The following is a 53,798-nucleotide window of genomic DNA, read 5'->3' on the forward strand; positions in this document are numbered from 1 at the left end:
TTCGAACTGGTCATGGGCGGCTACACCATCGCCACGCTGGCTCCGATCGGCGCGGCCTCGGTCGCCGCGGTGGCGGTGGCCCACTGGCTGACCGACCCCTCCCCGACCCTGTTCTTCGGCCGCCCGGCGGCAGTGGAGGGCTGGGATTACGTGGCCTGCGGGGTGCTGGGCTTCTTGGCGGGCTGGCTCAGCATCCTCGCCATGCAGGCGGTGACGGTCGCCGAGCGCGGTTTCCGCGCGCTGCCCATCCCCGTCTGGGGGCGCCCGGCTCTGGGCGGGCTCGCGCTCGGCGCGCTGGCCCTGGCGGTGCCGCAGGTGCTGGGCGCCGGACCCGGCGCCGACCCGTCGCAACTGGCCCGCGGGCTGGAGGCGATGGCGGTGCTGCTGGTCGCCAAGATCGTCGCGTCGGCCCTGTCGCTCGGCTCGGGCTTCCGCGGCGGGCTGTTCAGCGCGTCGCTGCTGCTCGGCGGGCTGTTCGGCGGGCTGGCCTATGGGGTGGTCGAGCTTCTGGTGCCGGGGCTGGGGCTCGACCGGATGCTGCTGGTGCTGGCCGGCATGGGGGCGGTGGCCGCCGGCATCATCGGCGCGCCGGTCACCATGGTGCTTCTGGTGCTGGAGGCGACGCAGGATTTCTGGGCGGCGTCCGGCGTGCTGATCGGCGTGGTGGTGTCCACGACCGTGGTCCGGCAGGCCTTCGGCTATTCCTTCGCGACGTGGCGCTTCCACCTGCGCGGCGTCCCGATCCGCGGCGCCTACGACGTCGGCTGGGTGTCGGAGCTGACGGCGATGCGGCTGATGCGCGGCGACGTGAAGACGATCCTGACCACCCAGACGCTGGACACGCTGCGCCGCCTGCACCCGCTGGGCGCCGCCAAGACCGTCTTCGCGGTGGAGCCGGACGGGTCCTACGCCGGCATCATCGACATGGGCGCCGTGCACGACCCGTCGCTGGGCGACGAGGACGCGAAGACGCCGGTCGGCGAGCTGGCCAAACACGCCGATGACTTCCTGCGGCCTGGCGACGACGTGCGCAGCGTGCTGAACCGCTTCTGCAGCGCCGAGGTGGAGTCCCTGCCGGTCCTCGCCTCGCCCACCGACCGGCGGATCGTCGGCTACGTCACCGAGGCCTACGCCCTGCGCCGCTACAGCCAGGAGCTGGAGAAGCAGCGCGGCGAGGAACTGGGCGAACGCAGCCTCTACGGGCGGGACTGAGCGGCGTCTCCTGGGGCCATCACGTTTGAAGTCCCCTCTCCCCGGAGGGGGAGAGGGTTAGGAAGGTCAAACACGGCGGCGGTCAGTAGACCTCCGGCACCCAGTTCTGCTTGGACTTCTTCGGCCGCTTGTAGCCGTCGTCGCTCTGCCGCGGCGGCAGGTCCAGCTCGACCGGCGCGATATCCTGGTAGGGAATCTGCTGCAGCAGATGATGGATGCAGTTCAGCCGCGCTTTCTTCTTGTCGTCGGCGTCGACGATGTACCAGGGCGTCAGCTTCCTGTCGGTGTGCTCCAGCATGGCGTCCTTGGCCTTGGAGTACTCGACCCAGTGCTTGCGCGATTCGAGGTCCATCGGGCTGAGCTTCCAGCGCTTGATCGGGTTGCGCATCCGCTCGGTGAAGCGCTTCTCCTGCTCCTCGTCGCTGACCGAGAACCAGTATTTGATCAGGATGATGCCGGATTTGACGAGCATCTCCTCGAACAGCGGGCAGGCGCGCAGGAACTCCTCATACTCCGCGTCGGTGCAGAAGCCCATGACACGCTCGACGCCGGCGCGGTTGTACCAGCTGCGGTCGAACAGGACGATCTCGCCCTTGGCGGGAAGCTGCGCCACGTAGCGCTGGAAGTACCATTGCCCGCGTTCCTTCTCGGTCGGCGTGCCGAGCGCCACGATCCGGCAGACGCGGGGGTTGAGGCTTTCGGTGATGCGCTTGATGACGCCGCCCTTGCCGGCCGCGTCGCGCCCCTCGAACAGCACGCAGACCTTCAGTCCGTTGACCCGCACCCATTCCTGCAGCTTGATCAGCTCGAACTGCAGGCGGGCCAGCTCGTCGATGTACTTCACCTTCTTGCCGCCCTTCGCCGGCTTGCCGCCGCTCAGGTCGCGCCAGTGGGATTCGATGGCCGCGACCTCCCTGGCGTCGCGCAGCACCTCGCCGCCGGTGGCCGGAACGCCGAGGCCCAGGTCCTTCAGCTTCAGCGCCTTGCGCTTCTTCCGCGGCTTCTCCTCCGCCCCGGTTCCGCCAACCGTCTTGACCTCGTCCATCGAACACACCCTGCTTATTGTTGTCCCCACGAACCAACGCTAGGAGATGACGGCGCGTCAGGCAACCGCCGGCGCGCCCACCGCGACGAAGTGACCGAGGCGGGGGCGCCGGGGGAGGGGCGGTCAGTCCTTCTCCTTCGCGTCAAAGGTCAGATGGACGCCCAGGACCTCCGCGGCGATCCGGGCGACGGTCAGGTCGATGGGCGGCGGCGCGACGTTGACGCCCCGGCTCAGCGCCTCCGTCACGATCTCCATCACCTTCAGGCGGGCGTGCCATTTGGAATTGGCGGGAACCGCCTGCCAGGGCGCCGTCTCGGTCGAGGTCTTCTCGAACATCGTCTCGATGGCCTTGGTGTAGTCGTCCCAGCGGGAGCGGTTGCGCAGATCCTCCTCGGTCAGCTTCCAGCGCTTGTAAGGGTTGCTCAGCCGCTCGCGGAAGCGGTTGAGCTGCTCGTCGGGCGTGATGTGCATGAAGAGCTTGATGATGCGGACCCCGTCGTCGGTCAGCATCTTTTCGAACTGGTTGATCTCGTCGTAGGCGCGCTTCCACTGCTCCTTGTCGGCGAAGCCCTCGACCCGCTCCACCAGCACGCGGCCGTACCAGGAGCGGTCGAAGATGGCGAAGGTGCCGGGGGCGGGCAGCTTGGTCCAGAAGCGGTAGAGGTAGTGCTTGCCCTGCTCGTCCGCCGCCGGGGCGCCGATCGGCCAGACGTGGAAACCGCGGGGGTCGAGCGGTTCGGTCAGGCGGCGGATGCAGCCGCCCTTGCCGGCGGCGTCCCAGCCCTCGAACACCAGGATGGCGCGGCGCTTCTCATGCCAATAGGTCTGCTGGATGTGCAGCAGGTCCTTCTGCAGCTTGGCGAGGCGGCGTTCGTAGTCGTCCTTGCTGCCGATGCCTTCCGCCGTCATATCGAGCTTGTCGAGACGGATCTTGCCGTTTCCGTTGCCCATGCACGCACCTTTCGAAATGTCTGGCTCAAGTGTCAGGTTTCGGAACCTTCGCGCTTCGCAGGGGTTGAGCGCGTGCGCCCCGCAGGGCGCGCGTTGCAACCTCGCGATGGTCCTTCCGGTGACGTCCTTTGGCCGGTGACGGTCTGCTGGACGATTTACGGGAGGCGCCACGCTTGTCAACCAGCGGCGACCGGCTGGCGTGCCGCTGCCGACCAGGAGGATGTCCCCGATGGCCACCGCCGGACCGCGCATCTACAATCTGTTTCCCACGCTCGTCGGCCCGATGCGCGACTGGGCCGGGCATCTGCCCCGCATCCAGGGCATGGGCTTCGACTGGCTGTTCCTGAACCCGATCCATTATCCCGGCTTCTCCGGCAGCCTCTACGCCGTGAAGGACTATTACCGGCTGCACGACCGCATCCAGGGCGGCTCGCCGGAGCATCCGGACGATCTGCTGCGCGGCTTCATCGCCGAGGCGGGACGGCACGGCCAGTCGGTCATGCTGGACCTCGTCATCAACCACACCGCCAAGGACGCGATCCTGGTGGGCGAGCATCCGGACTGGTACCGGCGCGACGCCAACGGCGACCTCTACAGCCCGCGGGCCGTCGACCCGGTGGACCCGTCGCGGGTGACCATCTGGGGCGACCTCGCCATGCTCGACTACGAGCGGGCCGATGTGCGGGCGGGGCTGACCGACTATTGGACCCATTACCTGCGCCACTTCATCGGGCTGGGGGTGAAGGGCTTCCGCTGCGACGCCGCCTACCAGATCCCGGCGGATGTGTGGAAGACGCTGATCGACCGCTCCCGCGAGGCCGATCCGGAGGTGAAATTCTTCGCCGAGACGCTGGGCTGCACGGTGGAGCAGGTGCGCGACCTCTGCGGGGCGGGCTTCGACTTCCTGTTCAACAGCGCCAAATGGTGGGACTTCAAGTCCGATTGGCTGCTCGACCAGTATGACGAGTTCCGCTGGATCGCCCCCTCCATCGCCTTCCCGGAAAGCCACGACACCGACCGTCTGGCGGCGGAGGTCGGCAGCCAGGACAGCGAACGTCTGGCAGCGCATCTCAAGATGCACTACCTGTTCGCCGCCTCCTTCTCGACCGGCGTGATGATGCCGGTGGGGTTCGAGTACGGCTTCACCCGCAAGCTCGACGTGGTGTCCACGACGCCCGACGACTGGGAGCAGCCGAAGGTGGACCTGACCGGCTTCATCGGGGCGGTCAACGCCATGAAGGCGGACAGCCCGGCGCTGAACGTCGAGGGACCGCAGCGGCGGGTGACCTCGCCGCACAACCCGGTGATCGGGCTGATCCGCGAGACCAGCGGCTGGGCCAACGGGAGCGGGGAGGGCTGCTCCGTCCTGCTCATCAACCCCGACGAGACCCAGCCGCACGCCATCGACCCCGGCCCGCTGCTGGCCAGCACCGGCGGCGGCTTCGCCGACTTCGAGGACGTGACCCCGGAAGCCGCGCCGCTGCCCTTCGAGCCGGGCCGCGACCTGCGCCTGCGCCCGCTGGAGATGCGCGTCTTCCGCGCCCGCCCGGCGCAGAGCCGCCCCATCGAGCTGAACCATCTGGGCGAGCGCGGGGCGGAGCACGACGCCGGCACCCGCGCCTGGATGGACGAGCTGGCCTCCCGCCGCGTCACCATCGAGAACGTCTACCCGGAGCTGGACGGCGGGCGCTTCCCGGTCAAGCGGGTGGTCGGCGATGTCATGGAGGTGTGGGCGGACATCTACACCGACGGCACCTTCGTCCTGGGCGCCGCCGTCACCTACCGGCCGGTGGACGAGGAGGAGTGGCGCGAGGTGCCCATGACCTTCTTCGACAACGACCGCTGGGTGGGCAAGCTGCCGCTGACCCGCAACACGCGCTACCAGTACAGCATCCTGGCCTGGCGCGACGTCTGGGAAAGCTGGCGCGCCGACTTCAAGAAGAAGAACGACGCCGGTCTCGACGTCGGGCTGGAGCTGATCGAGGGCCGGCGCTTCGTCGAGCACGCGGTCGGGCTGAACGAGGGGGAGGGCCGCGCCGCGCTGGAGCGGGTGGTCGAGCGGATGAACAGCCTGCAGGGGGCGGAACTGACCGCCTACGCCCTGTCGGACGAGCCGCGCCAAGCCATGGCCAAGTATGGCGAGCGGCAGTATCTGTCCCGCTACGGCTGCGACCTGGAGGTCTATGTGGACCGCACCGCGGCCCGCTATTCGGCGTGGTTCGAGATCTTCCCGCGCTCGGCCTCGCCGGACCCGTCGCGGCCCGGCACCTTCGACGACGTGTCGAACATGCTGCCCTTCATCCGGGGCATGGGCTTCGACGTGCTGTATTTCCCGCCGATCCACCCGATCGGGCGCAGCTTCCGCAAGGGGCGGAACAACACGCTGAACCCCGGCCCGAACGATCCCGGCGTGCCCTACGCCATCGGCGCCTCGGAAGGTGGGCACGCCGACATCGACCCGATGATCGGCGACTTCGAGGGCTTCCGCCGGCTGGTCAAGGAGGCGCGGCGGCACGGGATCGAGATCGCGTTGGACTTCGCCGTCCAGTGTTCGCCCGACCATCCCTGGATCAAGTCGCACCCTCAGTGGTTCTACTGGCGCCCCGACGGCACGATCCGCTACGCCGAGAACCCGCCGAAGAAGTACCAGGACATCGTCAACGTCAGCTTCTACCGCGAATCCTACCCGGACCTGTGGTACGCGCTGCGCGACGTGGTGCTGTTCTGGTGCGACGAGGGGGTGCGCATCTTCCGCGTCGACAACCCGCATACCAAGCCCTTCCCCTTCTGGGAATGGATGATCCGCGAGGTGCAGGACCGCTTCCCCGACGCGCTGTTCCTGGCCGAGGCCTTCACCCGGCCCAAGCTGATGCGGCGGCTGGCGAAGATCGGCTTCACCCAGTCCTACAGCTACTTCACGTGGCGCAACACCAAGGCGGAGCTGACCGAGTATCTGACGGAGCTGACCCAGGGCGAGTCCAAGGACTACATGCAGCCCAACTTCTTCGCCAACACGCCGGACATCCTGCCGCCGATCCTGGTCCATGGCGGGCGGCCCGCCCACATGATGCGCGCCGTGCTGGCCGGGACCCTGTCGGGCGTCTACGGCCTCTACACCCCGTATTTCGTCTGCGAGGCCGACCCCTATCCGGGCAAGGAGGAGTACAACCACTCCGAAAAATACGAAATCCGGCACTGGGATTGGAACAAGCCCGGCAACATCGTCGACTACGTGACCCGGCTGAACAAGATCCGTGCGGAGAACCCGGCGCTTCACAAGTTCACGAACCTGAGATTCTACAACGCCTACGACGACAACATCCTGCTCTACGGCAAGATGACCGAGAGCAAGGACAACGTCATCCTGATCGCGGTGAACCTCGACCCGCACAACGGCCATGGCGGCACCATCGAGGTTCCACTGTGGGAGCTGGGGCTGGACGACGGCGCCCATGTCCAGGTGGAGGATCTGTTCACCGGCCAGCGCTTCACCTGGATCGGCAAGTTCCAGCATGTCTGGCTGGACCCGCAGCAGAACCCGGCGGCGATCTGGCGCATCCGTCCGCCGGGGCGGTGAAGCGAACGTGGTTGTGGTGGGCTCCCCTCCCAACCTCCCCCCGCTTCGCAGGGGGAGGAGATAAGCCCTCCCCTGTGAAGCGGGGGAGGGTTGGGTGGGGGCTCGCCGCAACCACTCCCCACACCACCGCCACACCGAAACTCTGGAATTCCCGCCCAGCCCAAGCTAGAACCGCGCCGGTCCGTGACGGTTCTTCCTTGCGGGGGGCGGGTGCAGTACCGACTCGACGACGAGGCGTCCCTGTGTTCGATCGACATCCTGGCTCAGGCGGTCGAGCGCATCTGCGTCAAGGGCGTGCTGGAGCTGCGCATGCTGCGCAACGCTCTGCGCGAGGCCGCCATCAGCCCCACCCCCGACGCGGTGAAGTTCGCCTTCGTCATGTTCTCGCGGGTGGACGGCGATTACCGCCGCCTGATCGCGCACGAGGCGCTGGCCCTTGCGACCGAGCAGCGGGGGCGTTACGCCGCTCCCCGGCCGCGGGCGGTGCGCCGCCCGCGGATGCTGTAGCGCACGGCCGTCCTCAGGCCACGGTCGGCTCGAAGTCCATGGCGGGCGCCACCAGCCGTTCCACCGCCGGGCGGGCGAACAGATAGCCCTGCATCAGCGTGATCCCGAGGTCGCGCAAAGCCTTCGCCTCGCCGGGCGTTTCGATGCCTTCCGCCACCGGGGTGATTCCCAGGTCGCGGCACACGGTGAGGATCGCGCTGACGATGCTGCGGCGGGCGCGGTCGGTGTCGATGGCCCGGGTCAGCTCCATGTCCAGCTTGATGATGTCCGGCTGGAACTCGGCGAGCAGGTTCAGGCCGGAATAGCCCGACCCGAAATCGTCGATGGCGGTGTGGAAGCCCTGGCGCTTGTATTCGGTGAAGATCGACTTCAGGTGCGCGCCGTCCACCACACGCTCGTTCTCGGTCACCTCGAAGATGATGCGCTCCGGCGGGAAGCCGGTGCGATTGGCGGCGGCGAGGGTGGCGCGGATGCAGGCTTCGGGCTGGTAGACGGCGTTGGGCAGGAAGTTGATCGACAGCCGTGTGTCGGCCTGCTGGCCCATCCCCAGCTTGGCGGCCAATTCGATGGCCTTGACCCGACAGGCTTGGTCGAAGGCGTAGCGGTTGGCCTCCGTCACCTGACCCAGCACCCAGCCGGCCCCCTGGCCGTCGAGGCCGCGCACCAGCGCCTCATGCGCCCAGGGCCGCCCGCCGCCGATATCGACGATCGGCTGGAAGGCCATGGTGAAATCGAATCCCAAACCCTCGGTGCACAGCCCGCCGCACCCGCCGCCCATGATCCGCTCCGCCGTCATGCCCGTTTCTTTCGTGGGGTGATTCTATGTTAATTCTTTATAGTTCGTATATTGTCTCAAATTTATTCAACGCAAGGTGTGACATCGGCTCTGGAAATAAGGCCTATGACGTCACTACTCCGTTCTTCGTCATTCCGCGGCGGCTTTACTGCGCGCTTGGATCGCGGTCCACACGGAGAGCGGGGTCGCGGGCATGTCGATGTGCTGGATTCCGTAGTCCGACAGCGCGTCCACCAGGGCGTTGATGACCGCGGGCGGCGCGCCGATGGCCCCGGCCTCGCCGGCGCCCTTCATGCCGAGCGCGTTGGTGGTGCTGGGCACGCAGTTCAGCTTGATGCGGATGTCCGGCACGTCCACCGCGCGCGGCATCTGGTAGTCCATGAAGGACCCGCTGAGCAGCTGGCCGCTGTCCGGGTCGAAGACCACCCGTTCCTGAAGCGCCTGCCCGATGCCCTGGGCGACGCCGCCATGGACCTGCCCCATGACCAGCAGCGGGTTCACCACCGTCCCGAAATCGTCCACGACGGTGTAGCCCACCACCTCGACCACACCGGTCTCGGGATCGACCTCGACCTCCGCCACGTGGCAGCCGTTGGGGAAGGTGTTGGCCGGCGGGGTCCAGCGGGCCACCTCGGTGAAGGCGACGGGGCCTTGCGCGGCCGCCTTGGCGGCCACCTCCTTGAAGGAGACGCTGCGGTCGGTGCCGACGACGCTGAAGCGGCCCTCGACGAACTCGACGTCCACCGTGGCGGTCTCCAGCAGGTCGGCGGCAACCTCGGTCGCCTTGGTCACCACCCGCGCCGCCCCCTCGGCCAGCGCCGCCCCGCCCACCGGGACGGAGCGGGAGCCGCCGGTGCCGGCGCCCCAGGACACGCGGTCGGTGTCGCCCTGCACGACCTCGACATCCTCCGGCGGGACGCCCAGCCGGTCGGCGATGATCTGCTTGTAGGCGGTCTCGTGCCCCTGGCCGTTGGTCTGGGTGCCGATCATCAGGACGATGCGCCCGTCGCCGTTGACCTGCACCGTCGCCTGCTCCGCGCCGCCGCCTGCGCAGGCCTCGATGTAGGTGGCGATGCCGGCCCCGCGCAGCTTCCCGCGCGCCCTCGCCGCCGCCTTGCGGGCGGGCAGGCCGGCGTGGTCGGACAGCTCCAGCCCGTCGCTCAGATTCTGCTCGAACGCGCCGGTGTCGTAGGTCTGGCCCATCGGCGTGGCGTAGGGCATGGCGGCGGGCGGGATGAAGTTGCGCCGCCGGATCTCCGCCGGGCCGAGGCCGGTGACGCGCCCGGCATGGTCGATCAGCCGCTCCAGCAGGTAGGCCGCCTCGGGCCGTCCGGCGCCGCGGTAGGCGTCCACCGGCTGGGTGTTGGTGAAGACGCCCTTGACCCGCACATAGACCGCCGGCGTGGTGTAGGAGCCGACGAGCATCGCCGACCCGGCGTCGGTCGGGATGAAGGGGCCGTAGTTCGACAGGTAGGCGCCCAGGTTGGCGACCGTGTCCACCCGCAGCCCGAGGAAGCGCCCGTCGCCGTCCAGCGCCAGCCGGGCGCGGCTGACATGGTCGCGCCCGTGGTCGTCGCTGAGGAAGCCCTCCGTTCGCTCCGCCGCCCATTTGACGGGCCGGTTCAGGCGCCGCGCGGCGAACAGGCAGACCATGTATTCCGGGTAGTTGAACAGCTTCATGCCGAAGCCGCCGCCGACGTCGGTGGTGACGACGCGGAATTTCTCCTCCGGCAGGCCGAAGAGCTGGGCGAACTGCTTGCGCAGCCCGTGCACGCCCTGGCTGGTGACGTGGATGACCAGCCGGCCGGTTTCCGCCTCCACCGCGGCGAGGCAGGCGCGGCCCTCCATCGGGTTGGCGACGACGCGGTTGTTGACGATCTCCAGCTCCACCACGCGGGCGGCCTTGGCGAGCGCCGAGTCGACCGCCGCCTCATCGCCCTGCTCCCAGTCGAAGCAGAGGTTGCCGGGCGCCTCGTCCCACACCTGCGGGCGGTCCGGCTCCAGCGCGTCCGCCGTGCCGGTGATGGCGGGCCGGTCGTCGTAATCGACCATCACCAGTTCCGCCGCGTCGCGCGCGGCCTCCAGCGTTTCGGCCACCACCACGGCGACCGGATCGCCGACGTGGCGCGCGCGCGCCTTGGCCAGCGCCGGGCGGGGCGGGGCGACGTAGGGTGAGCCGTCGCGCTGGGTCAGCGCCGCGGCGCAGGGGATCGGCTGGACGCCGTCGGCCTCCAGGTCGGCGACGGTGAAGACGCCGAGCACCCCCGGCTGCGCCATCGCCTCCGCCACGTCGATCCCGCGGATGTCGGCGTGGGCGTGGGGGGAGCGCACGAAGACCGCGTGGGTCTGGCCGGGAAGGGACACGTCGTCGGTGTAGCGCCCGCCGCCGGTCAGCAGGCGGGCGTCTTCGGTGCGGGGGACCGGCTGGCCGATGCCGAACTTCATCATGGGGCGGGGCTTTCCTATCGCGTGGAGAGACACCCGGAGAAGATAGGCGGAGCCTTGGCCGGCGAAAACCCTCGCTTGGGCATAAGCCGGCGGTGGCGTGGGGACGCCGGGCCACCTATTCTTAGGCCATGTGCGGACGCATGATACTCGCCACGCCGGCCGCGGAGGTTCAGCGGCTGTTCGGCTTCCCCGAACTGCCGAACCTCCAGCCCCGCTGGAACGTGGCTCCCACCCAGCCGGTGCCCGCCGTGCGGCGGGAGGAGGATGGGCGCCATCTGGTGACCCTGCGCTGGGGCCTCGTTCCCTTCTGGGCGGACGACCCGTCCATTGGGGCGCGGCTGATCAACGCGCGCGGGGAGACGCTGGCCGAGAAGCCGTCCTTCCGGGAGGCGTTCCGCAAGCGCCGCTGCTTGGTTCCCGTGGACGGATTCTATGAGTGGAAGGCCGAGGGCAAGCGCAAGCAGGGCTACGCCATCCGCCGCCGCGACCGCGCGCCCTTCGCCTTCGCCGGCCTGTGGGAGCGCTGGAACGGCCCGAAGGGCGGCCCGGCCGCCGCGGAGCCCCTGGAGACGCTGACCATCGTCACCACCACGGCGAACGCGGTTCTGAAGCCGCTGCACGAGCGCATGCCGGTGATCCTGGACGAGACGGACTGGGACCTTTGGCTGGACCCCGCCGCCCCGCTGCCGGTGCTGGAAGGGCTGCTGAAGCCGGCGCCCGACGCGCTGCTGGAGGCCCACCCGGTGGGGCCGCGCGTGAACAACGTGCGCAACGATGACGATGCCTGTGCTGCTCCCCTGGATGACGCTCCACCCGATGACGCGCCGACCTTGTTCTGACTGGCTTGCTCCTGTGGTGGCGATTCTCGTCTTTTTCTCAACCGGAATGGCGTATGCCCAGGGAGGGACGACCAAAGGCAAGGTCGCCAACACCCCCAATGAAACGCTAAAAGGGCAAGGTGTCGCCATGGAGGGCGATACGCTGTCCATCAAGGGCACGCCGGTTCGCCTGATGGGGATCGACGCCCCCGACGTCGGGCAGAAATGCCGGAACCGCTATGGGCACGAGCTGGACTGCTTCCGCATCGCCACGGCGGTGCTGGCCAGCCTGATCAAGGACCAGGAGGTGACCTGCACCATCGCCGAACGCGACCGCAACGGCCAGCAATTGGGCGAATGCCGGGTGCTCGGCGTCGATCTGGGGGCGGCCATGGTGGCGCGCGGCTGGGCCTTCGCCTACCGCAGCCTGTCACCGGCCTACGCCTCCAGCGAGGCCTTCGCGCAGAGCCGTCGGCTCGGCCTGTGGGCGGGGCAGGTCGAGAAGCCCTGGCAATGGCGGTCGCGCCAGCAGCGTGAGCAGGCGCGGTAGGTCCGCCGGTCGGCATCGGCCATGCGGGCTCTGCCAACGGGGGAAGGGGGACTCGGCCTTTTTTTCGGTTCGCCCTCCTTGGGGGGCGTGATAGTGTTTCAGAGTGTTAACAAGTTATTAATCAAGCCGACCGGCCAGCGCCCCTCGGTGCCGAAGGCCGGACGGACCCACCCACCGGCGCGGAAGAACGGGTCATGCGAGTCTACGCACGCCAGCTTTACGATCATCTCCCCTACCTGCGCCGCTACGCGCGCGCGCTGACCGGAGCGACCGAACGCGGTGACGACCTCGTGACGCGCTGCGTCGAGGTCGCCGTGATGGCCCCCTCCCGCTTCGGGCTGGAAGCCGGGGCGCGGGTGCCGCTCTACGCCCTTCTGAATCTTCTGTTCGACGAGGACGGGGACGGGCAGCCGACGCCGTCGCCGCACCCCATCGAACGGGCGCTGGCCTCCCTGCCGGAAGGCGAGCGGCGGATGTATCTGCTGATCACGCTGGAGGGGCTGACGGTTCCCGAAGCCGCCCAGGTGCTTCAGCTCCCGGCGCCGGAGGCCCAGGAGCGGCTGACCGTCGCCCGCGACAAGGTGCGCAACGCCCTGACCCAGCGGGTGCTGGTGGTCGAGGACAACCCGATCCTGGCGATGGAGATCGGCTCGCTGGTCACCGACATGGGCCACGTCGTCTGCGGCACGGCGAACAACGAGCAGGAGGCCCTGGAACTTCTGGAGGTCGAGAAGCCGACGCTGGCCCTGCTCGACGTCCGGCTGGCCGACGGCGGCAGCGGGGTCGAGGTCGCGCGCCGGCTGCGCCAGAAGCGCGCGATGCGGACCATTTTCGTCACGGCCTTCGACGGCGACCTGGAGGAGGCGGACGCCCGCCATCTCGGCCAGATCGTCCGCAAGCCCTTCACCAACGAGGCGATCCAGGCGGCGATCTCCCGCGCGGTCTTCATGCCGAGCCCTGTGGCGCTGGCATAGATGGCGTTGGCATAGGTGGCGTTGGCATAACCCGCGGTTCGGATCGGACATGCGAAAAGGGCGGCCCCGTCGGGCCGCCCTTTGTGTGTGCGCTGCCGTATGGCCGTCGGTCAGACGGTGGTGCGGCGCCCGGCGATCATCCGGTAGATGGCCAGGATGATGATGGCGCCGACGATGGCGCCGATGAAGCCGGCCCCTTCGCCAGCCCGGTACCAGCCCACGGCCTCGCCCAGATAGGTGGCGACGAAGGCACCCGCGATGCCGAGCAGCGTGGTGATGATGAAGCCGCCCGGATCGCGGCCCGGCATCAGGAACTTGGCGACGATGCCGGCCAGGAAGCCGATGATGATCGTCCACAGAATACCCATAACCTCTCTCCCTCCAGTATCGATGTCCTCGATCCCACGCAGCCATAACGCCCAGAACGGCGTTTGGTTCTGCCCGAAGGAGGACCCTCTTGCGGATAAACCCACCTGGAGCATGGCCGGGAGGGAGAGGGGCAGGGCCGGCGGTCAGGTCCGCAGAGCGCGGATGTTGGCGGCGTAGCGGTCCGGCCCGCCGGTGAAGGTGGCGGTTCCGGCGACCAGAACGTCGGCCCCCGCCTCGATGGCGATGCGGGCGGTCTCGCCGTTGATGCCGCCGTCCACCTGGAGGTCGATGGGCTTGCCCAGCGCGTCGATGCGGCGGCGCAGCTCACGGATCTTGGGAAGCTGGCTGGCGATGAAGCTCTGCCCGCCGAAGCCGGGGTTGACCGTCATGACCAGAACGAGGTCGAGGTCTTCCAGCAGATAATCCACGGCCTCCAGCGGGGTGGCCGGGTTCAGCGACAGGCCGGCCTTCTTGCCCAGCGACTTGATGAGCTGGATGGTGCGATGGACGTGCGCGCCGGCCTCCGGATGGACGGTGATGATGTCGGCGCCGGCGTCCGCGAAGGCGGCGATGTATGGGTCCACCGGGGAGATCATCAGATGCACGTCGAAGGTCTTCGCCGTGTGCGGGCGCAGCGCCTTCACCACGGCCGGGCCGATGGTGATGTTGGGGACGAAATGGCCGTCCATCACGTCGATGTGGATGTAGTCCGCGCCCGCCGCATCGATGGCGCGCACTTCCTCGCCCAGCCGGGCGAAATCGGCGGAGAGGATGGACGGGGCGATCTTGACCGGGCGCATGGCGGAAATCCTTGGCGTGAACGGTGCGGGGGAGGGCGGTGGAAAATCCGCCTTCCCATACCACGGCTCCCCCACCGCCCCAACCCCTCTCGCCGTTCCGTTCAGGGGCAAGCCGCTCGATGGTCCCTCTCCCGCCCCGGGAGAGGGAGGGGACCCACGCGAAGCGTGGGAAGGGTGAGGGTGCCGTCGAGAATCGGTGCCTTGATCCTTGTGCGACCCTCACCCGGCGCTTTCAGCGCCACCCTCTCCCGGGGCGGGAGAGGGGACATCAAAAGCGATTAGGCCGGCTTGTAGCCCGGCTTCAGGCCCGGGTCGCCGGAAAAGCAGCCGTCGTCCGCCGGGTCGCTTCCCGAGCCGTAGTCGGCGTTGAGCATCCCCTCCAGCGCCTCCAGCCGGGGGGTGGCGGCGGCGAAGGCGTCGCGTTCAACGGCGCGGTAATGCTCGATCACCCGCTCGCCGAAGGCGGTCAGCGCGGTTCCGCCGCCATGCTTGCCGCCCACCGCGGCGGAGACCACCGGTTCGGCGAAGATGCGGTTCAGATCGTCGACCAGCAGCCAGGCGCGGCGGTAGGACATGTCCAGCGTCCGCGCCGCGGCGGAGATGGAGCCGGTGTCCCGGATCCGCTCCAGAAGCATGATCTTGCCCGGCCCGACCGAGCCGCCGGTGTCGAAGTCGATGCGGATGCGCAGGCGGGTCATGGCGCCGTCCAAGACGCCGTCGCTGCGGCGCACCGCGTTCGGCCTCCGCTCCCGTTCACCCCGGCCATGCGCGCTCCTCCGCTCCGCCCTTTTGGGGCGGGAGACTGGCCGTCCCCCGCCGAAAAGGCAAGGCGCGGCTCAGAAGCCGGCCAGCACGATCTTGCCCTTGGCCCGCCCGCTTTCGAGCAGGGCGTGGGCGCGCGTCAGGTTGGCGGCGTTGATGGTGCCGAAGGTCTCGGTCAGCGTCGTGCGAACCGTGCCGGCGTCGACGAGGCGCGACACCTCGCCGAGCAGGGCGTGCTGGGCGTCGATGTCGGCGGTGCCGAACACCGGCCGGGTGAACATGAACTCCCAATGCAGCGACACGCTCTTGCGCTTCAGCACCATGACGTCCAGCCCGGCCGGATCGTCGATCAGCGCGACGCGGCCCTGCGGGGCGATCAGGGCGGCGATCTCCGGCAGATGGGCGCCGGTGTCGTTGGTCGAGAAGACGAAGGCGGGGGCGCCGATGCCCAGAGCCTCGACCTGGGCGGCCAGCGGCTTGCGGTGGTCGACGACGTGATGGGCGCCCAGGTCGCGGCACCAGGCCTGCGTCTCCTCGCGGGACGCGGTGGCGATGACCGTCAGGTCGGTCAATTGCCGGGCGAGCTGGATGGCGATGGAGCCGACGCCGCCGGCCCCGCCGACGATCAGGATGGCGTTGGCCGCCCCCGGCACCGGGCGTCGCACGTCCAGCCGGTCGAACATGGCTTCCCACGCGGTGATGCTGGTCAGCGGCAATGCCGCGGCCTGGGCGAAGTCGAGGCTGGCCGGCTTCGGGCCGACGATGCGCTCGTCCACCAGATGGAATTCGGCGTTGGTGCCGTCGCGATCGATCGCCCCGGCGTAGAAGACGGCGTCGCCCGGCTTGAACAGCGTGGCCTGCGGCCCGGCGGCGACCACGACGCCGGCGGCGTCCCAGCCCAGCACCTTCATGGCGCCCGGCGCCGGCGGCATGTTGCGGCGGACCTTGGTGTCCACGGGGTTGACCGAGACGGCCCTGATCTCGACCAGAAGGTCGCGGCCCTGGGGCTCGGGGCGGGGACGCTCCACGTCGATCAGGGCGTCGGGGGCGTCGATGGGCAGGGATCGGGTGAAGGCGACGGCGCGCATGGCCTGGAGTCCTTGTGCTTGTTGCTGGGTGCTCGTTGTTGGGTGCTTGTTGCGGCGTGGTGTGCTCTGCCGACAGACTTGCGCCTTGCAGCACCGGGGCGCAAGAATGCACATGAAACGCACATAGTGTCGAAAAGGATACCGTCATGGCCCGCGTCCCCCACGCCAACCTGGACTGTTCGCCGGGCTGCCCGGTGGAGGGCGTGCTCGCCCTCATCGGCGGGAAGTGGAAGGGGCTGATCCTCTACCATCTGCTGGACGGCACGTTGCGCTTCAACGAAATCCGCCGCCGTGTGCCGAACGTCACCCAGCGCATGCTGACCACCCAGCTCCGCGAGCTGGAGGCGAACGGGCTGCTGGTCCGCACCGTCTATGCGGAGGTGCCGCCGCGCGTCGAATACAGCCTGTCGCCGCGCGGGCGCAGCCTGGAGCCGATCATCCTGGCGCTGAAGGCCTGGGGCGAGGAGCATCTGCGCCCCGCCGCCGCTCCCTCCTCCGCCGCTTCCTCCTCCGCCGCCGCTTCCGCCGTCGCCGCGGCATGAGCGCCTTCGTCCCGCCGCCCCCGCAGCGTCCGTGGGGGCACCGCCTGTTCTTCCCCGCCGCCGCGCTCTACGGGGCGCTCAGCGTGCCGCTGTGGGTGGCCGGCTATTTCGGCTGGCTCGGCATCGGCTGGACCCCGGCGCTGCACGCGCACGAGATGCTGATGGGCTACGCGCTGGCGGTGGTCGGCGGCTTCCTGCTGACGCGCCCGTCCGGGGTGGCGCTGAGCGTCGCCTTCGCCGCGTGGCTGGCCGGGCGGCTGGCGGTGCTGGCCGGCCTGCCGCCGGAGATCGCCGCGCCGCTGGCGCTGGCCTATCCGGTGGCGCTGTTCGTGATCGCCGGCGTGCCCTTCCTGCGCGCCGCCAAGAGCGGCCACAACATGCTGTTCGGACCGGTGATCGGCGCCTTCGCGCTGGCCGAGGCGCTGGTCTGGTGGGGCGGCGACGGCGGACGGACGGGGGCGCTGTTCGCGCTGCATCTGGTTGGCATCCTGATGCTGGTGATGGGTGGGCGCATCATCCCCTCGGCCACGGCGGGAGAAGTCCGCAAGCAGGGCGGGGCGCTGGTGGAGCGGGTGCAGCCGCGTCTGGAATGGGCGGGCGTCGCCGGGGCGGTGCTGGCCGCCCTGACCGTCGCCGCCGGAGGAACGACCGGTCCGCTGGCCTGGATCGGGGCGGCGGGTGCCGCGCTGGCCGGGGTGACGGCCTGGGCGCGTCTGGCGCGCTGGCGGACGGGCGCCGTGCTGAAGCGTCCGGACCTGTGGAGCCTGCATCTGGGTTATGGCTGGCTCGGGCTCGGCTGGCTGTTCCTGGGGGTGGAACGGCTGGCTCCGCTGACCGGCGGGGCGGGCTGGCACGTCATCGGCGCCGGCGCGCTGGGCACGCTGGCCGCCTCGATGATGGTGCGCGCGACCCTGCAGCGGGAAGCGCTGCCCCCGGACTTCTCCCGGCCCGCCACCGCCGCCATCGCCCTGGTCGGGCTGTCCGCCGCGCTGCGCGTCGCCGCGGCCAGCACGGCGCCGGACCTGCTCATGCCCGCGGCGGCGCTGGCCTGGATGGCGGCGCATCTTCTGGTGCTTTGGGTGCTGCTGCGCGTGCCGAAGCGGATCAGGGCGTGAACCCGGCGCCCTGATTTTGGGCGTTCCGATCCTGGCCTTCGCGCATCACGGCCGCTATGGTGCGGCGGGTGCAACTGACGTCGGCGCGTGCCATGGAAACCTTGCCGTTCGAGGCCGAGACCGCTGTCGTCATCTGTGCCGACCGTGGCGTGTTCGAGCTTCTGGTCGGGCTTCTGCTGTCGCTGCGCCCGCTGGACCGCCGGCGCTACCGGGTCTGCCTGATCGATGTCGGGCTGACCGACGCGCAGCGCGACCATGTGGCGCCGCTCTGCGACCGCATCGCGCCGGTGCGGGACGATCTGGTGGTCTGGCCGCACCCGCAGCTGGTGGCGCAGCTGGACCGGCAGATCCCCTTCTGGAAGGCGATGCTCTGCCGCCCGTTCCTGCGCGACTATTTCCCCGGTTTCCAGTGCTACCTGCATCTGGACGCCGACATCTGGGTCCAGAATCCCGCCGCTCTGGACGCCGCCGTCGCGGGCGTGCGCGAGGGGCGCGCCGTGATCGTCCCGGAGGCCGACGCGGCCTATCCCTTCCTGGCCTCGCACACAGCCAACGCCCATGCCGTGGCGGAGCGCGCCAAGCTCGTCACCCGCTTCTTCGGCGAGGAGATCGCCGCGCTGGCCGGTTCGCTGCCCTATTACAATCTGGGCTTCTACGGGCTTCGCCACGACGCGCCCCATTGGGAGCTGTTCCGCGACAGCCTGCGCGACGCGACGCGGACCACCTTCCACTTCCTGTGCGAGCAGATCGTCCTCAACATCGTGATGTTCCAGCTGCGGACCACGCTGCTGCTGCCGGCGACGGCCAACTGGATGTGCAGCATGGCCGTGCCCGTGCGGGGCGCGGACGGGCTGTGGCGCTCGCCCGTCTACCCCCACACGCCGATCGATCTGCTGCACCTGACCGGAACGGACAAGCTGGAGCGCTACCAGCCGCTGGGGCTGCTTTACGACGGGGGGCGCTATCTGGAGAGCATCGCCCATCTGGCGGCGCCGCACGCGCAGGTCGGCTGAGCGCCGGCCCGTCCGTCGCGGAAGCGCGCAACGGCTTGACGGTTCCCGTCCCAACCCCCGACACTCCTGGCAACGGCCTCCACCGAGGGCCATGAGAGGCGGGCAAACCCGCAAGGGGGGATCATGAGCGACGCGTTGGAACCGGTCCGCAGCGCGGGCGTCGTCGGGCTCGGCTCCATGGGCATGGGGGTGGCGCTGTCGCTGCTCCGCACCGGTTTCCGGGTCGTCGGCTGCGACCTCGACGCCGCCAAATGCATGAGCCTCGTCACCCATGGCGGCGAGGCGGCGGGTTCGCCCGCCGACCTCGGGCGCCGGGTGGACCGCGTCATCGTCCTGGTGGCCACGGCGGAGCAGGCGGAGGAGGTGCTGTTCGGCGCCGAGGGCGTGGCCGCCACCCTGCCGAAGGGCGGCGTGGTCGTCCTGTCCACCAGCGTCCCGCCGGACATGGCCGCCGCCGTCGGGCGCCGCCTCGCCGAGCGGGACCTGCTGATGCTGGACGCGCCGGTCGGCGGCGGCCCGGTGCGGGCGGCGGAGGGGCGCATGGTGGTGATGGCCTCCGGCCCCGAAGACGCCTTCGCGCGGGCGGCGGACCTGATCGCCGCCGCGTCGGGCACGCTGCACCGCGTCGGCACGGAACATGGGCAGGGTTCCGCCGTGAAGGCGGTGGAACAGATGCTGACCGGCATCCACGCCGCCGCGGTGGCGGAGGCCACGGCCTTCGGGGTCCGCGCCGGGGTCGATCCGCAGCGCCTGGCCGAGATCCTCGCCGCGGGTCCCTTCCACATCCCGTCGCAACGGCCGCTGGGCATCGTCGGGACGGACCTGGGCAACGTGATGGACGCCGCGCGGCGGCTGACCGTGCCGACTCCCCTGGCCGCCTCCGCTTTGCAACTCTTCACCATGGCCGCCGCGGCCGGTCTGGGGCGCGAGGGCGACGGCGCGCTCGCCCGGATCTTCGACCGGCTGGCCGGCAACCCGCAGGAGGGCTGAGGAACCATGTCCACAACGCTCACGTCGCTGGTCGTCACCGGGGGCAGCCGGGGCATCGGGGCGGCGGTCGCCCGCATGGCCGCGCAGCGCGGCCACGCCGTCACCTTCTCCTACATCGGCAACGCCGCGGCGGCGGAGGCCACGCTGGCGGCGATCCGCGAGGCCGGCGGGCAGGCCCAGGCGGTGAAGGGCGATGCGGCTCGCGAAGAGGACATCCGCGCCCTGTTCGACGCGGCGGAGGACCGGTTCGGCCCCACCGCCGGTCTGGTCAACAACGCCGGCATCATCGGACCCTATGGGCGGCTCGACGAGGCCGCGCCGGACGACCTGCGCCGCATGCTCGACATTAACGTGACCGGCGCCGTGCTCTGCGCCCGCGAGGCGGTGCGCCGCATGTCCACCCGCCACGGCGGGAAAGGCGGCGGCATCGTCAACATCGGCTCCATCGCCGCCGTGCTGGGCTCGCCCAACGAGTATGTAGGCTACGCGGCCAGCAAGGGCGCGGTGGACAGCCTGACCGTCGGCCTCGCCCGCGAGGTGGCGAAGGAGGGCATCCGCGTGAACTGCGTGCGGCCCGGCCTGATCGACACCGACATCCAGGTCATCCCCGGCATCGGCAACCGGCTCGACAACCCCGCCTTGATCCCACCCGCCGGGCGCGCCGGGACGGCGGACGAGGTCGCCGAAACCGTGCTGTGGCTGCTGTCCGACGCCGCGTCCTACGTGACCGGCGCCCTTCTCAACGTCTCCGGAGGCCGCTGAGCCATGCCCGCGTCGAATTCCTTCGCCATCGGTCACCAGGACATCGTGGAGGCCGCGGCGCGGCTGGACGGCTTCGCCGTGCGCACGCCGCTGCTGGAGAACGCCCTGCTGAACGAGCGGGTCGGCGGGCGCGTCCTGCTGAAGCCGGAGGTCCTGCAGCGCAGCGGCTCCTTCAAGTTCCGTGGCGCCTTCAACCGCCTGTCCCAGTTGACTCCGGAGGAGCGCCGGGGCGGGGTGGTCGCCTGGTCGTCGGGCAACCACGCCCAGGGCGTGGCCGCCGCCGCGGCGCTGCTCGGCATGCCCGCGGTCATCGTCATGCCCAGCGACGCGCCAGCCCTGAAGATCGCCAACACCCGCGGCTACGGCGCCGAGGTGGTGCTCTACGACCGCTGGACCGAGAGCCGCGAAGGCATCGCCCAGGCCATCGCGGCGGAGCGGGGTGCGGCCACCGTGCCGCCCTACGACCACCCGCAGATCATGGCCGGGCAGGGCACGGTCGGGCTGGAGATCGCCGCCCAGGCGCAGGCCATCGGCGCGGCTCCCGACGACGTGATCGCGCCGTGCAGCGGCGGCGGGCTGATGTCCGGGGTCGCCACGGCGGTGCGCCACACCTTTCCGGATGCCCGCCTGTGGGCGGCGGAGCCGGCGGGCTTCGACGACGTGGCGCGCTCGCTGGCCGCCGGGGAGCGGGTGGAGAACGCCGCCGGGCAACGCTCCATCTGCGACGCGCTGCTGACCCCGACGCCGGGGGCCCTGACCTTCCCGGTGATGAAGGACCTGCTGTCCGGCAGCCTCGCCGTCACCGACGCCGAGGTGAAGGCCGCCATGGCCTACGCCTTCACCGTGCTGAAGCTGGTGGTCGAGCCGGGCGGAGCGGTCGGGCTGGCCGCCGTGCTGACGGGAAAGCTGCCGGCGGCGGGCCGCACCGTCGCCGTGGTGCTGAGCGGCGGCAACGTCGACGCCGCGACCTTCACCGACGCGCTGGCGTCGTCGTAGCGGCGTCGCGCTCCAGCACGTAATAGGCGGCGCCGGGGGCGAACTTCTTGCGCAGCGAGTCGCGGTGGTAGGCGATGTTCCACCGCGTCAGCGCGCAGGCCGCCTCGTCCAGCCGCACCAGCAGCGGGTTGCCGTAGGGCAGGGAGACGCCCAGCAGCGGCCCCAGCCGCTCGGTCAGCGGGAAGGAGCAGAAGCGGCGCTGCCGCACCGTGAAGCCCAGCCGGGCGAAGCGCTCCTCCAGCCACTGCACGGGGAAGCCGCGCTCGTTCGCGGTCAGGCCGCGGCGGGGCTGGCGCCAGTCGCCCATGGTGCTGATCGGCTCGCGCAGAATGAACAGCCCGCCGGGGGCGGTGACGCGGGCGAACTCGGCCAGCAGCGCGCCGGCGTTCGGGATGTGGTGCAGCGTGTGCAGGCAGACGGTCAGGTCGTTGGCCCCGTCCGCGCAGTCGATCCGCCCGCCCAGCGTGGGCCGGCGGTACTCGGCGGGGGTGCTGGCGATGTCGGTCTTCCAGAAGCGCTCGATGGGTTCGATGGCCAGGAAGCGGTCGACCTGCCCGGCGATCGGCGCCACATCGTCCCCCGCGGCGCAGCCGAAGGCCAGCGCCTGCCGGAAGCGCCGCCCGGCCAGGAAGCGGAAGGCGTGGCGGTGGTTCAGCGCGTGGTATTCGTAGCGGTAGCCGGGCCGCTCGGGCGCCGTGTGCGCGAAGTCCTCCGCCGGGTCTTGCGCCTCGACCCCATACCAGCGGGCGATCCGGGCCGCGTCGAAGTCGTCTCCGTAAAGGGCGGCGCCGGAGAAATACTGTTCCTCGAAACTGGGCGTCTCGACGCTGGCGGACTCGAAGGTGGCGGTCATGGGGGCTGAGGCTCCGCTGGATGGACCGCGCGACGATAGCGCGCCAGTTCCGGCGGAAACATTCAGCTTGCCCGCCTAGGACGGAGGGGGAGTCCTATGGCGGAGCGGGATCGCGGGGCGTGAAGGGAGCGCCTCCGGTTGGTAGGGGCGCCATCCGAAAGGGGAGCGCTACAACCGGATGTCGCTCTGGAACAGGCCGAGGTCGAGATGCTCCATCGGGACGCGGCGGGCGCGGCGGCGGCCGAGGCGCTGCACGGCGTGACGGGCGCGACCGATGAGGGCGGCGTAGCTCTTCAACGTCTTGGGCATGTCCGTTCTTCCCAGTCTGTGTAGGGGGTGAACGGATCACAGCTATGACGGGTCCATGTGACAGATTCTATCGCACCGCACACCGGCCCGAGGAACGCCGCGCCGCGCCACCTGTTCGAGAAGGAATACCCCCAAAAACACGCGCCCAAAACACGCGCGAAGCATGGTGAGGAGGCGGCGATGAGCGGCGTTCTGAAGGCCGTCATTTTCGACGTGGACGGCACCCTGGTCGACTCGGTTGACCTGCACGCCCACGCCTGGGTGGAAGCGATCCGGCATTTCGGCTACCACGCGGAGTTCGACGCGGTGCGCTCGCAGATCGGCAAGGGCGGCGACCAGCTGATGCCGGTCTTCGTGCCGGAGAAGGATCTGGCACGGGTCGAGGACGAACTGGACCATTTCCGGCACGAGCTGTTCGCCCGCAAGTACATGCCGAAGGTTCGCGGCTTCCGCCGGGTGCGTGGCCTGTTCCAGCATCTCCACGCCGAGGGGCTGCGCATCGCGCTTGCCTCCTCCGCCAAGGGGGATGAGCTGGAGCGGTACAAGCGCGCCGCGGAGATCACGGACTTGGTGGACGTGGAAACCTCGTCCGACGACGCGGAGCGGTCGAAGCCACATCCGGACATCTTCGAGGCGGCGTTGGAGAGGCTTGGCCTGCCGGCGGAGGAGGCGGTGGTGGTCGGCGACAGCCCCTGGGACGCCAAGGCCGCGGGCCGGGCCGGGCTGACCGTGGTGGGTGTTCTGTGCGGCGGCTTCGCCGAGCAGGATCTGCGCAAGGCCGGCTGCGCGGAGATCTTCCGTGATCCGGAAGACCTCCAGCGCCGCTTCGCCACCAGCCTCATCGGGAAACGCAGCCCACGCGCGATGGGCCTTCTTCAGCCCGGCGGACCTCAGCCGGGCCGGCCGTCGGCCCGCGGAGCGAGCAGGATGGGACCGTAGACGTACAGGTAGCAGGCGAAGGCCGCGATCCAGGCCGCACCGGCGCCCTCCAGGGCGGTCCAGTAGAGGCCGCCGGGCAGTTCGGGGGCCAGCACCCGCAGCAGTGCGGCGGCGGTCAGCAGGATGTAGCCGGCCACGGTCGGTCGGGTCACCACCAGCATCCGCCCGGTGTGGCCGAGCGAGGCCCGCGTCATCACCGCCACGATCATCGTGGCGAAGGCCCCGGCGGTCAGCGCATGGACCCAGGCGGAGCTGTCCACGCCCGCCCCCAGCAGATGCGCGGCCTTCAGCGCCAGCGCCGCCGGCACCCAGGCGTAGCCGAGATGCAGCACCCACAGGATCGGCTGGTCGAGCGTCCTCGCCGGCTGCCAGCCAGCCAGCCGCAGGGCGTGGGCGAGCGCCGCGACGAGCGCCAGCAGACCGGCGACGGCGGTGCCCGGCAGGGCGAGGTCGGCGGGGATCATCAGCAGGGTCGAGACGAGCGTCACCTTCTCCACCCAGGGGCGGGAGACGACGGTGCCGTCCAGCCCGCGCAGCCGCAGGGCGTTGCGGGTGAAGGCCGGGACGATGCGCCCGCCGATCACGGCGATCATCATCAGCACGACGCCGATGGCCAGCGTCTCACCCAGCACGGTGCTGCCGGGCAGCACGCCCAGCCAATCGAGATGGAACAGCAGGTTGGCGGCGGTCAGCAGGCCCAGCAGGACGAGGAAGGCGGTGTTGCGGATCTTGCCCGCGGCCACCAGCGGCCCGGCCAGGGCGACGCCGAGCGCCGGCAGGAAGGCGAGGTCGAGGATGGCGGCAATCGGCAGCGGCACGCCGACGAAGGGCAGCAGCGCCACCCGCCCGGCCAGCCACAGCGCGGTCAGACCGGCGAGCGGCCGGCCCGACAACGCCTTGGTGCCGGTCCAGCTCGGCACGGCGGTCAGCAGGAAGCCGGCCACCGCGGCGACCACGAAGGCGAACAGCATCTCGTGCGCGTGCCAGGAGGCCGCCGGGACGGCGCCGTCCGGCCAGGACCCGGTCGCCAGCACGGCGATCCAGGCGGCGAGGAGGACGGGTGCGGCGAGGCCGGAGAGCAGGAAGAAGGGCCGGAACCCATAAGCGAAGATCAGGGGGACCGGAGGGTGGTCCGGCTGGTCGGCAACGGAACTGGTCATGGCGTTCCCCGCGCGTTGGAGGCATCGGTCATGCGGTCACACTGCGCCGGGGGCGGTCACCCTTCTTTGACCGCCGTCAAACAAAACCCCTCGCTTTTCAGAAAAGCAACGCCTTCAGAGCGTGACGCCGTTCTCGGCCATCAGGCGCTTCAGCGCGTCGCGGGCCGGCGCGTCGAGCACGGGCAGCCCGTCGCGGGCGGTCAGAACGAAGGCACCCGGATCGGCCAGGGTGCGCAGGGCGAAGCCGCTCACGCGCGGCGGGCCGCTGCTCAGCGGCGCGTCCTCGTAGACCGGTGAGAAGCTGCAGCCCAGAAGCATGGCGCGGGCGATCAGCGCCTCGTCCGAGGAGCCGCCCGACGCCGGGCTGTTGATGCCGAAGAGCAGCCGCTCGGCCTCGCCGTTGGTGACGAGCCCGCGGTCGAGCAGGATGTCCACCATGGCGGAGGTGGTCATCACCGGCGCGGCGCGGCCCTTCCAGCAGAAGCGGCCGTCGTCCCAGCCGACGTCCAGGCAGCGGTAGATCATGTGCGGATCGGCGCCGCCGGGCGACCCGGCGACGATGTAGTTGACCCGAAGCAACCCGTTCCACGCCCCGGCCGGAGCGACGATGCAGGAAACACCGCGCCGGGTCAGGCGCAGATAGGTGTCGTTGATGCCCGAAGGCTCGAAATCGAACAGCATGGCTGGCTCACCTTGATCGGGGACCCCGCTCCCCTCGAACGAAAAAGGTGAGCACGGGTTCCCGCAAGGCAACATGGCCATGCGTATGGTATTCCTCTCCGCACGCGCAAAAAGGGTATAGGCAAAAACTCAGGACTTCGGGCGGAATGCCTTGCAGACCAATGGGTCAGTGTCGATGCGCGCCGCGCCGATCAGATCGAGGCAGTACGGAATTGCCGGAAAGACCGCCATCAGGCAGTCGTGGATGGCCGAAGGCTTGCCCGGAAGGTTCACGATCAGGCTGCTGCCGCGGATTCCCGCGGTCTGGCGCGACAGGATAGCGGTCGGCACCACGGTCAGGCTGACCGACCGCATCAGCTCGCCGAAGCCGGGCATCATCTTTTCGCAGACCTGCTTCGTCGCCTCCGGCGTCACGTCGCGCGGGGCGGGGCCGGTGCCGCCGGTGGTGACGATCAGGTCGCAGCGCTCCCGGTCGGCCAGCTCGATCAGGGTGGCGGCGATGCCCGCGCGGTCGTCGGGGATGACGCGGGCCACCGGCTCCCAGGGGGAGGCGACGATGCGCTCCAGCTCCTCCCGGATGGCCGGGCCGCCCTGGTCCTCGTAGATGCCCCGGCTGGCCCGGTCGGACACGGTGACGATGCCGATGCGGGCGGGTGTCAAGGAGGTCATGGGCGGTGGTCCTTCCCGAATGGCGGCGGGCTTACTTGGCGCCCGGCCCCAGGAACACGCTCTTGTAGCTGTCCCGGTCGCCGTTGTTGGTGTCGGTCAGCTGGAAGGTGACCGGGGTGGAGGCGTCCGGCACCGACTCGCGCGGCACCGTGACATAGACGCGGTAGGTCGCCACGCTGTCCGGGGAGGCGGAGATGTGGCTGACCGCGCTGCCGCTGTCCTCGTCGCGCTCGCCCACCACCTTCACCTCGGCGCCGGCGATGCCGCTGGCGGCCAGCGTGTAGGAGCGGTCCTGGCGGGTCTTGTTGGAGACCTTGAAGGTGTAGGCGTTGCGGATGGTGCCGTCCTGCAGCGTGACGAACAGCGGGGCGCGGTCGCGCTGCACGGCGATGTCCAGCCGCGGGCGCAGCGCGTAGCTCCAGGCCATGGCGCCGGTGATCACCAGCATCAGCAGGCCGTAGACGATGGTGCGCGGACGGATCAGCCGCCACTGGTAGGGCTTGCCCTGGGCGCGGGTGTCCTGGGCGGCCAGGCTGTCGAAGCGGATCAGCCCCTTCGGCAGGTCCTGCGACACCATGATGCTGTCGCAGGCGTCGGCGCACAGGCCGCAATTGATGCAGTCCGCCTGCTCGCCGGTGCGGATGTCCACGCCGACCGGGCAGACCTGAACGCACTGGCCGCAGTCGATGCAGTCGCCGAAGCCCTTGGAGCGGCGCTCGTCCCAGCTCTGCGACTTGCGCTTCGGGCCGCGGGTGTCGCCGCGCAGCGTGTCGTAGGTGACGACGAGGCTGTGCTCGTCCAGCATCGCGGTCTGGATGCGCGGCCACGGGCACATGTAGTAGCACATCTGCTCGCGCGTCCAGCCGGCCATGACGTAGGTCATGCCCGCGAACAGCGCGAAGAAGCCCGCCGCTTCATAGGACGCGTCGAAGGTCAGCAGATCGGCGGCGAGCCGCGGCGCGTCGGTGAAGAAGGCGACGAAACCGAAGCCGGTGACCAGCGAGAGCGCCAGCCAGCCGGCGTGCTTCCCGGTCTTGCGCAGGACCTTCCGGGCGTTCCAGGGCGCCTTGTCCAGGCGGATGCGCTCCGCCCGGTCGCCCTCGAAGGCGCGCTCGATCCAGACGAACAGGTCGGTCCACACCGTCTGGGGACAGGTGAAGCCGCACCAGACGCGCCCGGCCAGCGCCGTCGCCAGGAAGAGGCCCAGCGCCGCCACGATCAGCACGCCGGTGAGGTAGTAGATCTCCTGCGGCCAGATCTCGATCCAGAAGATGAAGAAGCGCGGCGTCGTCAGGTCGAACAGCACCGCCTGGGCCGGCGCGTCGGGGCCGCGTTCCCAGCGAATCCACGGGGCGATGAAGAAGACCGCCAGAAGCACCCAGGTCAGGATGGTCTTCCAGCGCCGATAGCGTCCGGAGACGGCCTTCGGGTGGATCTTCTTGTGGCTTTCGAAAAACTGGACTTTCGCCGGCGTGACAACGCTTCCGTCGGGCATATCGTCTGCCTTGGCTCCGGATAGGGACGCAAGACCGGACAATAGCGGACAGGACCCGAGCGCCTCTTGATCGGGATCAAGACGAGAACGGATTTGAAAAATCCCCGGAATTCAAAAGGATTTTTCTGCGGCGCTGGTGACCGGCCGGATTCCGGGGTTGTAATACGTCCAACTGCCGATTGGCTCAAGCTTCGTTTCGCAATGCGGAAACGTTTCCGTCTTCCGCGGCCGCGGCGTCGGGGGCCGCGTCCGTCGGCCAGGACCGGGACGGAGAGGGGCGGGTGACGATGTAGACGGCCACCGCGGCCATGCAGGCGCCGGCCAGGACGGGGACCAGCGGGCGGCTGGCGGTCAGCGCCACGATCGCCCAGCTCACGCCCATGCCGACCAGCGCCGCCGCCTTGGCCTTGCGGGGGATCGCCCCCTCGGCCTGCCAATCGCGCAGCAGCGGGCCGAAGCGCGGGTCGCGGTACAGCCGGTCGCGGAGCGCCGGGCTGCTCTTGGCGAAGGCCCCGGCGGCCAGCAGCAGGAACGGGGTGGTCGGCAGGAGCGGCAGCACGGTGCCGGCGATGCCCAGCCCGACCGCGGCGTAGCCCAGCGCCAGCCACAGCCGGCGCCGCAGGGGCGAGGCGCAGACGGAGGCGTCCTCCGGAGGGGCGGTCTGGTCATCCATAGGCTGAATGTAGGACGCTCACACGGCCAGGACCAGCACCGCGTAGCGGGCGGCCTTGCCGGCCGTGACGAGCAGCAGGAACAAGCGGATGTCCACCCGCAGGATGCCGGCCACCAGCGTGAGCGGGTCGCCGATCACGGGCATCCAGGCGAGCAGCAGCGACCACACCCCGAACCGCTGGTACCAGCCGGTGGCCCGCGCGACCATCGTGGCCGGAACCGGGAACCAGCGGCGGTCCTGGAAATGCATCAGGTAGCGGCCGAGCGCCCAGTTGACCACCGACCCCAGCACATTGCCCACCGTGGCGAAGAGCAGCAGCGCCAGATGGTCGTAGTTGCCGGAGGCGTGCATGCCGACCAGCAGGATTTCCGATTGCGCCGGGAAGATGGTCGCGGCGAGGAACGCGGTCAGGAACAGCCCGCCATAGGCGGCGATCTCGGGCATGCGGCGGTCGGTCCTTCCAGGCCAAGGGATGGCGGAGGCTAGAACATGGGTGCGCATACAGGGATGCGGGAGGCGCCATGGTGCAGGTGCGGTGATCTGGTGTAGATTCATTTTGTATGAATTCGCAGCGGATGGACTCGGGACGCCCGAACCGTCTCGCGCGGTGGGCGTCGTCTTGAGGACTTGCAGGGCCGTCTTGGGGAATGAATGGGAGTGTTCGCGGATGGCCGCTGCCGGCCTTGCCCGCTTTGATGGCAACGGGCGCCTGATCTGGGCCAACGCCGTGTTCCGGGCGTCGCTGGGCGGTTGTCCGGGGGACAGCCTCGACGCCCTTCTGGCGGCGCTTCCGCTGCGTGAGGACGCCGCCGCGGCGGCGGACCGGTTGCGCGCCGGGGAGACGGTGGCGCTTGCGGTGCCGCCGGACGGGCGGCGCGGACTCCTGATTCCGGCGGAGGGCGAGGGCGGCGAACTGGTGGTGACCTACACCGGCGATGCCGGCGCCCCGCAGAAGGAAACCGGCTTCATCGGCCTGGAGGATCTGCTCGGCGAGCGGGCCGGCGAGGCGGAGCGGGCGATCATGCAGGCCATCGCCGTTCCCCTGGTGGTGACCCGGCTGTCCGACGGTCTGGTCATGGCGGTCAACCAGCCCGCCGGCCAGCTGTTCGGGGTGCCGCTCGACGATGTGGTGGGGCGCAGCTTCGCCAAAGACTATTACACCGATCCGGCGGAGCGGGCGCGGCTGCTCGCCGCCCTGCGCGACGGAGCCGGCGGCGTGGACGGCTTCGAGACCCGGCTGTGCCGGCCCGACGGCAGCGATCTCTGGGCGATGGTCTCCGCGCGGCGGTTCCGCTTCCGGGGCGAGGACGCCATGCTCGCCTGCATCAGCGACATCTCCGCCCGCAAGCGGACCGAACAGGCGCTCGAAGCCCAGTGGGACCAGACCAGGGCGGTCCTGAACGGGCTGGGGCAGGGGGTGATGGCCTTCGACCGGGGGCTCCGCCTCGTCGCCTGGAACGGCCGGGCCGGGGAGCTTCTGGGGCTGGAGCCGGAGTTCCTGACTTATCACACGTCCTACGGCGCCATCGCTGGGCGGGTCGGGGAGGGGCTGGCCTTCGGGCCGGGGGACATGTGTTCCGACGCCTCGTCCGACGGCGGCCCGCCCGCGGCCCCGGGGGCGCCGCTGCCCGCCCGGCCGACCCCGGACGAGCGGTCCTGGGAATGCACCCGTTCCGACGGTCAGGTGCTGGAATGCCTGATCCGGCCCCTGCCCGACGGCGGCTTCGTCGTCACCTACACCGACGTGACCGAGCGGCGGAACGCCGAGCGGGAGGTCATCGCCAGCCGGGAGCTGTTCGAGCTGGCGATCCGGGCGGCGCGCGAGGGTATTTGGCAATGGGACGTCCGCACGGGGGAGCTGTGGCTGTCGCCCTACTGGTGGGGAATGCTCGGCTACGGCGAGGACGAGATGGTCAACACCGCCGCCCGCTGGGCCGAGCTGATCCTGCCCGAGGATCGCGCGCTGTCGGCCCAGATGGCCCGCGATATGATCAACGGCGCGATGGGTGAATGCCAGTTCATCCTGCGCTTCCGCCACAAGCGCGGCACCGTGGTCCATATGTTGAGCCGCGCCATCCGCGTTCTTGGTCCGGACGGCGAGCTGTTCCGCATCGTCGGTTCGCACACCGACGTGTCGGACCGCGTCCATGCGGAGGAGCGCGCCCACGCCGCGCGGGAGGACGCCGAACGCGCGCTCCGTGACCTGAAGGAAGCGCAGGCCCATCTGATCCAGTCCGAGAAGATGGCGGCGCTCGGTTCCCTGGTGGCGGGGGTGGCGCACGAGATCAACACGCCCATCGGCATCGCGCTGACCGGCGCTTCTCTGGTGGCGGAGCGCACCCGCGTCATCCGGCGGGATTTCGAGGCGGGAACGCTGCGCCGGCCCGATTTCGCCGACTTCCTCGAGACGGCGGGGGAAGCGGCGCAGCTGATGCTGCTGAACATCGATCGCGCCGCCCAGCTGATCCAGAGCTTCAAGCAGATCGCCGTGGATCAGGCGAGCGAGGAGCGCCGCGTCTTCGACCTGCGCGACTACATCGACGAGGTTCTGCGCAGCCTGGGCGTCCGCATCAAGCGGGCGGCCCACAGTGTGGAGGTGGACTGCCCGGCGGACCTGCTGATCGACGGCTATCCGGGAGCGCTCAGCCAGGTTCTGACCAATCTGGTGATGAACTCGATCATCCACGGCTACGCGCCGGGGCAGCACGGCGTGCTGCGCGTCACCGCGCGCGCGGTGGGCGCCAACGAGGTGGAACTGGTCTACGCCGACGACGGGCGGGGCATCCCGCCCGAGCTGCACGGCAAGGTGTTCGAGCCCTTCTTCACCACCAGCCGCGGCACGGGGGGCAGCGGGCTGGGGCTGAACATCGTCTACAACATCGCCACCCGCAAGCTGAAGGGCCGCATCGCGCTGGACAGCGCGCCGGGCCGCGGCACGACCTTCACCCTGCGCTTCCCCCGCGTCGCGCCGGCGGAGCGTCCCCCGGCCTGACGGCGTTGCGCCGCCTCGTTGGGCGACCCTCTACTGGGCGTCCACCCAGGCGATGCGCAGGATGTTGGTGTTGCCGGGGGTGCCGAAGGGCACGCCGGCGGTGATGACCAGCCGCTGCCCCTCCACCGCCAGCCCGTCCTCGTAGGCGCAGCGGGCGGCCTTCTGGACCATCTCGTTGAAGTCGGCGACGTCGGCGGAATGCACGCTGTGCACCCCGTAGGCGAGCTGGAGGCGCCGCGCCGTCTCCAGGCTGGAGGTCAGGCACATGATCGGCACCTCCGGCCGCTCGCGGGCGGCGCGCAGGGTGGTGGAGCCGCTGGTGGTGTAGGTGACGATGGCCGCGGCCTGGATGGTGTGGGCGACCTGCCGCGCCGCCGCGGTCACGGCGTCGGTCGAGGTCTGCTGCGGGTCGGGATGCTGGGCGTCGGTGATGGTGCGGTAGAGCGGGTCCTGCTCGACCCTGCGGGCGATGCGGTCCATCATCGAGACGGCCTCGATGGGGTAGGTGCCGGCCGCGGTCTCCGCCGACAGCATCACCGCGTCCGCCCCGTCATAGACCGCGGTGGCGACGTCCGACGCCTCGGCGCGGGTCGGGGCGGGGGAGCCGATCATCGACTCGAGCATCTGGGTGGCGACGATCACCGGCTTGCCGGCCTTGCGCGATTCGCGGATGATCCGCTTCTGGATGGTCGGCACGTCCTCCGCCGGCATCTCCACGCCGAGGTCGCCGCGGGCGACCATGACTCCGTCCGACAGTTCGACGATGCGCTCCAGATGCTGGATGGCCTGCGGCTTTTCCATCTTCGACAGCAGGGCGGCGCGCCCGGCAACCAGCTTGCGCGCCTCGGCCACGTCCTCCGGCCGTTGCACGAAGGACAGGGCCACCCAGTCCACCCCCTGGTCGAGCGCGAAGGCCAGATCCTCGTGATCCTTCGGCGTCAGCGGCGTCAGCGGCAGGACGACGCCCGGCACGTTCACGCCCTTGCGGTCGGACAGCCGGCTGCCGGAGAGCACGACGCAGTCGGCGTGGTCCGGGCTGCAATCGAGGACGCGCAGGCGGACCTTCCCGTCGTCCACCAGCAGCTCCGCCTCCGGCTCCAGCGCGGCGAAGATCTCCGGGTGGGGCAGGCCGACGCGGGTCGCGTCGCCCGGCTCGGTGGAAAGGTCGAGGCGGATGCGGTGTCCCGGCTCGACGGTGACGGGGCCGCCGGCGAAGGTGCCCAGACGCAGCTTCGGCCCCTGCAGGTCGGCCATCACCGCGATGGGATGGTCGAGTTCCGCCTCCAGCGCGCGCAGCGTGGCGAGGCGCTGGCCGTGGTCCTCGTGGGTGCCGTGGCTGAAGTTCAGGCGGAAGACGTCCACGCCCGCCTCGAACAGCGCGCGGATCATCTCCGGTGTCGCGGTGGCCGGCCCCAGCGTGGCGACGATCTTGGTCAGGCGGAAGCGCCGGAAGGGGATGCCTTTGCGGGTCATGGGTCTGCCTTCTGAGGTGTGCCGTTCGGGGCGGGCCTGCCCATCTCAAGTTCTGCCGTCCGGCTTGTCAACCGCGGGCATCCTCCCCACAATGGTCGGGCACCGGGAAAAGCACGGTAACGCCGCAGAACGGCCTTGACAGATTTCCGGCTTTTTCTATAGTCGCACCCTCCCGCGGCCCACCGGGCCTGGCGGGAGACATTGTGCGTCCCGTATCCGCGTTTTGCCGTCCGGCCTTCGGGTCCCGGCGTCCGGATCGGGGATCAATCGGTGTGTAGGCGGCCCATGAGGGCTGCCGTTGAGATATCGAGGAGAGCAGGCGTGGCGCGTATCGCTGGCGTCAACATCCCCGCGCAGAAGCGCGTGGAGATCGCGTTGACCTACATTCATGGCATCGGCCCCTTCAAGGCCAAGGAAATCTGCGCGAAGCTGGAAATCCCGGCGGAGCGTCGTGTGAACCAGCTCACGGACGACGAGATCCTCAAGATCCGCGAGACCATCGACGCCGACTACCGCGTCGAGGGCGACCTGCGCCGTTCGGTCGCCATGAACATCAAGCGTCTGATGGACATGGCCTGCTACCGCGGCCTGCGTCACCGCAAGGGCCTGCCGGTCCGCGGCCAGCGCACCCACACGAACGCCCGCACCCGCAAGGGTCCGGCCAAGCCGATCGCCGGCAAGAAGAAGTAAGAGGACGCACGGACCATGGCCAAGCCCTCCGCCGCTTCGCAGCGCCTTCGCCGTCGCGAGCGCAAGAACATCACCGCCGGCGTCGCCCATGTGAACGCCTCCTTCAACAACACGATGATCACCATCACCGACGCGCAGGGCAACACCATCGCCTGGTCGTCGTCGGGCACGATGGGCTTCAAGGGCTCGCGCAAGTCGACCCCCTACGCCGCCCAGGTCGCCGCCGAGGACGCGGGCCGCAAGGCCCAGGAGCACGGCATGAAGACCCTCGAGGTCGAGGTGAAGGGTCCGGGTTCGGGTCGTGAGTCGGCGCTGCGCGCCCTGCAGTCGATCGGCTTCCAGATCACCTCGATCCGCGACGTCACGCCGATCCCGCACAACGGCGTCCGTCCGCCGAAGAAGCGTCGCGTCTAAGAAGCATCGCTACTCCGCACACCGCGGGGACCCGCCGTTCCGGGACAGGCGCCGCAGCCATCGCGGCGCCATCGGATGGGAACGGCCGGTCCCCGCGGACGTGTGTCCACCCCGATGGCATGAGGAAATACCGTGGCTCTTCAGAAGAACTGGCAGGAACTGATCAAGCCGAACAAGCTGGACATCCAGCCCGGTGACGACGCCGACCGCGTGGCGACCGTCGTGGCCGAGCCGCTGGAGCGCGGCTTCGGTCTGACGCTCGGCAACGCGCTGCGCCGCGTGCTGCTCTCCTCGCTGCAGGGTGCGGCCGTCACGGCGATCCACATCGACGGCGTGCTGCACGAGTTCTCGTCGATCCCCGGCGTGCGCGAGGACGTGACCGACATCGTCCTCAACATCAAGTCGATGGGTCTGCGCATGGGCGGCGACGGCCCGAAGCGCATGCGTCTGCGCGCCGAAGGCCCCGGCGAGGTGAAGGCCGGCATGATCGAGACCGGCGCGGACATCCAGGTGATGGACCCGGACCTCGTGATCTGCACGCTGGACAACGGCGCCCGCCTGAACATGGAACTGACGGTCGAGACCGGCAAGGGCTACGTCCCGGCCAGCCAGAACCGTCCGGAAGACGCCCCGATCGGCCTGATCCCGGTCGACGCGCTGTTCTCGCCGGTGCGCAAGATCTCCTACAAGGTCGACAACGCCCGCGTCGGGCAGGTCACCGACTATGACCGCCTGTCGATGGTCGTCGAGACCAACGGCGCCGTGAAGCCGGACGACGCGGTGGCGCTCGCCGCCCGCATCCTCCAGGACCAGCTGCAGCTGTTCATCAACTTCGAGGAGCCGACCCACGCGGTCGCCGAGGAGAAGCACGAGGAGGTTCCGTTCAACAAGAACCTGCTCCGCAAGGTGGACGAGCTGGAACTGTCGGTCCGTTCGGCCAACTGCCTCAAGAACGACAACATCGTCTACATCGGCGATCTGGTGCAGAAGACCGAGGCGGAGATGCTCCGCACCCCGAACTTCGGCCGCAAGTCGCTGAACGAGATCAAGGAAGTGCTGGCCCAGATGGGTCTGCACCTCGGTATGGAAATCCCGAACTGGCCGCCCGAGAACATCGAAGAGCTGGCCAAGCGTCTGGAAGAGCCGTACTAAGTCTCGCAGGTTCCATTGCCCCCTCCCTGACCCTCCCCCGCCTTTGGCGAGGGAGGGGACAAGCTCCCTCTCCCGCGTGAGCGGGGGGGGCGGGGAGGGGGCAGCATGTTTCCCAGGGCCACCAACCGGCCCGCCCCGCGCCGTACCAGCTCGAACGACTGGGCGGTCGGGTTCACCACCGGCTCCCCGAGGGGGGCCACGCCATGAAGGAGGACCGTCATGCGTCACGGCGTTTCCGGACGTAAGTTCAGCAAGACCACCAGCCACCGCAAGGCCATGTTCTCGAACATGGCGAACGCCCTGATCAAGCACGAGCAGATCAAGACGACCCTGCCGAAGGCCAAGGATCTGCGCCCGATCGTCGAGCGCCTGATCACGCTCGGCAAGAAGGGTGGCCTCGCCAACCGCCGTCTCGCCTTCGCGCAGCTGCGCGACGACGCGATGGTGACCAAGCTGTTCACCGTCCTGGCCGACCGCTACAAGGACCGCCAGGGTGGCTACAGCCGCGTCCTGAAGGCCGGCTTCCGCTACGGCGATGCCGCCGCCATGGGCGTGATCGAGCTGGTCGACCGCGACGTCGCCGCCAAGGGCCAGGATTCGGGCCCGGTGGAGATCAAGGACGAGGTCGAGGCCGAGGGCTGAGCCCCCGGTTGAGCGATCGTGAAATCTTGTCGCCGCCGTTGCCCACCGGGTTTCGGACGACGATATAGGTGACCGACCGGCCCTCCCTTCGGGTTCATCCCCGGAGGGAGGGTTTCCGGTTTTCGGGTTCCGTCACTTCGGGAGGGCGCCGCGCGCGCGGTATGCTGAAACCTCTCTACAACCGGATTCTCAAGCTCTCCGCCCGCAAGGACGCCGTCTGGTGGATGTCCGCCGTCTCCTTCGCGGAAAGCTCCTTCTTTCCTCTGCCGCCCGACATCATGCTGGTGCCGATGTGTCTGGCGGAGCCCAAGAAGCTCTGGCGCTACACCAACATCTGCGCGTTGGCCTCGCTGATCGGCGGGCTGTTCGGCTACGCGGTCGGGTTCTACCTGTTCGAGAGCGTCGGACGGCTGATCATCGACTTCTACAACGCGCAGGAGTCGTTCCAGCGCTTCCAGGACATGTTCGCCGAGTTCGGCCCCTGGTTCCTGATCCTCAAGGGCATCACGCCCATACCCTACAAACTGCTGACGATCACCGCGGGATTCGCGCACCTCGACCTGACGGTGTTCATCCTGTGCTCGATCGTCGCCCGATTCTCGCGATTCTACATGATCGCGATCCTGCTGCATTTCTACGGGCCGCAGGTGCGCGACATCATCGAGAAGCGGCTGATGCTGGTGACGACCGTTCTGCTGGTCATCATCATCGGCGGATTGCTCAGCTTCAAGTTCGTGTGAGCGGCGCGGGGCTTGCCCCGCGCGTCACCCGCATTCATCCGGCGACAATCAGTCCGGCATCCCGCGGTCCTGGCGGTTGCGCTCCGACGGGGGCAGGGCGTTGCGCTCGCGGCGGTCGCGCATGACCATCACGCCGATGGCCAGCGCCATACCGATGCCGGCCAGCAGGGGCAGGACGACCTCGCCGGCGCTGACGGTGGGCATGGCGAGCATGCGCACGACGAGCAGCAGCAGGCCGCCGATCAGCAACGCCACGAAAACGGTGGTCGAGGTCCGGCGGCGCGGCGACGGGCCGGGATTGTTGGGACTCATTTGAGGCATTCCCTTATCGCTTGCGTTCCCGGCATAGTGGGCGCCGAGCCCGCGGCATGGTCCATGCGGGGGACCATCCGCCAACGTCCGGGGTCACGCAAGAACAATGGGAGTCAAAGCCGAGATGTTCCGTCCGAAACTCATTCTGGGGCCGGTGCTGGCCCTCGCTCTGGTTGCGCTCGCCGCCTGCGCGGACGCGCCGGGGCGTTCGTCCGGCGCCGCCGTGGGCGGTGCTCCGGCGGCCTCCACCACGGCGCCCACCACGGCTCCGGCAGCCTCGCGCCCGGCCCGGGGGGTGGAAGACCCGTCGCTCCGCCTCGACGGCGGCGTCGGCAGCGACGATTCCTGCCGGGCCCAGTGCGAGCGCAGCAACAACTCCTGCATGGATTCGGTGGCCGCGCGCGCGCAGAGCGGGCTCGACCGGCCGGACCGCGGCGGCATCTTCTCGCCGACCGACAACTGCCAGCATTCGCTGCGCATGTGCTACCAGCGCTGCGGCGCGCCCACCAACCAGTGACCGGTCCGGTGCGATCGGTGGATCGACGATGAGCAAACGCGGCGACTCCGGAGCGACCGGCGGCCTGTTCGAGGCGGGCGCGCCCCGCCCGCTGGCCGACCGGCTGCGCCCGCGCAGCCTGGGCGAGGTCGTGGGGCAGGAGCATCTGCTGAAGCCCGACGGCCCGCTGGGCCGCATGGTCGCCGCGCGCCGGCTGGCCTCCATGATCCTGTGGGGGCCGCCCGGCTGCGGCAAGACGACCATCGCGCGGCTGTTGGCCCTGTCCACCGACCTGCATTTCGAGCCGCTGTCGGCGGTCTTCTCCGGCGTGGCCGACCTGCGCAAGGTGTTCGACGCCGCCCGGGCGCGACGTGCGGCCGGGCAGGGCACGCTGCTGTTCATCGACGAGATCCACCGCTTCAACCGCTCCCAGCAGGACGGCTTCCTGCCCTATGTGGAGGACGGCACGGTCACGCTGGTCGGCGCCACCACCGAGAATCCGTCCTTCGAGCTGAATGCGGCGCTTCTGTCGCGCGCCCAGGTCTTCGTGCTGAACCGGCTGGACGACGCGGCGCTGGAAAAGCTGCTGTCGCGGGCCGAGGCGGAGATGGGGCGCCCCCTGCCGCTGACGCCGGACGCCCGGTCGGCGCTGAAGGCGATGGCCGACGGCGACGGGCGCTTCTGCCTCAATCTCTGCGAGGAGCTGTTCGCCCTGCCGGTGCCGGAGGACGGCGCGCGTCTCGACAACAACGCGCTCGCCACCGCCATCCAGCGCCGCGCCCCGCTCTACGACAAGGCGCAGGAGGGGCACTACAACCTCATCAGCGCGCTGCACAAGTCGCTGCGCGGGTCGGACACCGACGCGGCGCTCTACTGGTACGCCCGCATGCTGGAGGGCGGGGAGGACCCGCGCTACATCGCCCGGCGGCTGACCCGCTTCGCGGTGGAGGACATCGGCATGGCCGATCCCAACGCGCTGGCGCAGGCCACCGCCGCCTGGGAGGCCTATGAGCGGCTGGGCAGCCCGGAGGGGGAACTCGCCATCGCCCAGCTGGTGATCTATCTGGGGACGGCGCCGAAGTCGAACGCCGGCTACACCGCCTACAAGAGCGCGGTGCGCGCCGCCAAGGAAACCGGCAGCCTGATGCCGCCCAAGCACATCCTGAACGCCCCGACCAAGCTGATGAAGCAGATCGGCTACGGCAAGGGCTACGAGTACGACCACGACACGGCGGACGGCTTCTCCGGCCAGAACTACTTCCCGGAGGGCATGGCGCGGCGCGCCTTCTACCAGCCGGTCGAGCGCGGATTCGAGCGCGAGATCAAGAAGCGCCAGGACTACTGGGCGCGCCTGCGCGACCGCAAGGCCGCGGACGGGGAGGAATAGACGCCTTTCACGGTTTCGGATAAGCGACCCCGAGGATCCACCGCGGGGCCTCGGGCGGGCCGGCCCGTTCGAACACGTAGGTCACGGTCGCGCTGGTGAAGGGGGCGGCCAGGGTGCAGCGTCCCTTGTCGTCCGCGGCCTCGCAGAGCAGGGCGGGGACCTGGACGCTCAGCGTCTTGCCGAACTGGGTGCCGCCAAGCTCCTCGCCGCACAGGAGTTCGCCCGGATAGCCGGTCACCGCGGTCCATGCCGCCTCCCAGGCCCGGCGGTCGGCGAACATCGGCGTGCCGACGCTCGGCCTGGCCTCGGGCGGCGGCCCCGCACCCGGAATGTGTCGCGCGAGACGGCCGCCCTCAGCCATGTTGCGTTCGGGATCGGCGGAAAGCCGGACGCTTGGGATGTCCAGGCAGGAAGCGCTCCACGCCGGGGCGGCGAACAAGAGCAAGCCGGCGATGAGCGGTCCGGCGATCGTGAGGTTGGGCATGAAAGTGCTCCGGTGCAATGATCCTGCGCTGACTGTCGGACGTTCCGTTTTCAGCATCGTGAAATTGGAGGGGGGCGATCGGGAATGACGACGGGCGCCGCGGTGCCGGACTTGGGGCGCTTCATCGCCATCGACTGGTCGGGCGCGGCGGGCAAGCGCTACGCCGGCGTCGCCGTGGCCGAATGCGGCGCCGAAGGGCCGCCCCGGATCGTCGCGCCCACGCAGCGGCAATGGTCGCGCAGCGCCGTGTTCGACTGGCTGCTGGACGGGCTGGAGCGCGGGCCGGCGCTGGTCGGGATCGACTGCGCCTTCTCGCTGCCCTTCGAGGTGGCCGGCCGCTATTTCCCCGACCCCGACGCGGCGACGGCCTTCGACCTCTGGGACCGCGTGGAGGCGGTGGCCGGGACGGAGCCGGACTTCGCCGGAGGCGGCTTCGCGGTGCATCCCGACTATGGCGCCGATTTCTGGCGCGCCGGGACGCAGCCGGACTGGTACCGCGACCCGCACCGGCTGACCGAGCGGGTGTGCCGCGCCGACGGCTGCGGCAGCCCGCAGAGCCCCTACAAGCTGATCGGCGCCAAGCAGGTGGGGAAGGGCGGGCTGGCCGGAATGCGCATGCTGCGCGCGCTGAAGCGGGCGGCGCCGGACCGGGTGGCGGTCTGGCCCTTCGACGCGCCGGGGCCGGGGCGCACCGTATTCTGCGAGATCTACCCGCGCCTGTTCCTCATCCGCGCCGGCTTCGGCCTGCGCAAGATCCGCGACGGGGCTGGGGTCGATGCCGCGCTGGCCGCCCTCGGCGCGCCGCCCGCCGGCCTGTCCGGGACGCTGACCGACCACGACGCGGACGCGCTGGTCTCCGCGGCGGGGCTGCGCTGGCTGGCCGGGCGGCCGGCGGTGTGGAACCCGCCGGCCATGGACGCGCGGGCGCGGCGGCAGGAGGGCTGGATCTTCGGGGTCGGCGACGGGAATGAGGGGCTTCCTGCGCCCGGTGCGTGACAAGCCGCCGCAATTCTGGCTCTAATCCGCGCGGGATGCCCGCCGTCCCGTCCGCTCCCGGAGGTCCCGTGATCGCATCACCGTCCACGCTCGCCGCGGTTGCCGTCGGTGGGGCCGTCGGCTCCATGGCGCGCTATCTGCTGATGACGGCGGTCGGCCAATGGCTGGGCACGCAGTTTCCCTACGGGACGCTGATCGTGAACGCCGTGGGCTGCTTCACCATGGGCGCGCTGGCGGAGCTGGCCGCGCTGGTGTGGTCGCCCTCGCCGGAGCTGCGGGCGCTGCTGATGGTCGGGGTGCTGGGGGGATTCACCACCTTCTCCTCCTTCACGCTCGACGTCGGTCTGCTGGTGGAGCGGAACGCCCTGCCGGCGGCGGCGGGTTACATCCTGGCCTCGATGGTGCTGACCATCGCGGGTTTCTTTGCCGGCCTCGCGGTCGTGCGTTCTCTTGTTTCGGTGCCCGTTTGATGAGTGAGAACAAAACCCCCAGCGTGGAAACCCGGACCGTGACGTCCGACGAGGCCGACGTCCGCCTCGACCGCTGGTTCAAGCGCCATTTCCCCGACGTGGGCCACGGCTATCTGCAGAAGCTGCTGCGCACCGGCCAGATCCGCGTGGACGGCAAGCGGGCGGAGACCTCGACCCGGCTCGCCGCCGGCCAGTCCATCCGCATCCCACCGCTGGCCGAGTGGGCCAAGCCGGAGGGCGCCGCCCCGGCCCCCGCGCCGAAGAAGCCCGCCATGTCGGACAAGGACATCGCTGCGCTCCAGGCGATGGTCCTCTTCAAGGACGGCGACGTCATCGCGCTGAACAAGCCGGCGGGTCTGGCCGTGCAGGGCGGCACCAACACCACCAAGCATCTCGACGCCATGCTCGACGCCCTGCGCTTCGACGCGAAGGAGCGGCCCAAGCTGGTCCACCGGCTGGACAAGGACACCTCGGGCGTCCTGCTGCTGGCGCGCAACACCTTCGCGGCGTCCAAGCTGACGGAGCAGTTCCGCGGCCGCGACGTGCGCAAGATCTACTGGGCCGCCACGGTCGGCGTGCCGAAGCCTTACCAGGGCAAGATCGACCTTGCGCTGGCCAAGGAAGGCGGGCCGCAGGGCGAGCGGGTGGCCGGCGACGAGGACGACGGCAAGCGCGCCGTCACCTACTACACCGTGCTGGAAAACCTGGGCAAGCAGGCGGCCTTCGTCGCCATGTGGCCGCGCACCGGCCGCACCCACCAGCTCCGCGTCCACATGAACGCCATCGGCACGCCGATCCTGGGCGACGGCAAGTACGCCGGGCAGGGAGCCTATCTGCCGGGGGCCGAGGTCCAGAAGAAGCTGCACCTGCACGCCCGCCGCCTGATCCTGCCGCACCCGCGCGGCGGCAACCGGATGATCGACGTGACGGCGCCGCTGCCGGACCACATGCTGACGACCTGGAAATATCTGGGCTTCAGCGCCAGCCTGAAGGGTGATCCGTTCGAGGGGGTCGAGTAAGGCGGGGGCCTCACCCCGCCTCGCGCCCCTCCAGAAACGCCGTGAGCTGCTCCGCCGCCTGCCCGACATGCTCGGTGACCAAGCGGCAGGCCGTGTCCGCGTCCCCCGTCCGGCAGGCTGCCAGCAGCGCGCGGTGCTCGTCCTGCGACCGCGGCAAGTAGCCCAGCGCCGCGAACTGGAAGCGCAGGTAGCGGTCGGCGGCCAACAGGTGCTGCTCCGCCAGCGCCAGCAGCCGCGGCCGCCCGGCCCGCGCGTAGAGCGTCATGTGGAAGCGCCGGTTCAGCTCCCCCATGCGGCCGGGATCGGCCTCCCCATCCATCTCCACGATCAGCTCCTCCGCCTGGTCGAGGTCCGCCGCCGTCAGGCCGGGCAGCGACAGGCGCAGCGCCATCGGCTCCAGCGCCATGCGGATCGCCCCGATGTCGGCGTTGTCCGCCGCCGAAATGTCCGCGACGACGGCGCCGCGGTGCGGGTGGAACTCGGCCAGCGCCCGCGCCTCCAACTGGCGCAGAGCCTCGCGCACCGGCATGCGGCTGACCCCGAAGGTTTCCGCCAGCTCCTCCTGCCGCAACGGCGTGCCCGGCGCGATGACTCCGCTGAGGATCGCCTCGCGCAGCGTCGCCTCCACGAACTCCGTGGTGGTGCGGTGGCGCGGCTGCGCCTGCGCCACGAGGCGCGACAGCCCGTCGTTGACCGCCATGCGTGATCTCCCCTTGCCAGGATATTGGATCCAATCTATCACCATACCCATCGTTCCGCACCCCTGACGGAGGGTCCAGCGCCATGTCCTCTTCCGACACCGTCCCGGCGACGGACCATTCGACGGGGCTTTCCCTGCGCGCCGTGGGTGCGGGCCTGCTGGCGGCCCTGGTCGGCTACGCCAGTTCGGTGGCGGTGGTCATCCATGGCCTGACCGCGGTGGGCGCCGGCACGGAGCAGGTGGTGTCGGGCCTCGTCCTTGTGGGATTCGCCATGGGGCTGACGGCGATGGGGCTCAGCCTGCACCGGCGCAAGCCGATCAGCATCGCCTGGACGACGCCGGGCATGGCCCTGCTCGCCGCCACCGGGGCGGTGGAGGGCGGGTTCCCCGCCGCGGTGGGCGCCTTCGTGGTGACCGGGGGGTTGATCGTCGTGGCCGGGCTGTGGGCACCGCTCGGCCGCTGGATCGCCGCGATCCCCAAGCCCCTGGCCAACGGCATGCTGGCGGGCATCCTGCTGAAGCTGTGCCTCGCTCCCTTCCTGGCGGTGTCGCAGGCACCGGGAATGGCGCTGCTGGTGCTGGCGACCTGGGCGCTGGTGGGGCGGGTGGCCCGGCTCTACGCCGTGCCCGCCGCGGTGGCGGTGGCGCTGGGGGCGATGGCGCTCGACTCGTCCGGCGGTTTGGCCGGCGGCTTGGGCGGCGGTTTGGGCGGTGGCGCGGCGCTGTCCGGCGCGCTGTGGCCGGGCGTGACCTTCGTCCAGCCGGTCTTCACCTGGGAGGCGATGGTCGGCATCGCGCTGCCGCTGTTCGTCGTCACCATGGCGTCGCAGAACATCCCCGGCCTTGCGGTTCTCGCGACCTACAACTACGCGCCGCCGACCCGTCCGATCTTCCTGGCGACGGGGGCGGCGTCCGCCCTGACGGCGCTGGGCGGCGCGCCGACCGTCAACCTCGCGGCGATCACCGCGGCGCTCTGCGCCAGCCCGGATGCCGACCCGAACCCGGCGCGGCGCTGGCAGGCCGCCTTCGTCAGCGGCGTCGGCTACATCCTGTTCGCCGGGCTGGCCGGGGTGACGGCGGTGATGGTCACCCGCTCCCCGCCGATCCTGATCGAGGCGGTGGCCGGGCTGGCCCTCGTGGGGGCCTTCGGCGCTGCCCTGATGGGTGCCGTGCAGGTGGAGGCGAACCGGACGGCGGCCCTGGTCACCATGCTGGTCACCGCCTCCGGCCTGTCCTTCGCCGGGGTGGGCTCGGCCTTTTGGGGGCTGCTGCTGGGCGGGGCGGTCCATCTGCTCCATTGGCGCCCTTCGGTGGCGCAGCCGGCAAAGTGAGTTGCGCTTTGGCAGCGCGGCCCGCATAAGTCCGGTACGACCCGCGTCCCGGAGGCGATGCCCGTGAGCAGCTCAGAGAATGCCCGTCCGCTGCGGCTGGCCCTGTTCGATTGCGACGGCACGCTGGTGGACAGCCAGTTCGCCATCATCGACGCCATGACCAGCGCCTGGGCCGCCCATGGCCTGGGCGAGCCGGACCCGCTGGAGGTCCGCCGCATGGTCGGGCTGCCGCTGGTGCAGGCGGTGTCGCAACTGCTGCCCAACCTGGACACCGACCGCCATGTGGCCGTCGCGGAAAGCTACAAGGACGCCTTCGCGGCGCTGCGCCACCGCGGCGACCTGCACGAGCCGCTGTTCCCCGGCCTGCGCGACACGCTGGACGCGCTGGAGGCGGAAGGCGTGCTGCTTGGCGTGGCGACCGGCAAGTCGCGGCGGGGCTTGGACGCCGTGCTGGCCCATCACGGGCTGACGGACCGCTTCGTCACGCTCCAGACCAGCGACATCGGCCCCGGCAAGCCGCACCCCGACATGGTCCACCGCGCCCTGGCCGAAACCGGGGTGGAGGCGGCGCGGACGGTTGTGATCGGCGACACCACCTACGACATTCAGATGGCCCGCAACGCGCGGGTCGCGTCGGTCGGCGTCTCCTGGGGCTATCACGCGGCGGCCGAGCTGGAGGCCGCCGGGGCCGACCGCATCGTCCATCGCGGGCGCGAGGTGGCCGGCGCCGTGCTGGACCTGTTGCATCGTTAAGAGAGATTTCGAAGGACCCTGATGAAGCGCTTCTACAAGACCGCCTCCGTCGACGAGGCCGCCGGCGGCGGCTTCGAGGTGCGCCTGGACAACCGCCCGATCCGCAGCCCGGCCAAGGCGCCGCTCGTCTTCGCGAGCTGGCCGCTGGCCCAGGCGGTCGCCGCCGAATGGGACGCGCAGCCCGAGGACATCGCCCCGGACAGCATGCCGCTCATGCAGCTCGCCAGCACGGCGGTGGACCTGATCGGCAAGGGCCGGGCCGCCATCGTGGACGGCGTGGCCGCCTACGCGGAGACGGATCTCCTCTGCTACCGCGCGGAGCATCCCAAGGCGCTGGTGGAGCGGCAGGCGCAGCGGTGGCAGCCGCTGCTCGACTGGGCGACGCTTCGCTACGACGCGCCGCTGCACGTCAACGCCGGGCTGATGCCCAAGCCGCAGCCGCCCGAGGCGCTGCGCGCCCTGCGCAACGCGGTGGAGGCCTACGACGACTGGACGCTGTCGGCGCTCCAGACCGCCACCGGCTCCTGCGGCTCGTTGATCGTCGCGCTGGCGCTGGTCGAAGGGCGGATCGACGCCGACGAGGCGTTCGAGGTGTCGCAGCTCGACGAGACCTTCCAGATCGAAGCCTGGGGCGAGGATCCGGAGGCGACGAAGCGCCGCGCGGCCCTGCGCGTGGACATCGCCGCCTGCCGCCGCTTCGTCGATCTGCTGCGGGCCTGATCATCCGTCGGGTGGGGACGGAATAAAGCGCCGCGGCGGGCGTCCTGTCAGTGAGGGCCGGGCCCGATCGCCCGCCCCGTCACGACAGGGAGGTTCCGTCCATGCACCGCTTCACCCGTTCCACCGCCGCCGCGGCGATCGCGCTGGCGCTCGGCCTCGCGGCGCCGTCCGTTTTCGCGCCCTCCGCCTTCGCGCAGGGCGCCATGCCCGCCAAGACCGGCCAGTCGGCCGGCGGCCCCGTGCTGACCGACAGCAAAGGCATGACGCTCTACGTCTTCGACCGCGATTCCGGCGGCAAGTCCGCCTGCAACGGGCAGTGCGCCACCAACTGGCCGCCGCTGATGGCCCCGGCGGGCGCCAAGCCGATGGGCGACTATACGGTCGTCACCCGCGACGACGGCACCATGCAGTGGGCCTACAAGGGCAAGCCGCTCTACGGCTGGGCGAAGGACGGCAAGCCGGGCGACACCACCGGTGACGGGGTGAACAACGTCTGGCACGTCGCCCGCCCGTAAGCGCGACGCCGAACAGGGAAAAGCCCCCGCGGCGCTGGGCCGCGGGGGCTTTTCGTGACGATGACGTCGGCCTTTGGCCGGCTGTTACTGGCCGGTGCCCGACGGAGCGGCCGGCGGGGTGCCGGTGGCGCCGCCCGGGGCGGTCATGGTGCCGGAGGTGCCGGTGGAGGAGCGGCTCGCCGCGCCGTTCACCGTGTCGCCGGCCTTGTCCTTGTTGCGGTTCAGCGAGGTGGTGGTGTCGGAATATTCGAACTCCGGCATCTCCTTCACCTGGTCACGGGTCATGCCCGAGAGCTGCACGCGCTCCTGCTGGGCGTCCCAGTTGGCGTTGCCGATGTCCACGGCGATCTGCTTCTCGCCGATGCCGAGGAAGCCGCCCGAGGAGATCACGAGCTGGCGGGCCTGGCCGTTGCTGTCGAGGATCACGTCCTCGACCTCGCCGACCTTCTCGTTGTCGGACCCGTAGACGTTCTTGCCCATCATGTTCTCGGCGCTGGCCATCTGGCCGCCGGTCAGGCCAGAGGCGCTGCCAGTCGCGGCGCTGCCGGTCGCGGCGCTGCCCGGGGCGCTGCCGCTCTTGTTCATCTCGGTCGCGGTCGCGGTCGGGGCGCCGGTGGCGGGGCTGCCGGTGGTCGGCGACGTGGTCTGCGCCATCGCCGTGCCGGTCATCAGCGCCAGGACGGACGCAGCCGCGATGATTTCCCTACGCATAACTCACTCCTCTCCGTGTTTCGGCGTTTCTGTCGAGTGCCTTGGTTTGTCTCGGTAAGGCAGTTCAACAACAGGGCCTCGGCGGGAATGGTCACGCGGAAAATCGAAAAAATCTTTCGGCTAGTCCGTGCAAGTTTCGGGAATAAAAGTCACGAAGAACTCAAAAGCTTGCCCAGACTGGCTTTGCCGGCGTGACTGTGGCCTCTCCGGCTGTCAGGACCAATCCGTCTTGCCCCGCACGGGTGAGGTCTTCCAGCCTCAACAACGCCAGGGCGGAGGAGCCATGGCCGCTGCGGATCTCGCCGACCTCCTTGCCCTCCAGCGTCACCGGCGTGCCGGGGGCGGGCAGGGGACCGTCCAGCGTCACCGGGAACAGCTTCTTCTTGATCAGGGCGCGGTACTTGGTGCGGGCGGTCAGCTCCTGCCCCATGTAGCAGCCCTTGTCCCAGGAGATGGCGTTGAGGTCGTCCAGATCGTTCTCCAGGGGAAGCGCCTTGTCCGGCGTGAGGTCGCGGCTGCCCTCCGGAACGCCGAGCGACAGGCGCAGCCGGTCGTAATCCTCCGCGCCGCGCGGCGCGAAGCCCGCCGCCTCCAGCGCCGCAGCGGCGCCGTCGCGCGGCAGGAAGGCGCGGGCACCCAGAGCCGGCAGGCGCGGGTCGGTGAAGGCGACGCCGCCCGCGAAAGCAACCGCCGCCCCGGCGTCCTCCGGCAGGCCCAGCCGGGCGAGCGCGTCGCCGCCGAACAGGGCGACGGCCAGCAGGGAGCCGGCCCGGTCCTCCAGGGTGATCCTGGAGCGCAGCTTGTACATCTTCAGGCGGCGCAGGAATTCCTCCCGCCGCTCCGTCTCGGGATCGAGCAGCAGGGCGCCGTCCGACTCGGCGATGCGGAAGTCGTGCAGGAACTTGCCCTGGGGGGTCAGGAACAGGGCGTAGACGGCGCGGTCCGGTGCGACGCGGCGCACGTCGTTGGACACCAAGCCTTGCAGGAAGGCCGCCCGGTCCTCGCCCGCGACCGCGATCACGCCCCGGTCTTCCAGGATCGCGTAGCCCGCCCGTTCCGCCGTCATGCCCTTGCTCCGAATGTCCCGTTCAAGTCCCCGATAGTTGGGCGAAGGGGGCAGGGGAGGCAAGGGTGGCGAGGGCCGGGCTCTTGCATGGCGCGTCCGCCTTTTCCGCGGACGCGCCACGGTGCAAGCCGTGGTCGATGGACCTTCCGTTGGGCCGTCAGGCGACCGGAGGTTCGATCCGCAGGACCTGCACCGACTTGGTGCGGCCGTCGAGCGTGCCGTAGGTGATCAACTGCCCTTCGGACAGGCCGAGCAGGGCGGCGCCCACCGGGGTCAGGATCGAGATGCCGTCCTGGCGCCGGGCCGCTTCGTCCGGTGTGATGAGTGTGGCGGTGTGCCGCGTGCCCCGGTCGTCCGCGAAGGTGACCCGGCTGCCGAGCCGGACGAAGGGCGTACCGGCGCCATCGGAGGAATCCGCGACATCGGCGCGGTCGACCTCGCGCTGGAGGAAGTCGATGACGCCGGCGGGCTGGCTGAGGTGAGCGAGAAGGACGTCGAGGCGCCCAAGGTCATGGGGGGTGATTCGGATCGGCGGCGGATCGCCGAGCATCGACTTGCGGTTCATTCCAAAAGCTCCATAAGCAAAGGCCGCCGGAAATGGCGGCCCTTTCTATAGCTGAGGACGACGGCGGCCTCTTGTCAACCGTGCGGCGGCGTGGCATCTGTCCGTGTGCGAAGCAACTGCTGATTTGTTGGGTCATCTGCCGCTTTGTTGGGCTGCCCGGACGCCTGGAACGGGGCAGCGGAACGGGGCGAATGACCGCAGGCTGGGCAACCGCTTCCCCTGTTGACGGCGAACAGCCTTGACGGGCAAGACTCTCCGAAAGTGGCATGGCTTTGGCAATGCCCTGCCGACTTCACCCCTACCCGGTCCGTCTCCTTGGATTCCCCATCCGTGTCATCCCCTCCGCACCGGCTTGAACTGCGCGGCATCACCAAGCGCTTTCCAGGCTGTCTGGCGAACGATCAGGTCGATCTCGTCCTCCGGCCCGGCGAGATCCACGCGCTGCTGGGCGAGAACGGCGCCGGCAAGTCGACGCTGGTGAAGATCATCTACGGCGTGCTGCACGCCGACGCCGGCCGGATCCTGTGGAACGGGCAGGACACCCGCATCCCCGACCCGGCGGGGGCCCGGCGGCTGGGCATCGGCATGGTGTTCCAGCACTTCTCCCTGTTCGACACGCTGACGGTCGCCGAGAACATCTCGCTCGGCCTCGACCAGCCCGGCCCGATGGACGCGCTGTCGGCGCGCATCGCCGAGGTGTCGGAGCGCTACGGCCTGTCGCTGGACCCGCGCCGCCACGTCCACAACCTGTCGGTCGGCGAGCGGCAGCGGGTGGAGATCGTGCGTTGCCTGCTCCAGGACCCCAAGCTGCTGATCATGGACGAGCCGACCTCGGTCCTGACGCCGCAGGAGGCGACCCGGCTGTTCGAGACGCTGCGCCGTCTGGCGGCGGAGGGCTGCACGATCCTCTACATCAGCCACAAGCTGGAGGAGATCCGCGCGCTCTGCGACACCGCCACCGTGCTGCGCGGCGGGCGCGTCGTGGGGAGCTGCGACCCGCGCAGGGAAACCGCGCGCAGCCTCGCCGAGATGATGATCGGGACCGAGCTGTCCACCCCGGAGCGGCTGCCTCAGGGCGAGGCCGGGGCGCCGAAGCTGCAGGTGCGTCACCTCTCCACCACCTCCGACAACCCCTTCGCCACCAACCTGAAGGACGTGTCCTTCGAGGTGCGGGCCGGCGAGATCCTGGGCATCGCGGGTGTCGCCGGCAACGGCCAGGCGGAGCTGATGGCCGCGCTGAGCGGCGAGGCGCTGGTCCCCGACCCGGCGTCGGTCGCCATTGAGGGGCGGCCTGCCGGCCATCTCGGCCCGCGCGAGCGGCGCCTGCTCGGCCTCGCCTTCGTGCCGGAGGAGCGGCTGGGCCGCGGCGCCGTGCCGGAGCTGAGCCTGTCGGAGAACGCGCTGCTCTCCGGCTACGCCCGCGAGCCGCTGGTGCGCAGCGGGCTGGTGCATTTCGGGCGCGCCCGCTCCTACGCCGAGCGGATCATCGGCGCCTTCAACGTGGTCACCCACGGCCACCGGGCGGAGGCGCGGTCGCTGTCGGGTGGCAATCTCCAGAAATTCATCATCGGCCGCGAAATCCTGCAGAAGCCGCGCCTGCTCGTGGTCGGCCAGCCGACCTGGGGCGTGGACGCGGGTGCGGCGGCGGCGATCCACCGGGCGCTGATCGACCTCGCGCGGTCGGGCGCGGCCGTCCTGGTGATCAGCCAGGACCTGGACGAGCTGTTCGTGCTGAGCGACCGCATCGCCGTGCTGTTCCATGGCCATTTGTCGGAAAGCCGCCCGACCCACCACACCAGCGTGGAGGAGATCGGCCTGCTGATGGGCGGCCTGTTCAACCACCCGCCCGACGAGGATGAGGTGGACCGTGCGGTGTGAGGATGTGATGACGCTTGCGAGCCCCCTCCCTAACCCTCCCCCGCTGGCGCGGGAGAGGGGATTTCACCGCCACGGCACCTGCTCCCTCTCCCGCCAACGGCGGGGGAGGGTTGGGGAGGGGGCCGGGGCATGACCCTCCTCCGTCTCGAACCCCGCGGCGAGGCGTCGCGCGCGATGGTCTACGCCACGCCGCTGCTGGCGGTCGCGCTCACGCTCGCCAGCGGCTTCCTGCTGTTCTGGGCCATGGGCTTCGACCCGGTGAAGGCGCTGCACGCCTTCTTCATCGCGCCGCTGATGTCGGTGCGCGGCCTTGGTGAACTGGCGGTCAAGGCGACCCCGCTGGTGCTTTGCGCCATCGGTCTCGCCATCGGCTTCCGCGCCAACGTCTGGAACATCGGGGCCGAGGGGCAGCTCACGCTCGGCGCCATCACCGGCGGCGGTCTGGCGCTCGCCTTCTACGGCGAGGGCGGCTGGTGGCTGCTGCCGCTGATGATCGTCGCGGGCATGGCCGGCGGCGCGCTGTGGGCGGCGATCCCCGCCTTCCTGCGCGTGCGCTTCAACGCCAGCGAGATCCTGACCAGCCTGATGCTGAACTACGTGGCGCTGCATCTGCTGAACTACCTGATGCACGGCCCCTACCGCGATCCGGACGGCTTCGCCTTCCCGGAATCTCGCCTGTTCGAGGCCGACGCGGTGCTGCCGCTGCTGGTCGCCGGGACGCGCGTCCATCTGGGGTCGCTGTTCGCCCTGCTGGCGGTGGCGGCGGGCTGGTTCCTGATGGCGCGCACCTTCATCGGCTTCCAGATCAAGGTCATCGGCCTGACCCCGACGGCGGCGGGCTATGCCGGCTTCAACCAGAAGAAGATCATCTGGCTGACGCTGCTGCTGTCCGGCGCGCTGGCCGGTCTGGCCGGACTGGGAGAGGTCGCCGGACCGATCGGCCAGATGAACCCGACCATTTCCCCCGGCTACGGCTACACCGCCATCATCGTCGCCTTCCTGGGGCGGCTGCACCCGGTGGGCATCCTGTTGGCCGGTTTCCTGATGGCGCTGTCCTTCATCGGCGGCGAGGCGGCGCAGATCGCGCTCGGCCTGCCCAAGGCCATCACCGGCGTGTTCCAGGGCATGCTGCTGTTCTTCCTGCTGGCGACCGACGTGCTGATCCGATACCGCGTGCGCTTCGGCGCGAAGCGAGCCGTTGTGGGGAGGGCCGCGGCATGAGCGCGGAACTGGCCCTGGTCGGCCCGATCCTGGCGGCCATGCTGGCCGCCGCCACGCCGCTGCTCTTCGCCGCGCTGGGCGAGCTGGTGGTGGAGAAGTCCGGCGTCCTGAATCTGGGCGTCGAGGGCATGATGCTGGTCGGCGCCGTCTGCGGCTTCGCCGTAGCGGTGCAAACCGGCAGTTCCACCGCCGGGTTCGTCGCGGGGGCCGCGGCGGGGGCGGGGATGGCGGCGCTGTTCGGCGTGCTGACCCTGCTTCTGCTCGCCAACCAGGTCGCGACCGGCCTCGCGCTGACGCTGTTCGGCGTCGGCCTGTCGGCGCTGATCGGGCAGGGCTTCGTCGGCATTCCCATCGCCGACGTGCCGGAACTCTACATCCCCGGCCTGACCGACCTGCCGGTGATCGGCAAGGCGCTGTTCGGGCAGGACGCGCTGGTCTATCTGGCGCTGGCGGCGGTGCCGGCGGTTCACTGGTTCCTCTACGCCACGCGCAAGGGGCTGATCCTGCGCGCGGTCGGCGAGAACCACGCGGCGGCCCACGCGCTCGGCTACAAGGTCATCCGCATCCGCTTCCTCGCCGTTCTGTTCGGCGGCGCGATGAGCGGCATGGGCGGGGCCTTCCTGTCGCTCGACTACACGCCGATGTGGGCGGAGGGCATCTCCTCCGGGCGCGGCTGGATCGCCCTGGCGCTGGTGGTCTTCGCCACCTGGAAGCCGGGCCGCGTTCTGCTCGGCGCCTGGCTGTTCGGCGGGGTGACCATCGCGCAGCTCCACGTCCAGGGGCTGGGAATCGACATTCCGTCACAACTCTTGTCGATGCTGCCTTATCTGGCTACCGTCATCGTCCTGGTGGTGATTTCACGCGATGTCGCCCGAATCCGGCTGAACGCGCCGGCCAGCCTCGGGAAGGTCTTCCATCCCGATGCCTGATGGGCCGATGCCTGACGGGCTCCGGGATGTTTGCAAGTCTTACGTTCGTGCTCAATCAATTGGATCAGGGAGCAAACACGTGAACAGAAGGACCATGGGCAAGGCCCTGATGGGTCTGGCCACCGGCGCCGCCATGCTGGCGCTGGGCGTCGGCGCGGCCGATGCGCAGGAGAAGATGAAGGTCGGCTTCGTCTATGTCGGTCCGATCAGCGACCACGGCTACAGCTACCAGCACGACCAGGGCCGTCTGGCCGTTGAGAAGGAGCTGGGCGACAAGGTCACCACCACCTTCGTCGAGAACGTGCCCGAGGGCGCCGACGCCGAGCGCGTGATCGAGCAGCTGGCCTCCTCCGGCCACAAGCTGATCTTCACGACCTCCTTCGGCTTCATGAACCCGACGCTGAAGGTCGCGCAGCGCCACCCCGACGTGAAGTTCGAGCACGCCACCGGTTACAAGCGCTCGGCCAACGTCGCCACCTACTCCGCGCGCTTCTACGAGGCCCGCACGGTCATCGGCCAGATCGCCGGCCAGATGACCAAGTCGAACATCATCGGCTACATCGGCTCCTTCCCGATCCCCGAGGTGATCAGCGGCATCAACGCCTTCACCATCGCCATGCGCGAGGTGAACCCGAAGGCCGAGGTGCGCGTCGTCTGGGTGAACAGCTGGTACGATCCCGGCAAGGAAGCCGAGGCGGCCAAGGCCCTGATCGACCAGGGCGCCGACGTGATCTCCCTGCACACCGACAGCCCGGCGGCCATCCAGGTCGCGCAGGAGCGCGGCCTGTGGGTGTTCGGCCAGTCCTCCGACATGACCCGCTTCGGCCCGAAGGCGCACCTGACCGCCATCGTGGACGACTGGCGCGAGTATTACGTGAACCGCGTCAAGGCGGCGCTGGACGGCACCTGGAAGTCGCAGGACACCTGGGGCGGCTTCAAGGACCACATGCTGTTCCTGGCCCCTTACAACCCGGCGCTCCCGGCGGACGTCGTCGCGGCGGCCGAGAAGACCCGCACCGACATCATGGAAGGCAAGCGCCACTCCTTCCAGGGCCCGGTGAAGGATCAGTCCGGCAAGGTCGTGATCGCCGAGGGCAAGCAGGCCACCGACGAGCAGATCCTGAAGATGGACTGGTACGTCGAGGGCGTGCAGGGCAAGGTTCCGAAGTAAGCCGGAACCGGTCGCCGAAAGGAAAAAGGGAGGCTTCGGCCTCCCTTTTTTGTTGCCCGCTTTCGCTGGGCCGCTGCTCAGCCCGGCTGGCGGCCCAGCGCGGCCCAGCCGGCGGGGGCGAGGCGCATCACCTCCGGCCCGCTGCCGGCGGGGTTGGGCTCCATCGTCACCAGCTCCCGGTTCTCGAACCAGACCCAGCGGGGGACCTCCGCCGCGGTCGGGACCCAGCCCCCGGCCATCTTTTCCAGCACCGCCAGATCGGTAGCGGCGATGGGAAATTTCGGCTTCGCCGGGGCGCGGCCGGGAGCGGCGGGGGCGGGCGGGCTCGGCGGAGGGGCATCCTGCCCGGCGCGGGCGTGGATCCAGGCCGTCTGGAAGGCGGTCAGCGCCGCGTTCAGCTCGCCGCGCAGCGGTTCGGACGGGCAACGCAGATAGCGGTCCAGCAGGGCGTGCAACGCCTGGGGGGAAGGGGGCGGGGTCTCGGGCATGGGGCGGTTCCGTGGTCGGCGTGGTCCGGCACCGCAGCCATAAACGCAAGGGGCAGGAGAAGACAAGGGGCAGGAAAAGAAAGGCTCCGCCGCTTCAGGGAGCGCGGCGGAGCCTGTCGAGGAGGCACAATCCCCTGTGCTGCCTGACTCCAAACACGCCCGCCAGCCCACCGGTTCCACCTTCCCTTCCGGGGTGACCCGCAAGGCTGCGGTCCGAAAGCCGGGACGATGCGTTGACAGCCGCAGGACAGGCTTTCGCGTCGGAAAGGGAAACGCATCGTGGGGAACGGATTCCGGAAGGCCTCGCGGGTCATGTATTTTCTGGCGACCGGCGTGTTGATGCTGTTCGCCCTGGTGTTCATCGGCGTGGCCGCCTATGCGGTGTTTCA

At 69.9% G+C, this 53,798-nt stretch carries 57 protein-coding genes (2 of these 57 only partly in view); 33 read left to right on the top strand and 24 right to left on the bottom strand.

Annotation, left to right across the window (positions count from 1 at the left end):
• A protein-coding gene (locus ABVN73_RS03925) for a chloride channel protein (RefSeq protein WP_353859017.1) crosses the window boundary here: on the top strand, positions 1 to 1,212 show its 3' portion. 618 nt of this gene lie to the left of the window's left edge; only the last 1,212 of its 1,830 coding nucleotides appear in the window; its start codon lies off the left edge, out of view; it ends in the stop codon at positions 1,210 to 1,212.
• Between the two features lie 82 nt (positions 1,213 to 1,294).
• Here ABVN73_RS03925 and ppk2 read toward each other — a convergent pair whose 3' ends face one another.
• Both ppk2 and ABVN73_RS03935 read right to left on the bottom strand, forming a co-directional pair.
• Positions 1,295 to 2,257, bottom strand: a complete 963-nt coding sequence (gene ppk2, locus ABVN73_RS03930; protein WP_353859018.1) for a polyphosphate kinase 2 — start codon at positions 2,255 to 2,257, stop codon at positions 1,295 to 1,297.
• A 123-nt stretch (positions 2,258 to 2,380) separates the two neighbouring features.
• On the bottom strand, positions 2,381 to 3,208 hold the full coding sequence (locus ABVN73_RS03935) for a PPK2 family polyphosphate kinase (protein ID WP_353859019.1): 828 nt from the start codon (positions 3,206 to 3,208) through the stop codon (positions 2,381 to 2,383).
• A gap of 229 nt (positions 3,209 to 3,437) precedes the next feature.
• On the opposite strand from ABVN73_RS03935, the gene ABVN73_RS03940 reads away from it, so the two are divergent.
• The gene (locus tag ABVN73_RS03940; RefSeq protein ID WP_353859020.1) at positions 3,438 to 6,785 is read left to right on the top strand and encodes a maltotransferase domain-containing protein; all 3,348 of its coding nucleotides are present in this window, start codon (positions 3,438 to 3,440) and stop codon (positions 6,783 to 6,785) included.
• 210 nt (positions 6,786 to 6,995) lie between these two features.
• Positions 6,996 to 7,292, top strand: coding sequence for a hypothetical protein (locus tag ABVN73_RS03945; RefSeq protein WP_353859021.1), 297 nt, complete (start codon positions 6,996 to 6,998; stop codon positions 7,290 to 7,292).
• A 13-nt stretch (positions 7,293 to 7,305) separates the two neighbouring features.
• Here ABVN73_RS03945 and ABVN73_RS03950 read toward each other — a convergent pair whose 3' ends face one another.
• Positions 7,306 to 8,088, bottom strand: coding sequence for an EAL domain-containing protein (locus tag ABVN73_RS03950; RefSeq protein WP_353859022.1), 783 nt, complete (start codon positions 8,086 to 8,088; stop codon positions 7,306 to 7,308).
• Between the two features lie 129 nt (positions 8,089 to 8,217).
• Complete coding sequence (locus ABVN73_RS03955; protein WP_353859023.1) at positions 8,218 to 10,536, bottom strand: xanthine dehydrogenase family protein molybdopterin-binding subunit; 2,319 nt, start codon at positions 10,534 to 10,536, stop codon at positions 8,218 to 8,220.
• 140 nt (positions 10,537 to 10,676) lie between these two features.
• On the opposite strand from ABVN73_RS03955, the gene ABVN73_RS03960 reads away from it, so the two are divergent.
• The 3 genes from ABVN73_RS03960 (at position 10,677) to ABVN73_RS03970 (ending at position 12,878) form a co-directional block, all read left to right on the top strand.
• Positions 10,677 to 11,375, top strand: a complete 699-nt coding sequence (locus tag ABVN73_RS03960; RefSeq protein ID WP_353859024.1) for an SOS response-associated peptidase — start codon at positions 10,677 to 10,679, stop codon at positions 11,373 to 11,375.
• Between the two features lie 127 nt (positions 11,376 to 11,502).
• On the top strand, positions 11,503 to 11,904 hold the full coding sequence (locus ABVN73_RS03965; RefSeq protein WP_014240031.1) for a thermonuclease family protein: 402 nt from the start codon (positions 11,503 to 11,505) through the stop codon (positions 11,902 to 11,904).
• A gap of 194 nt (positions 11,905 to 12,098) precedes the next feature.
• On the top strand, positions 12,099 to 12,878 hold the full coding sequence (locus ABVN73_RS03970) for a response regulator (RefSeq protein WP_353859025.1): 780 nt from the start codon (positions 12,099 to 12,101) through the stop codon (positions 12,876 to 12,878).
• Positions 12,879 to 12,988: 110 nt separating this feature from the next.
• Here ABVN73_RS03970 and ABVN73_RS03975 read toward each other — a convergent pair whose 3' ends face one another.
• The 4 genes from ABVN73_RS03975 to ABVN73_RS03990 form a co-directional block, all read right to left on the bottom strand.
• On the bottom strand, positions 12,989 to 13,246 hold the full coding sequence (locus ABVN73_RS03975; protein WP_014240033.1) for a GlsB/YeaQ/YmgE family stress response membrane protein: 258 nt from the start codon (positions 13,244 to 13,246) through the stop codon (positions 12,989 to 12,991).
• A gap of 144 nt (positions 13,247 to 13,390) precedes the next feature.
• Positions 13,391 to 14,047, bottom strand: coding sequence for a ribulose-phosphate 3-epimerase (rpe, locus tag ABVN73_RS03980; RefSeq protein WP_353859026.1), 657 nt, complete (start codon positions 14,045 to 14,047; stop codon positions 13,391 to 13,393).
• A gap of 278 nt (positions 14,048 to 14,325) precedes the next feature.
• Positions 14,326 to 14,778: a winged helix-turn-helix domain-containing protein gene (locus ABVN73_RS03985; RefSeq protein WP_353859027.1), complete on the bottom strand. Its 453-nt coding sequence runs from the start codon at positions 14,776 to 14,778 to the stop codon at positions 14,326 to 14,328.
• A 105-nt stretch (positions 14,779 to 14,883) separates the two neighbouring features.
• Positions 14,884 to 15,897 (bottom strand): zinc-binding alcohol dehydrogenase family protein, encoded by a 1,014-nt coding sequence (locus tag ABVN73_RS03990; protein WP_353859028.1) that lies wholly within the window; start codon positions 15,895 to 15,897, stop codon positions 14,884 to 14,886.
• Positions 15,898 to 16,043: 146 nt separating this feature from the next.
• Between ABVN73_RS03990 and ABVN73_RS03995 the strand changes: the two genes are divergently transcribed.
• From ABVN73_RS03995 to ABVN73_RS04020, 6 genes are all read left to right on the top strand, one after another.
• On the top strand, positions 16,044 to 16,439 hold the full coding sequence (locus ABVN73_RS03995) for a helix-turn-helix domain-containing protein (RefSeq protein ID WP_353859029.1): 396 nt from the start codon (positions 16,044 to 16,046) through the stop codon (positions 16,437 to 16,439).
• Positions 16,436 to 17,554, top strand: coding sequence for an NnrS family protein (locus ABVN73_RS04000; protein ID WP_353859030.1), 1,119 nt, complete (start codon positions 16,436 to 16,438; stop codon positions 17,552 to 17,554). The genes ABVN73_RS03995 and ABVN73_RS04000 overlap by 4 nt, the downstream gene beginning before the upstream one ends.
• A 92-nt stretch (positions 17,555 to 17,646) precedes the next feature.
• On the top strand, positions 17,647 to 18,567 hold the full coding sequence (locus ABVN73_RS04005; RefSeq protein WP_353859031.1) for a hypothetical protein: 921 nt from the start codon (positions 17,647 to 17,649) through the stop codon (positions 18,565 to 18,567).
• Between the two features lie 123 nt (positions 18,568 to 18,690).
• Positions 18,691 to 19,557, top strand: a complete 867-nt coding sequence (locus ABVN73_RS04010; RefSeq protein WP_353859032.1) for an NAD(P)-dependent oxidoreductase — start codon at positions 18,691 to 18,693, stop codon at positions 19,555 to 19,557.
• 6 nt (positions 19,558 to 19,563) lie between these two features.
• Entirely contained in the window at positions 19,564 to 20,319 is a 756-nt protein-coding gene (locus ABVN73_RS04015; protein ID WP_353859033.1) for an SDR family oxidoreductase, read from the top strand.
• Positions 20,320 to 20,322: 3 nt separating this feature from the next.
• Positions 20,323 to 21,315: a threonine/serine dehydratase gene (locus ABVN73_RS04020; RefSeq protein ID WP_353859034.1), complete on the top strand. Its 993-nt coding sequence runs from the start codon at positions 20,323 to 20,325 to the stop codon at positions 21,313 to 21,315.
• Here the strand turns inward: ABVN73_RS04020 and ABVN73_RS04025 are convergent.
• Entirely contained in the window at positions 21,290 to 22,168 is an 879-nt protein-coding gene (locus ABVN73_RS04025; RefSeq protein WP_353859035.1) for a methyltransferase domain-containing protein, read from the bottom strand. The genes ABVN73_RS04020 and ABVN73_RS04025 overlap by 26 nt on opposite strands.
• A 168-nt stretch (positions 22,169 to 22,336) precedes the next feature.
• The gene (locus tag ABVN73_RS04030; protein ID WP_353859036.1) at positions 22,337 to 22,477 is read right to left on the bottom strand and encodes a hypothetical protein; all 141 of its coding nucleotides are present in this window, start codon (positions 22,475 to 22,477) and stop codon (positions 22,337 to 22,339) included.
• 180 nt (positions 22,478 to 22,657) lie between these two features.
• Between ABVN73_RS04030 and ABVN73_RS04035 the strand changes: the two genes are divergently transcribed.
• Positions 22,658 to 23,416 (top strand): HAD family hydrolase, encoded by a 759-nt coding sequence (locus ABVN73_RS04035; RefSeq protein WP_353859037.1) that lies wholly within the window; start codon positions 22,658 to 22,660, stop codon positions 23,414 to 23,416.
• Here the strand turns inward: ABVN73_RS04035 and ABVN73_RS04040 are convergent.
• The 6 genes from ABVN73_RS04040 to ABVN73_RS04065 all read right to left on the bottom strand — a co-directional run bounded on the left by ABVN73_RS04040 (position 23,368) and on the right by ABVN73_RS04065 (position 28,538).
• Entirely contained in the window at positions 23,368 to 24,576 is a 1,209-nt protein-coding gene (locus ABVN73_RS04040) for an NnrS family protein (protein WP_353859038.1), read from the bottom strand. The genes ABVN73_RS04035 and ABVN73_RS04040 overlap by 49 nt on opposite strands.
• Before the next feature lie 114 nt (positions 24,577 to 24,690).
• Positions 24,691 to 25,257 (bottom strand): hypothetical protein, encoded by a 567-nt coding sequence (locus tag ABVN73_RS04045; RefSeq protein WP_353859039.1) that lies wholly within the window; start codon positions 25,255 to 25,257, stop codon positions 24,691 to 24,693.
• Between the two features lie 129 nt (positions 25,258 to 25,386).
• The gene (gene mog / locus ABVN73_RS04050; RefSeq protein WP_353859040.1) at positions 25,387 to 25,926 is read right to left on the bottom strand and encodes a molybdopterin adenylyltransferase; all 540 of its coding nucleotides are present in this window, start codon (positions 25,924 to 25,926) and stop codon (positions 25,387 to 25,389) included.
• Positions 25,927 to 25,957: 31 nt separating this feature from the next.
• Positions 25,958 to 27,421, bottom strand: coding sequence for a cytochrome c oxidase accessory protein CcoG (ccoG, locus tag ABVN73_RS04055; protein WP_353859041.1), 1,464 nt, complete (start codon positions 27,419 to 27,421; stop codon positions 25,958 to 25,960).
• Positions 27,422 to 27,605: 184 nt separating this feature from the next.
• Complete coding sequence (locus ABVN73_RS04060; protein WP_353859042.1) at positions 27,606 to 28,094, bottom strand: YbaN family protein; 489 nt, start codon at positions 28,092 to 28,094, stop codon at positions 27,606 to 27,608.
• Positions 28,095 to 28,112: 18 nt separating this feature from the next.
• Positions 28,113 to 28,538, bottom strand: a complete 426-nt coding sequence (locus tag ABVN73_RS04065) for a YqaA family protein (RefSeq protein WP_353859043.1) — start codon at positions 28,536 to 28,538, stop codon at positions 28,113 to 28,115.
• 223 nt (positions 28,539 to 28,761) lie between these two features.
• Here ABVN73_RS04065 and ABVN73_RS04070 point away from each other — a divergent pair, with 223 nt between their 5' ends.
• Complete coding sequence (locus ABVN73_RS04070) at positions 28,762 to 31,086, top strand: ATP-binding protein (RefSeq protein WP_353859044.1); 2,325 nt, start codon at positions 28,762 to 28,764, stop codon at positions 31,084 to 31,086.
• Positions 31,087 to 31,116: 30 nt separating this feature from the next.
• On the opposite strand, the gene pyk is transcribed toward ABVN73_RS04070, so the two are convergent.
• On the bottom strand, positions 31,117 to 32,559 hold the full coding sequence (pyk, locus tag ABVN73_RS04075; protein ID WP_353859045.1) for a pyruvate kinase: 1,443 nt from the start codon (positions 32,557 to 32,559) through the stop codon (positions 31,117 to 31,119).
• A 321-nt stretch (positions 32,560 to 32,880) separates the two neighbouring features.
• Between pyk and rpsM the strand changes: the two genes are divergently transcribed.
• The 5 genes from rpsM to ABVN73_RS04100 all read left to right on the top strand — a co-directional run bounded on the left by rpsM (position 32,881) and on the right by ABVN73_RS04100 (position 36,197).
• Positions 32,881 to 33,249: a 30S ribosomal protein S13 gene (gene rpsM, locus ABVN73_RS04080; RefSeq protein WP_353859046.1), complete on the top strand. Its 369-nt coding sequence runs from the start codon at positions 32,881 to 32,883 to the stop codon at positions 33,247 to 33,249.
• Positions 33,250 to 33,264: 15 nt separating this feature from the next.
• The gene (rpsK, locus tag ABVN73_RS04085; protein ID WP_012974490.1) at positions 33,265 to 33,663 is read left to right on the top strand and encodes a 30S ribosomal protein S11; all 399 of its coding nucleotides are present in this window, start codon (positions 33,265 to 33,267) and stop codon (positions 33,661 to 33,663) included.
• Positions 33,664 to 33,795: 132 nt separating this feature from the next.
• On the top strand, positions 33,796 to 34,815 hold the full coding sequence (locus tag ABVN73_RS04090) for a DNA-directed RNA polymerase subunit alpha (RefSeq protein WP_094304322.1): 1,020 nt from the start codon (positions 33,796 to 33,798) through the stop codon (positions 34,813 to 34,815).
• Between the two features lie 219 nt (positions 34,816 to 35,034).
• Positions 35,035 to 35,457, top strand: coding sequence for a 50S ribosomal protein L17 (gene rplQ / locus ABVN73_RS04095; RefSeq protein WP_094304321.1), 423 nt, complete (start codon positions 35,035 to 35,037; stop codon positions 35,455 to 35,457).
• A gap of 161 nt (positions 35,458 to 35,618) precedes the next feature.
• Positions 35,619 to 36,197, top strand: a complete 579-nt coding sequence (locus ABVN73_RS04100) for a YqaA family protein (protein ID WP_353859047.1) — start codon at positions 35,619 to 35,621, stop codon at positions 36,195 to 36,197.
• A gap of 48 nt (positions 36,198 to 36,245) precedes the next feature.
• Here the strand turns inward: ABVN73_RS04100 and ABVN73_RS04105 are convergent, their stop codons facing one another.
• On the bottom strand, positions 36,246 to 36,509 hold the full coding sequence (locus ABVN73_RS04105) for a hypothetical protein (RefSeq protein WP_014240058.1): 264 nt from the start codon (positions 36,507 to 36,509) through the stop codon (positions 36,246 to 36,248).
• A gap of 124 nt (positions 36,510 to 36,633) precedes the next feature.
• On the opposite strand from ABVN73_RS04105, the gene ABVN73_RS04110 reads away from it, so the two are divergent.
• Together ABVN73_RS04110 and ABVN73_RS04115 are read left to right on the top strand one after the other, a co-directional pair.
• Positions 36,634 to 37,026 carry a hypothetical protein gene (locus ABVN73_RS04110; RefSeq protein WP_353859048.1) on the top strand — a complete coding sequence of 131 codons (393 nt, stop codon included), beginning with the start codon at positions 36,634 to 36,636 and terminating at the stop codon, positions 37,024 to 37,026.
• A 28-nt stretch (positions 37,027 to 37,054) separates the two neighbouring features.
• Positions 37,055 to 38,392: a replication-associated recombination protein A gene (locus ABVN73_RS04115; RefSeq protein WP_353859049.1), complete on the top strand. Its 1,338-nt coding sequence runs from the start codon at positions 37,055 to 37,057 to the stop codon at positions 38,390 to 38,392.
• Positions 38,393 to 38,399: 7 nt separating this feature from the next.
• Here ABVN73_RS04115 and ABVN73_RS04120 read toward each other — a convergent pair whose 3' ends face one another.
• Positions 38,400 to 38,876, bottom strand: coding sequence for a hypothetical protein (locus ABVN73_RS04120; protein WP_353859050.1), 477 nt, complete (start codon positions 38,874 to 38,876; stop codon positions 38,400 to 38,402).
• 84 nt (positions 38,877 to 38,960) lie between these two features.
• On the opposite strand from ABVN73_RS04120, the gene ABVN73_RS04125 reads away from it, so the two are divergent.
• From ABVN73_RS04125 to ABVN73_RS04135, 3 genes are all read left to right on the top strand, one after another.
• Positions 38,961 to 39,872, top strand: coding sequence for a hypothetical protein (locus tag ABVN73_RS04125; RefSeq protein ID WP_353859051.1), 912 nt, complete (start codon positions 38,961 to 38,963; stop codon positions 39,870 to 39,872).
• 68 nt (positions 39,873 to 39,940) lie between these two features.
• Entirely contained in the window at positions 39,941 to 40,342 is a 402-nt protein-coding gene (crcB, locus tag ABVN73_RS04130; protein ID WP_038528485.1) for a fluoride efflux transporter CrcB, read from the top strand.
• Positions 40,342 to 41,361 (top strand): RluA family pseudouridine synthase, encoded by a 1,020-nt coding sequence (locus ABVN73_RS04135; protein WP_353859052.1) that lies wholly within the window; start codon positions 40,342 to 40,344, stop codon positions 41,359 to 41,361. The genes crcB and ABVN73_RS04135 overlap by 1 nt, the downstream gene beginning before the upstream one ends.
• A 10-nt stretch (positions 41,362 to 41,371) precedes the next feature.
• On the opposite strand, the gene ABVN73_RS04140 is transcribed toward ABVN73_RS04135, so the two are convergent.
• Positions 41,372 to 42,061 (bottom strand): GntR family transcriptional regulator, encoded by a 690-nt coding sequence (locus ABVN73_RS04140; protein WP_353859053.1) that lies wholly within the window; start codon positions 42,059 to 42,061, stop codon positions 41,372 to 41,374.
• Positions 42,062 to 42,144: 83 nt separating this feature from the next.
• On the opposite strand from ABVN73_RS04140, the gene ABVN73_RS04145 reads away from it, so the two are divergent.
• The 4 genes from ABVN73_RS04145 to ABVN73_RS04160 all read left to right on the top strand — a co-directional run bounded on the left by ABVN73_RS04145 (position 42,145) and on the right by ABVN73_RS04160 (position 45,380).
• Positions 42,145 to 43,392 carry a benzoate/H(+) symporter BenE family transporter gene (locus ABVN73_RS04145; protein ID WP_353859054.1) on the top strand — a complete coding sequence of 416 codons (1,248 nt, stop codon included), beginning with the start codon at positions 42,145 to 42,147 and terminating at the stop codon, positions 43,390 to 43,392.
• A gap of 57 nt (positions 43,393 to 43,449) precedes the next feature.
• Complete coding sequence (locus ABVN73_RS04150; RefSeq protein ID WP_353859055.1) at positions 43,450 to 44,145, top strand: HAD-IA family hydrolase; 696 nt, start codon at positions 43,450 to 43,452, stop codon at positions 44,143 to 44,145.
• A 21-nt stretch (positions 44,146 to 44,166) separates the two neighbouring features.
• Positions 44,167 to 44,865 (top strand): ATP12 family protein, encoded by a 699-nt coding sequence (locus tag ABVN73_RS04155; RefSeq protein ID WP_353859056.1) that lies wholly within the window; start codon positions 44,167 to 44,169, stop codon positions 44,863 to 44,865.
• Between the two features lie 101 nt (positions 44,866 to 44,966).
• A complete protein-coding gene (locus ABVN73_RS04160) occupies positions 44,967 to 45,380 on the top strand; it encodes a hypothetical protein (protein ID WP_353859057.1) in 414 nt (137 codons plus the stop codon).
• A gap of 84 nt (positions 45,381 to 45,464) precedes the next feature.
• On the opposite strand, the gene ABVN73_RS04165 is transcribed toward ABVN73_RS04160, so the two are convergent.
• The 3 genes from ABVN73_RS04165 to ABVN73_RS04175 all read right to left on the bottom strand — a co-directional run bounded on the left by ABVN73_RS04165 (position 45,465) and on the right by ABVN73_RS04175 (position 47,722).
• Positions 45,465 to 46,091 carry a PRC-barrel domain-containing protein gene (locus tag ABVN73_RS04165; protein ID WP_353859058.1) on the bottom strand — a complete coding sequence of 209 codons (627 nt, stop codon included), beginning with the start codon at positions 46,089 to 46,091 and terminating at the stop codon, positions 45,465 to 45,467.
• Positions 46,092 to 46,251: 160 nt separating this feature from the next.
• Positions 46,252 to 47,157 (bottom strand): folate-binding protein, encoded by a 906-nt coding sequence (locus ABVN73_RS04170; RefSeq protein ID WP_353859059.1) that lies wholly within the window; start codon positions 47,155 to 47,157, stop codon positions 46,252 to 46,254.
• Between the two features lie 157 nt (positions 47,158 to 47,314).
• Positions 47,315 to 47,722 (bottom strand): GreA/GreB family elongation factor, encoded by a 408-nt coding sequence (locus tag ABVN73_RS04175; protein WP_353859060.1) that lies wholly within the window; start codon positions 47,720 to 47,722, stop codon positions 47,315 to 47,317.
• Between the two features lie 330 nt (positions 47,723 to 48,052).
• Between ABVN73_RS04175 and ABVN73_RS04180 the strand changes: the two genes are divergently transcribed.
• The 4 genes from ABVN73_RS04180 (at position 48,053) to ABVN73_RS04195 (ending at position 52,921) form a co-directional block, all read left to right on the top strand.
• The gene (locus ABVN73_RS04180) at positions 48,053 to 49,600 is read left to right on the top strand and encodes an ABC transporter ATP-binding protein (protein ID WP_353859061.1); all 1,548 of its coding nucleotides are present in this window, start codon (positions 48,053 to 48,055) and stop codon (positions 49,598 to 49,600) included.
• Between the two features lie 129 nt (positions 49,601 to 49,729).
• Entirely contained in the window at positions 49,730 to 50,821 is a 1,092-nt protein-coding gene (locus ABVN73_RS04185) for an ABC transporter permease (RefSeq protein WP_353859062.1), read from the top strand.
• Entirely contained in the window at positions 50,818 to 51,750 is a 933-nt protein-coding gene (locus ABVN73_RS04190; protein WP_353859063.1) for an ABC transporter permease, read from the top strand. Before ABVN73_RS04185 ends, ABVN73_RS04190 begins: the two co-directional genes overlap by 4 nt.
• A gap of 94 nt (positions 51,751 to 51,844) precedes the next feature.
• Positions 51,845 to 52,921, top strand: a complete 1,077-nt coding sequence (locus ABVN73_RS04195; protein WP_353859457.1) for a BMP family ABC transporter substrate-binding protein — start codon at positions 51,845 to 51,847, stop codon at positions 52,919 to 52,921.
• A 77-nt stretch (positions 52,922 to 52,998) separates the two neighbouring features.
• Here ABVN73_RS04195 and ABVN73_RS04200 read toward each other — a convergent pair whose 3' ends face one another.
• On the bottom strand, positions 52,999 to 53,409 hold the full coding sequence (locus ABVN73_RS04200) for a hypothetical protein (RefSeq protein ID WP_353859064.1): 411 nt from the start codon (positions 53,407 to 53,409) through the stop codon (positions 52,999 to 53,001).
• Between the two features lie 312 nt (positions 53,410 to 53,721).
• Here ABVN73_RS04200 and ABVN73_RS04205 point away from each other — a divergent pair, with 312 nt between their 5' ends.
• Positions 53,722 to 53,798, top strand: the beginning of a protein-coding gene (locus tag ABVN73_RS04205; RefSeq protein WP_353859065.1) for a hypothetical protein. 370 nt of this gene lie beyond the right edge of the window; the window shows 77 of its 447 coding nt (coding positions 1-77); it begins with the start codon at positions 53,722 to 53,724; its stop codon lies off the right edge, out of view.

Source organism: Azospirillum formosense, from assembly GCF_040500525.1.
Lineage (GTDB): Bacteria > Pseudomonadota > Alphaproteobacteria > Azospirillales > Azospirillaceae > Azospirillum > Azospirillum formosense_A.

Bases quoted from the DNA above. Each gene is read 5' to 3' on its own strand.
- ppk2 (WP_353859018.1), bottom strand. From the start codon at position 2,257: ATGGACGAGGTCAAGACGGTTGGCGGAACCGGGGCGGAGGAGAAGCCG.
- ABVN73_RS03935 (WP_353859019.1), bottom strand. From the start codon at position 3,208: ATGGGCAACGGAAACGGCAAGATCCGTCTCGACAAGCTCGATATGACG.
- ABVN73_RS03940 (WP_353859020.1), top strand. From the start codon at position 3,438: ATGGCCACCGCCGGACCGCGCATCTACAATCTGTTTCCCACGCTCGTC.
- ABVN73_RS03950 (WP_353859022.1), bottom strand. From the start codon at position 8,088: ATGACGGCGGAGCGGATCATGGGCGGCGGGTGCGGCGGGCTGTGCACC.
- ABVN73_RS03955 (WP_353859023.1), bottom strand. From the start codon at position 10,536: ATGATGAAGTTCGGCATCGGCCAGCCGGTCCCCCGCACCGAAGACGCC.
- ABVN73_RS03960 (WP_353859024.1), top strand. From the start codon at position 10,677: ATGATACTCGCCACGCCGGCCGCGGAGGTTCAGCGGCTGTTCGGCTTC.
- ABVN73_RS03965 (WP_014240031.1), top strand. From the start codon at position 11,503: ATGGAGGGCGATACGCTGTCCATCAAGGGCACGCCGGTTCGCCTGATG.
- ABVN73_RS03970 (WP_353859025.1), top strand. From the start codon at position 12,099: ATGCGAGTCTACGCACGCCAGCTTTACGATCATCTCCCCTACCTGCGC.
- ABVN73_RS03975 (WP_014240033.1), bottom strand. From the start codon at position 13,246: ATGGGTATTCTGTGGACGATCATCATCGGCTTCCTGGCCGGCATCGTC.
- rpe (WP_353859026.1), bottom strand. From the start codon at position 14,047: ATGCGCCCGGTCAAGATCGCCCCGTCCATCCTCTCCGCCGATTTCGCC.
- ABVN73_RS03990 (WP_353859028.1), bottom strand. From the start codon at position 15,897: ATGCGCGCCGTCGCCTTCACCCGATCCCTGCCCATCGACGCCCCCGAC.
- ABVN73_RS03995 (WP_353859029.1), top strand. From the start codon at position 16,044: ATGGCCCGCGTCCCCCACGCCAACCTGGACTGTTCGCCGGGCTGCCCG.
- ABVN73_RS04000 (WP_353859030.1), top strand. From the start codon at position 16,436: ATGAGCGCCTTCGTCCCGCCGCCCCCGCAGCGTCCGTGGGGGCACCGC.
- ABVN73_RS04005 (WP_353859031.1), top strand. From the start codon at position 17,647: ATGGAAACCTTGCCGTTCGAGGCCGAGACCGCTGTCGTCATCTGTGCC.
- ABVN73_RS04010 (WP_353859032.1), top strand. From the start codon at position 18,691: ATGAGCGACGCGTTGGAACCGGTCCGCAGCGCGGGCGTCGTCGGGCTC.
- ABVN73_RS04015 (WP_353859033.1), top strand. From the start codon at position 19,564: ATGTCCACAACGCTCACGTCGCTGGTCGTCACCGGGGGCAGCCGGGGC.
- ABVN73_RS04020 (WP_353859034.1), top strand. From the start codon at position 20,323: ATGCCCGCGTCGAATTCCTTCGCCATCGGTCACCAGGACATCGTGGAG.
- ABVN73_RS04025 (WP_353859035.1), bottom strand. From the start codon at position 22,168: ATGACCGCCACCTTCGAGTCCGCCAGCGTCGAGACGCCCAGTTTCGAG.
- ABVN73_RS04030 (WP_353859036.1), bottom strand. From the start codon at position 22,477: ATGCCCAAGACGTTGAAGAGCTACGCCGCCCTCATCGGTCGCGCCCGT.
- ABVN73_RS04035 (WP_353859037.1), top strand. From the start codon at position 22,658: ATGAGCGGCGTTCTGAAGGCCGTCATTTTCGACGTGGACGGCACCCTG.
- ABVN73_RS04040 (WP_353859038.1), bottom strand. From the start codon at position 24,576: ATGACCAGTTCCGTTGCCGACCAGCCGGACCACCCTCCGGTCCCCCTG.
- ABVN73_RS04045 (WP_353859039.1), bottom strand. From the start codon at position 25,257: ATGCTGTTCGATTTCGAGCCTTCGGGCATCAACGACACCTATCTGCGC.
- mog (WP_353859040.1), bottom strand. From the start codon at position 25,926: ATGACCTCCTTGACACCCGCCCGCATCGGCATCGTCACCGTGTCCGAC.
- ccoG (WP_353859041.1), bottom strand. From the start codon at position 27,421: ATGCCCGACGGAAGCGTTGTCACGCCGGCGAAAGTCCAGTTTTTCGAA.
- ABVN73_RS04060 (WP_353859042.1), bottom strand. From the start codon at position 28,094: ATGGATGACCAGACCGCCCCTCCGGAGGACGCCTCCGTCTGCGCCTCG.
- ABVN73_RS04065 (WP_353859043.1), bottom strand. From the start codon at position 28,538: ATGCCCGAGATCGCCGCCTATGGCGGGCTGTTCCTGACCGCGTTCCTC.
- ABVN73_RS04070 (WP_353859044.1), top strand. From the start codon at position 28,762: ATGGCCGCTGCCGGCCTTGCCCGCTTTGATGGCAACGGGCGCCTGATC.
- pyk (WP_353859045.1), bottom strand. From the start codon at position 32,559: ATGACCCGCAAAGGCATCCCCTTCCGGCGCTTCCGCCTGACCAAGATC.
- rpsK (WP_012974490.1), top strand. From the start codon at position 33,265: ATGGCCAAGCCCTCCGCCGCTTCGCAGCGCCTTCGCCGTCGCGAGCGC.
- rplQ (WP_094304321.1), top strand. From the start codon at position 35,035: ATGCGTCACGGCGTTTCCGGACGTAAGTTCAGCAAGACCACCAGCCAC.
- ABVN73_RS04100 (WP_353859047.1), top strand. From the start codon at position 35,619: ATGCTGAAACCTCTCTACAACCGGATTCTCAAGCTCTCCGCCCGCAAG.
- ABVN73_RS04105 (WP_014240058.1), bottom strand. From the start codon at position 36,509: ATGAGTCCCAACAATCCCGGCCCGTCGCCGCGCCGCCGGACCTCGACC.
- ABVN73_RS04110 (WP_353859048.1), top strand. From the start codon at position 36,634: ATGTTCCGTCCGAAACTCATTCTGGGGCCGGTGCTGGCCCTCGCTCTG.
- ABVN73_RS04115 (WP_353859049.1), top strand. From the start codon at position 37,055: ATGAGCAAACGCGGCGACTCCGGAGCGACCGGCGGCCTGTTCGAGGCG.
- ABVN73_RS04120 (WP_353859050.1), bottom strand. From the start codon at position 38,876: ATGCCCAACCTCACGATCGCCGGACCGCTCATCGCCGGCTTGCTCTTG.
- ABVN73_RS04125 (WP_353859051.1), top strand. From the start codon at position 38,961: ATGACGACGGGCGCCGCGGTGCCGGACTTGGGGCGCTTCATCGCCATC.
- ABVN73_RS04135 (WP_353859052.1), top strand. From the start codon at position 40,342: ATGAGTGAGAACAAAACCCCCAGCGTGGAAACCCGGACCGTGACGTCC.
- ABVN73_RS04140 (WP_353859053.1), bottom strand. From the start codon at position 42,061: ATGGCGGTCAACGACGGGCTGTCGCGCCTCGTGGCGCAGGCGCAGCCG.
- ABVN73_RS04145 (WP_353859054.1), top strand. From the start codon at position 42,145: ATGTCCTCTTCCGACACCGTCCCGGCGACGGACCATTCGACGGGGCTT.
- ABVN73_RS04150 (WP_353859055.1), top strand. From the start codon at position 43,450: ATGCCCGTGAGCAGCTCAGAGAATGCCCGTCCGCTGCGGCTGGCCCTG.
- ABVN73_RS04155 (WP_353859056.1), top strand. From the start codon at position 44,167: ATGAAGCGCTTCTACAAGACCGCCTCCGTCGACGAGGCCGCCGGCGGC.
- ABVN73_RS04160 (WP_353859057.1), top strand. From the start codon at position 44,967: ATGCACCGCTTCACCCGTTCCACCGCCGCCGCGGCGATCGCGCTGGCG.
- ABVN73_RS04165 (WP_353859058.1), bottom strand. From the start codon at position 46,091: ATGCGTAGGGAAATCATCGCGGCTGCGTCCGTCCTGGCGCTGATGACC.
- ABVN73_RS04170 (WP_353859059.1), bottom strand. From the start codon at position 47,157: ATGACGGCGGAACGGGCGGGCTACGCGATCCTGGAAGACCGGGGCGTG.
- ABVN73_RS04175 (WP_353859060.1), bottom strand. From the start codon at position 47,722: ATGAACCGCAAGTCGATGCTCGGCGATCCGCCGCCGATCCGAATCACC.
- ABVN73_RS04185 (WP_353859062.1), top strand. From the start codon at position 49,730: ATGACCCTCCTCCGTCTCGAACCCCGCGGCGAGGCGTCGCGCGCGATG.
- ABVN73_RS04190 (WP_353859063.1), top strand. From the start codon at position 50,818: ATGAGCGCGGAACTGGCCCTGGTCGGCCCGATCCTGGCGGCCATGCTG.
- ABVN73_RS04195 (WP_353859457.1), top strand. From the start codon at position 51,845: ATGGGCAAGGCCCTGATGGGTCTGGCCACCGGCGCCGCCATGCTGGCG.
- ABVN73_RS04200 (WP_353859064.1), bottom strand. From the start codon at position 53,409: ATGCCCGAGACCCCGCCCCCTTCCCCCCAGGCGTTGCACGCCCTGCTG.